The sequence below is a fragment of the Lentilactobacillus sp. TOM.63 genome (assembly GCF_030361045.1).
In the GTDB taxonomy this organism is placed as follows: Bacteria; Bacillota; Bacilli; order Lactobacillales; family Lactobacillaceae; genus Lentilactobacillus; species Lentilactobacillus dabitei.
The window spans coordinates 1-46,201 of record NZ_JAUCAP010000015.1 but is presented as its reverse complement, the minus strand read 5'-3'; the positions used below and the strand labels follow the sequence as shown (position 1 = coordinate 46,201).

Below are 46,201 nucleotides of genomic sequence, written 5' to 3'. Positions count from 1 at the left end.
GATGATTGTTGCTAACCCATCAATTCCTTTGCGTAAATCTGTTTTGCCGCAAACCAAATAGACTTTATCTAATTCGGTAAAGTTTAGTAATTTAGGCACCCGCCATCAGCTCCTTTAGAATGACCTTCAATATTTCTGGCTGGGCATTATTAAAGATCCTTAATTTTTTATTGTTGACGGTTAATTGACAAGCCAGTTGAATTTTATTGGGATCATCAATCTTTGTACTTTGTAACTTTTCAGTGGGTACTGGCACAATGGTCTTTTCCATAAAGAATCACCTCATACTTAATTAATAATTCTATGGTACTCAAAAAGACGTCTACGAAGTAGACGTCCAGTTATTTAGTGCTTACCCTTAATCATTAAATTGAAGCTGTGCCACCAAATTGCTTCAGCTTCTCAACAAAAAATCCGCCATCATTCCAGAATGAGAAATGATGGCGGATTTTTTGCGATGTTGGGACGACAGATTAGACTAAATTATTTTTAGCATGATGATCAATAGAAAATAGTCGGGCGCTGATCGAACAATTGTTGGCTAGCTTTAGCCAATAATGTGATCAAGTTACAGTTCGCCGCCCTTTTCAAACGTTGGCACCATTTTTTCAGCTCGCAATAATACAAGCTGGTGAAGGAGATCTTTCACATTTTCGGTAATTGTATTGGCAATTTTTGCGTTAACTTGATTGTGCCAATCCGGTAGCTGAGCTTTGTCGATTTGTTTAAACTCGGCATCTGCGGCAGCGACTGCGGCCCGGCCATTGGCAAATCCAAATTTGCGGCTTTCAGAAACGGCCGTCATTGCGTCAAGATCATGTTCGGCAAAGAATGGATCAGCCAACATTGCAACCAATTTATTTAGCCAATAGAAGCTCTCAGTTGTTGTGCGCAGCGGGGTGTTCTTGAAGTTTGCGGGCGTATCGGTGCAGTTGGCAAAGAATGGCACGGGCGCATTGAATTCGTTAACGCCTTCAGCCAACCAGTGAATGGCGGCATGCGCTGCTGGGAAGCTTGGCCGAATTTGTAAGATATGCATCTCTTGATTGCGGTTCATCCCAATTGGACGGTAACGTTGGCGGGTTTCTTCAGTTCCCGTTTTGCCATAGGGGTCAAAATCGGTCCCTTGATAATGGCTGCTCAAGATAAAAGCAATGTCTTCAACAGAAATTAAATGATCGGCCACTCTGGTAAATGGCATTGTCCGACTTTCAGGATCCTGATCAATTTCGGGATTCAAATATTTTTGACCATACCAAACTCGTGGGGTGTTGTAATAATGGTCGGCTTGAGTATCTTCACCGAAGATGTCACGGAAATTGAAGCCCTTACGCGCCTTGTTCAGATGATATTCTTCGGCAAATGCTTTCAAATCAGCACTATACATAAAGTGATCGGTGTCGTTGAAGTCGATTTCTTGAATCCCTGTTTGGTTAGGTGCGAGCACGTAAGCGTCATCGGGGATGCGTTGAGCTGCCCAATGATGACCGCCAACCGTTTCAAAGTACCAGACTTCATCTGAGTCGGAGAAGGCAATACCGTTACTTTCACAGGTACCAAATTTTGTAACCAAATCACCCAAGCGTTGAACCCCTTCACGGGCATGATGAATGTATGGCAAAACCACTGTCAGCATGGCCTCTTCGCCAATTCCGTCTGGCACCAGGGGATCGAGCCCCAACATTGTGGTATTGGTAAATTCGGTTTCGGTCGAACTCATGGCAACGTTGGCGGTGTTAATACCAGATTCGCCCCAAAGGCCGTCACTTGTGTCGGCACAAGGCGTCTCGGTATAACGAAGGGGATTGTCAGGTAGTTTCAATCGAAATTTGTTAAAGGTTGAGATGTATTCACTTGGTTGATCGGTGGAATTAACGACGACAAATCGTTTAGCATTGATGCCGCCACCAGCATCTTCATTTCTGGCGATCATCGTGGAGCCATCAACCGTGGCATTTTTACCAGCTAAAAAAGCAGTACAACTGGAAAGATTTAAAGCAGTTTTCAACAAGTTCATTTCCTCTCTCAATAAAAGCGATTATCCGACAACTGAATCAGATACCGCTTTAAATTATAGCTAAATAATTGTTATGTCTCAAATTATACTGCAGTTCCTGGCCCATTTACAGGCGGGCCGAAACGAAAAAATCCTTTCGAAGGGAAAAAGTAGTATATTAATAATAGATTGTTCAAAATTGGTTAATGGAGAGGGTGCCTACTCATGGTTTGGATTTTTATTTTTTTAATCATCGCGGGATTCGTCGCTGGTCTCTTGGCATCAGTCGCTGGATTGGCCTCGCTGGCATCTTATCCAGCCCTGCTGTTGGTTGGTTTGCCCCCGGTCATCGCCAACGTGACTAATACCACCGCTTTGGTCTTTTCTGGTATTGGGTCAATGGCTTCGTCGATGAAGGAACTCAGGGGAAATTGGAAGCGACTGGGAATTTACGTTGGCTTGTCACTGATCGGTAGCATTGTCGGGAGTTACTTGCTATTGATCGCGCCGGCATCATCATTTGAGAAGGTTGTGCCATTTTTTATTTTATTTGCAGGGATTTTGCTCCTGATGTCGGGTCGCAAGAAAGATACGTCAACTCGGAAGATGAGAGAAGCACATGCATCACCTGAGAAGCACTTTTGGGTTGCACTCATCAGCTTAACCGGGATCGTTGTGGTTGGTGCCTACACCGGTTACTTTGGTGCGGCGGGTGGCGTCATCTTTCTGGCAATTCTATCGATTATCATGGATGAAAAATTCACGGTCATTAATGCGACGAAGAATGCGATTGCTTTTATTGGGAATTTGGTTGCAACCATTATCTTCATTTTTAAGTCGCACATATACTGGTTGTATGTGATTCCAATGGGATTTGGCTTGTTGGTTGGCGGCTACACTGGCCCGATTATTGTGCGCCACGCGAATATTCATTTACTCCGGGCACTGATTGCTTTAGCAGCGTTTGGGTTAGCGGGATACTTGTTTGTGACCGCTTACTTTTAGCTAATCGTTGAGCCCAAATAAAAAGGATTGAAGCGTTGATGTATCCGGTCAGCGTTTCAATCCGCTATTTTTATGATTATTGATGATCGTTATCATCAGAATCATACTGTTTAGCCTTCTGGGCCAGCTTCTTTTGGCGGAACAGTGCCTTAGCATCTTTCCGGTCTGCCTTTCGTTTGGCTTTTTGTTGCCGTTCTTGAATCTTAATTTCTTGCTTAGCAGCTTCTTTTTTAGCATGAGCCTGACGTTCAATGTTCTTAGCGGCTAGTTTAGCAGCATCTTCCTCAGCTTCTTGGTCCCGTTCACGTTGTTTTGCTGCCAGTTCAGCAGCTTCCTTTTTGGCTTCCTGCTCGCGTTCGTGTTCTCTGGTGGCTTGTTTAGCAGCGGCCTTTTGAGCAGCTTGTTGATGTTCCAATTCTTTGGCAGCTTGATCTCGAGCAGCCCGTTGAGTTTTAGTTTGTCGCTGGAAGTCATCCCACTGAGCCCGCCGAAATTCTTTAATGGCCTCCACATTGGGTGATTGGGAGTTCGCTGCTTGAACGCCACTTCCAGAACCAATTGGCTGATCCAACCAATCGCGCCAACTAATTGGTTTGACATCTTGAGTTAGCGGTTGCTCATTATTAGGTTGGGTTCCGGCAGGAGAAGCACTAGTTTGGGGCTTCTGAGCCGCCACCAATCGACTGAATTGTTTCATCCGATCTCGGGGCAAGCGCAAGTATTGTTGCCGTTGATTGGTCGTCAACTGGGCGACATCGTACATTTGCTGGCGGTCACGACTACTCAACAACATGTAAATTAATGGGTAGGGTAAGTAGAACCACAAAACAACTTGGGGAAAGAAATAGGCAAGAATAATCAAAACGCCATTCAATAAGACATAGATCAGATTATGTTGGCCAAAAATTTTTCGGTAAACCTGCCGCATTTTTGAAGTATCGGTATATTGAAAGTGAATGATTGATCTTGCAAGCAATCTGAAACAAGTCCCGGTAATTCCGACGAGCAGGCCATAAGCCATCACTGTGATATTGGTGGTGTTCTCAGCCATCATATTGGTTGCCAGGGGGGTAAGCGATAATGGAATCAGAAACAAAAAATCAGCCAGCATAATCCGGTAGCTCATGTCGTCAATTTCATTAAACAGCGTGGCGTGCTGGTACCACATGTTGGCGACAAACGCGAAGCTAATGATGTAGACACCGATTTCTTTGCTCAACAAAAGGTAATCATTGAGGTTATCCCGTAATACGGGTGTCAGATCCAATACCATAATTGTTAAAATAATCGCGATGACGGCATCACTAAAGGCGTCTAGCCGAACTTTGAGTTTTTTCATTTTAAAGGCTTCCCGATTGGCGTTTATTGGTTGGCTAGTAAGTGAAGCTCTTTGGCAACACTAATGCTTGACCATAAACCCAATATTTTTGGATTTTAGGTTTGGTGTGAGAGCTTTTCCTGGCAGCATATTTTGAAATTCGGTACCAATTAAATTGCAACCCTTGGTTAGCATACATATCAATGACAACTTTGGTACCTTTTTTTAAGCCACTCTTTTTCCACGAAGTTGTTTTAATGTGCTGATAATCGCTATTGATAACGTGATTGGTCAGCTTGAACTGTTGATAATGACTGCCAATTTTGGCAACCACCTTAGCCTTATGATAGGTAAGGTTTCCAGTCATGGTTGCCGCATCGGCTGTGGTTGGGGTATTGATCGCGGTAAAGCCAGTGAGGGTAATGGCAGCAGTTGCTAATAACAATAAATTTCGGTTTTGCATCACTTAAATCTCCATTTCTTTTTGATCTATGTTCATTATATAACTTTTTGATGAGGACGTCTAAAATGCGAATGCGGTGTAAACGAAAAATATAATGCATTCAGATCATCAGAAATCTGGACTGAGAAGCTCTCAAATATCTGAGCAAGCTCGGTTGGTGGTAAATATTTGCCAATCTTTTTAATAGAAAAACGACCTATTAAAAATTCTAACAGGTCGTTTATGTTTAAAAATCCTGAAATGATTAGCCTAAGAACTTACGCAAAACAGCTTGCCGGCTGATGAGGGTTGTCTTCGTTTCTTTATCAGAAATTTTAACCAAGTCTGCAGCCAGATCGGCATGCTTTTGTTGGTCTTCGTCTTGAGGGCCAGCTTTGATATCGAAGAGCTTCTCAACTGCCTCAATATCTTCGTCAACTGCATGCCATGCAGGGTTCTTAGCTTGTAAGGCTTCCAAAGCATCCTTGCTGAAGTATTTAGCAACATGGGCATAGTCATGCTTGATGTTTGGATAATATTTCATCAGGGTATCTAATTCATTATCATCCAACTTGTTCAAGATGCGGCCGGTTCCGAGAAATTCTGGTGGAACACCGACGGAATAAAGCGCACCGGTAAAGGTGATTGCTCGCGGCATCTTGTAACCATCGACATCTCTTGAGTAACCGATGATCCCAACGTGTTGGTGACGGTCACGCCGCTTTGGGAAGGAATCAAAGATTGGCTGTAAGTCGTTGATCAATGGATCCAAAGTTTCGTGATATTCTCCGGCAGCTTTCTTGGCAATATCCAAAAGAATCCTCTGATCATCTTTGTCGATAATCTGGAACTTGCTTTGTTGCAAGCCATCACGTAATTTCATGATGGCTGGCTCAACAACATCCAGTGGATAATCGTAACGGAATGCGGATTGAATGGTAGCTGTCTTTAAGCCAGGGAATTCTTCCAAGTAACGGTCGATCATCATTGGTGACAATCCGCCACGGAAGATGGTGCTTCCCATTCCGGCGATTGGATAAATTGGTAATTTAGTTTCTTCTTCAAATTCAGCTAATCGAGTCAAGGCCAACTTGTTACCGATGATACTGTTCAAGAAGCCGTTTGAAAGAGCAGAATCAGAACCGGCCAAGAAGACCCGCATATACTTGAGGTCGCGGCCAAAGTGTTGATGATACATTTCCAGATATTTCTTCAAAATTTCTGGGGCGTGTAATTGTGATTCGAATCCTTCAAACAACGGAATCATTTGTAGGGTATCAGAATCTTTATGACCAGTGTTGAATTCCTTGGTCTTGTAATGGGAGAGACTGGCAAACTTGTCTTCCATATCAATCAATTGATCGGCAGATTGGGTCATTGGTAAGATTGCTTCAAACAAAGGTCGTTCTTTAAAGCCTAAGTCCAGTGCGAAGTCTTCGGCTGAAAGAATTGTGGTCATAGCTTGCATCAAGCTGTAGCCTTTTTCTTCCCAAATATTTGGAAAACGGAAAGTGAGAAATTTATCCTTGCCAAGTGGGTGCTTCTTGAAGTACTCATAATGTTCTGAGTACAAACGATCAATCACCGATGCATCAGCGTGCTTTCCTTCCCAATCCCACATGTACTCATCTGCATCTAGTACCGAGAAGTTTTGATAAGCTTCGTCAATTTCACGAAACGCTGAAACAAATGGGTTTTGATGATCCTTGAAGAATGGAACGCCCGCATTATCTGGATGTTGGGTTCCCATAATATTTGGAATTTTTCTGTCCATAAAGAATTGCCTCCTAATATATAGATATGTATTTAGAATGATTATACAGTAAAAAAGGTCAAACATGAAAATAAAATTAGAAATAACTGAATTTATACATAAACGGATAATTTATGAGCAAAAAGTTCATCTAATTAAATATTAATTAGATATTACCGCTAATGGCTCAATATTACCAGTCGCCAAACATGCTCATGTGAGCTTAAAAAGGGATTACAGCCCAGTTAATGAGGGAATTGACGCCCAAATAATTTATTGAAAATTTGAAAATGAAAACTAAAAATTAATCAACATCAACTCAAAATAGCGTTTATCACAACTTTATAGTACAAAAAAAGAGGCCACTTAGTCCAGAAAATGAATCTTTTTCTGAAACTAGATGGTCTTTTTGAAGGATAGGTTGGAAAACGAAAAACAGTGTTTGATCAAAATCCCGATTCCCCATTCTTGGTTATGAAAGTAATGTGCCAACCACGCACTTGCTGGCACGATTTATTAGCGGAATATTTCCTTGCTGTTCCGATAAGTTACTTCGTCCTGCTTTTCTAAATAGTTGGCATAGCGAGCAACAGCAAAGAAATAATCTGACAGTCGATTGATGAATCCCATTACTTCATTATTAATAGTCGTTTGATTTTTGAGTGTGACAATTCGCCGCTCTGATCTTCGGGTGACGGTTCTGGCGACTTGGAGTGCCGCTGCAACTTTTGAGCCTCCCGGAAGGATGAATTTTTTAACTTTTGGAACGGTATTGGTGTAAGCGTCAATTTTTTCTTCAAGCCATTTAGTTGCCTCTGCGGCAGTTTCCGGATCAAATTTGTATTCTCGGTGTGATTCTGAGGCGGGATTGGCCACATCGTTGCCAACATCGAACAAGAGTTGTTGAATTTCTTCCAATTCGTTTGCCAATGATGATGTCTGGGGGGTCAAAGTCGAGACAATATAGCCAACCCATGAATTGAGTTCGTCCGTGGTCCCATAAGCTTCCACCCGGGCATCATCCTTTTGGACAACCTGATGGCCAATAATCTGTGTCTTACCCTTGTCGCCAGCTCTGGTGTAAATTTTCATCATTAATCAGTCCTTTTATAAGTTATCGCTATCATACCTTAAAAATGTGGTTAACTGGTTGGCAGAAAGTTTGATTGAATAAAAAAGTCATGTTTTTTACAGAATAGGATAAAAAAGACGATTTTGGGTGCCCCAGAGTCAGAAAATTGATAATTAATTGACTTGTAAAATGTAACCGGTTTCTTTAAATCCTTTAAAACTGGCTTCGCTGGGAATTTGATTATCAATATTTTGCGCATCTTGGTTTCGAGTCACTGAGGTTTGGCTTTCATATTTAACACATTTTAGATGAATCAGGGGAATTATTCCACAAAGCAGGATGGTTAGCTGAAACGCCTTGTGCGATACGGGCTTGGTAGTGTATGTTTTGAATTGGAAACATATGAAAAGGATTTCACAAATCTGCACGATTTAGGACTTTCTGTCTCAAAGCAAAGAAGAAATTGGAGTCGAACTATGAAAGTTATTCACGGTGGTAACAGAGAAAAAATTGCTGACAAACTAGGACTATCAGCCGACGAAATGATTGATTTCAGTGCCAACATTAATCCGCTGGGGTTGTCCAAATATTTGTTAGAAGTTCTCAAACAGTCACTTGACCAGGTTATTTATTACCCCAATCCTGAGTATCCAGACTTGAAAAGCGCCATTGCCAATCACTTTAACGTTTCAAGTCAGGATGTCATGGTAGGCAACGGCGCTGTTCAAATGATTTTTGATACTGCAAATGCTGTTCAAGCAAGGAAAGCACTGGTCTTAGCACCGACGTTTGGGGAGTATGAACGATCATTTGCCCGGTCGGGGATGGCCGTCGCGCATTATTATCTGAAGCCTGCTGATCAATTTGAGCTGAATTCTAGCGGTCTGATCAATTACTTAAAAGGACAGCCGGAGATTGATTTAATCTGCCTTTGCAATCCCAACAATCCGACAGGGACGATTATTAAGCCGCTGGAAATGCAAAAGATTGTTGATTATTGTTCCCAGAATCACAAATGGTTGATTATTGACGAGGCATTCATGGATTTTGTAGATCATGATAAATGGAGCTTCGTGAGTCATTTAACCGAGCAATCCCCGGTCATCATCTTACGGTCGGCGACAAAGTTTTTTGCAATTCCAGGGTTGAGATTAGGGTTTGCGGTTACTAAGAATAAGGCGTTACAGGATGCTTGGAATCGACAAGCAGAACCATGGTCAGTCAATACGTTAGCCGATCAATTCGGGCAACATATGTATCAGGATGTTCAGTACATTGAGCAGACATACGAATGGCTTAAGGCCGAAAAGCCGTTTTTACTAGCTGGTCTCAAAGCCCTCCCAAACATTCAGGTTTTCGATTCGTTTGCTAACTACTATCTCATTAAGAGTGCAGTGCCTGAACTTCGAGAAAAATTGTGGCATCAGCGTATCATGATCCGTTCGTGTGCAGATTACTACGGTCTTGGCGATGATTATTATCGAGTAGCGGTTCGTTCCCACCACGAAAACGCTCAATTACTCATGGCGCTCAAATCAGTTGTTGTAAATGCCCTAAGTTAAAAGGAAGTGAAACAATGTGAAAAAGATGTTGATCGCCGGTGTGACGAGCGGATCTGGTAAAACCAGTGTTGTGCTTGGATTGCTGGCTGTGTTGAGTAAACAGTATCAGATCCAGCCATACAAGGTTGGCCCAGATTACGTCGATACGAAGTTTCATTCCAGAATCGTCGGCCGGGATTCAAGAAATATTGATAATTTTTTGGTGCCGGATGCTAAGATGCTGAATTACCTATTTAATCGGGACACGGAAAAGATTGATATTGGCTTGGTTGAAGGCGTGATGGGGTTATATGACGGTTTGGGGATTGATAAGGACAGCCATTCAACGGCCAGCATTGCTAAAATGCTTGGATTGCCAGTTATTTTAGTCGTTGACGGTCACGCTGCATCGACCTCGGTTGCAGCGATCGTGAAAGGCTTTCAGGTGTTTGATGAAAAAGTTAACATTGCTGGCGTCATCATTAATAATTTGAAATCCGATCATCATTATCAGCTCATCAAAGAGGCGGTTGAAAAATATGACAACGTTCCTGTGCTGGGATATTTGCCGCACTGCGATGAAATTAGCTTGCCTTCTCGCCAACTGGGATTAGTTCCGGATAATGAATTACCGCAGGTTGATAAGAAGATTGCTAAGCTGGGCGAATTAATTGCCGACCACGTTGATTTAACCCGGCTGGTTGGGTTAATGAAGGAAGATCATGAACCGATTGTTGTTCCAATTGGTTTTCATCCAGCTCACCTAAGACTTGGCGTAGCTTACGATGATGCGTTTAGTTTTTACTACGAAGACAATTTGAGTCTATTGAATCAGATTGGCGTTGAATTGAAATTTTTCAGCCCGTTACAAGATCACCAATTGCCTGAAGTTGACGCGCTGTATCTTGGCGGTGGGTATCCAGAGGAATTTGCTGCAGAATTAGCTGCCAACACACAGATGAAAGTAGCCATTAAACAATTTTCCGAAGCGGGTGGCCCGGTATATGCGGAGTGTGGCGGCTTAATGTACCTCGGTAAGCGATTGGTTGATCACGATCATTCATATGAAATGGTCGGCGTGTTCGACGGAGTCAGTGAAATGACTTCTCGACTACGGCGGTTCGGTTATTGCTTTGCAGAACCGACTCAGGACACGATTCTCGCCAAAAAAGGCATCAAAGTCCGTGGCCATGAATTTCATCATTCAACGTTTGCTCCTGGTAATCAACTCAAACCGGTTCTTCGAATGAAGAAAGTGATTGATGGCGAGATTGTTTCTCAGTGGACAGGCGGGTATCAAGTTCACAACACTTTTGCCAGTTATCTTCACATTCATTTCTATCAAGATCCAATGATTTTTAACCAGTTATTAGTCAATTTAGGGGCAATGGAAAATGCAAATAGTTAGTATGGCACTTTGCGGCTTTGTCCTTGATTCGATTTTAGGCGACCCGCCAACATGGCCACATCCCGTTAAATTAATGGGTAAATTGATTGCGTTATTAACGAAATTTCTCAATCGACCGACATTTTCTCACACGTTGAGAAAATTCTTTGGGCTGGTCATTTGGCTGATTGTTGTCGGTTTCTCGTTTGCGGCAGTTTTATTCATTTTCTGGGCAGTTTCATTGATGACGTTCATCCCACCAAATGCAGTGACGATCATTCAATTCATAATTGGCGCCTACTTATGTTACACCTGCTTATCGATGAAAGGACTAGCCGTTGAAAGCCATAAGATCATGAAGAGTTTGCAGAATGGCAACCTTAAGCAAGCTCGTTATCAGGTGGGAATGATCGTTGGGCGTGATACCCAGAACCTATCCGCAGATCAGGTGTGCAAGGCAACCATTGAAACCATCGCTGAAAATACAAGTGATGGTGTGATTGCCCCGTTGTTCTACCTGTTGTTGGGTGGTCCGGCTCTGGGGATTGCTTATAAAGCCGTCAATACGTTGGATTCAATGATTGGGTACAAAAATGAGAAGTATGGCGATATTGGCATGGTATCCGCGAGAATTGATGATGTGGTTGGGTTTATCCCGGCTCGGCTAACTTGGCTATTCCTATTGGCCGCCTGCGCACTATTAGGCTACGACAGCAAGCTTGCCTATTCGGTCGGAATTCATGACCGTAAAAATCATCGTAGTCCCAACAGTGGCTTTTCAGAGTCAGTGGTTGCCGGTGCATTGAAATTAAAATTGGGTGGACCACACTACTATTTTGGCGAATTAGTCACGAAACCATACATTGGGACTCTGGTTCAAGATCCAGAAGAAGCAACCGTTGGCAAGATTGAAGAAACGATCCATATGTTATATGCGGCTGCCATTATCGGTTTACTCGCAATGGCGTCACTTTCCATCATTTTGTATGCATAACAAAGGAGTTATCAAATATGGCAGAGGAAAAATACATCACAATTCCCAATAAAATTACAGAGAAAAGTTTTGCGATGATTCAAGACGAAATCGATAAAATTGATCCAAATTATACCTTTAATTCCCCAATTGAAGAACAGATTATCAAACGGGCAATTCATACAACTGCAGATTTTGACTACATGCACAGCCTGCGATTCACGCATGATGCCATCAAAAATATCAAGCATGCGATCATGAATCATGGGACCATCATCACCGATACAACGATGGCTTTGTCAGGGATCAATAAGCGAAAATTAGACGCGTTGGGTGTTCAATACCATTGCTTTATCCGCGATCCGGAAGTGAGGGAAGTTGCCAATGAGAAAGGGATCACCCGATCGATGGCAGCTATTGAGGTTGCAGCCAAGTTGCCAACAGAAAAAGTATTTGTGGTTGGCAACGCGCCAACTGCTTTGTATAAGATTCTCGAGATGATTCGAGAAAACAGATTGGAAGTCGCCGCGGTTATCGGTGTTCCAGTTGGGTTTGTTGAGGCCAAGGAAAGTAAAGACGAATTGGTCAACAGCGACGTGCCGGCAATTGCGGCAATTGGTCGAAAGGGCGGCAGTAATCTTGCCGCGGCCCTGACCAATGCAATTATTTACAATCTTGACTTAATTAAGTGAGGTGAGTGGATCTATGGCAGTCGATGATTTTGTTTTTTACAACGGCCGTAAGCTGCGAAAGGGCTTCACGACTGGCACAACAGCGACGGCAGCATCCGTTGCCGCACTGACCGCATTATTGGATCAAAAGGAACAAGCGGCGGTGAGTGTTCAGGCAGCCAATGGTCAAAATGTCACGTTTACGATTGAAAAATGCGATTTTGACAAGCAAAAAGCCGCCGTTGCGATTAAGAAGGACGGTGGCGATGACCAAGACGCAACAGACGGAATGCTGATTTATTCGACCGTCAATTTGCGGGATGATAACCAAATCAACCTTGACGGCGGCAAAGGAATTGGTCGCGTGACCCAAGAAGGGCTCCCCAACAAACCAGGAATGCCGGCAATTAATCCGACACCGCGGAAAATGATCAAACAGAGTGTCCGCAAAGTGCTTGGCCCAGATCGGGGAGCTGACGTCATTATTTCAGCGCCAGAGGGCGAACGAGTTGCTAAATTAACCTATAACCCAAAGTTGGGAATTGTTGGCGGCATTTCAATTCTTGGCACCAGCGGAATTGTGACGCCAATGTCCGAAGATAGCTGGAAAGCATCCATTTCGATCGAGATGAATATCCATAAGAAACGTGGTGATGAGGATATTATCCTGACGCCAGGGGATGCGGGTGAAGCATTTGCAAAAGAAAAGTTGGGATTGCCAGCCGAAAAGATCGTGCAAATGAGCAACTTTGTTGGTTACGTGTTGAAAGAAGCCCAGCGAATTGGCTTTAAACGGGTCTTGATTGTGGGCGACCTAGGGAAACTAATTAAAGTTTCCGGTGGCATTTTCTCCACTCATAGTAAGGATGCCGATGCCCGTGCCGAAATTATGGTGGCTAACTTGGCTCTCTTGGGTGCGCCGACAGAAATGCTGCAAAGAGTTTATAAGTGCCTGACAACAATCTCGATGCTCAAAATTGTTGAAGAAGACGGCTATCAACGGGTCTTGCAAGTCATTGTTGATAAGATTAAGGATCGATCGCAGAAATACATTGCGCATCGAGAGCCCAAGGTTGATATTGATGCCGTGATTTATTCCAACACTTCGGGAGTTCTCGCATCAACAATTCCGGCAGCTGAGATTGGAGCGCGATGGAAATGATCACAGTGGTTGGCATTGGTCCTGGCAAGAAGTCGTTGATGCTTTCTGGAACTCAAGAGATGGTGGACAAAGCAGAAATTGTGATTGGTTCTGAACGCCAGCTCAACATTTTCTCAGTGGCCCCGGCAAAGAAAGTCATTTTTACCCGTTTAGCTGTTCTCAAGAAAATTATCTGTGAGAATTTTGAAAAGCCAATCGTTGTACTAGCTTCTGGTGATCCGTTGTTGTACGGAATTGGCAACTGGGTACTGGCAAACTTTGATCCCAAAATGGTGAAAATTATCCCAGGAATTAGTTCGATCCAGTATCTGTTTCATCAGGTTGGTCTGTCAATGAACGATTGTTACCTGACTAGCAGCCATGGTCGGGTACCTGATTTTGACTTTCTATTGCTTCACAAAACGATCGGCATGGTAACTGATGAGGAAATTGGGCCGGTTGAAATTGCCAGGGAAGTGAAACAACGTCATCAGCATCGAACTATCTACGTTGGGGAAATGCTGAGTTACCCCGAAGAACGGATCTCCCGATTTACCGAAGATTCTATTGAGAATCGCAAATACAAAATGAACGTGGTGATTATTACCAATGAAAGATGAAGAATTTTTAAGAACAAAGGTGCCAATGACTAAAGCCGAGGTGCGGGCCGTTAGTATTGATAAGCTGCAGCTCAATGGCAAAACAACCTTGTTGGACGTCGGGGCTGGGACCGGTAGTGTCAGTATCCAAGCGGCGGTGGAATTTCCTGATTTACAAGTGACATCGATTGAAAAGAACCCGGATGCCATTGATATTATGAGCAAGAATATCGAGAAATTTCACACGGATAATATCAGTTTGGTAACGGCCAACGCTCCTGAAGGAATTCCCGATGAAGATTTCGATGCAATATTCATTGGCGGCAGTGGTTCTAATTTAAAAGAGATCATTACTGACTGCCTGGCTCATTTGAAACCGGGTGGGGCATTGGTCCTGAACTTCATTTTGATTGAAAATGCTTTGGAAGCTTATCAAGCGTTGGCAGATGAAGACGTCAGTGATTTGGAAATGACCCAAGTGGATGTTTCAAAGTGGCATGCGCTTGGTAAGGGGCATTATTTCAAGCATCATAACCCAAGTATCGTATTAAGTTCCACGAAAGGATGATAAAGATGAGTTTGATCAGTTTTGTTGGTGCAGGTCCTGGAGACCCAGATTTGATTACATTAAAGGGTTATCGCCGTTTAGCAGAGGCGGACGTTGTTATTTATGCGGGTTCTCTGGTTAACCCAAAATTACTGGATTATTGCAAGCCTGGTGCGCAGAAATTTGACAGCGCTTCGATGACGTTGGATGACATTATTTCTAGAATGGCTGATTCCGTCGACAAAAACGAATCAGTTGTGCGGTTGCAGACCGGTGACTTTTCAATTTATGGCTCGATTAGAGAACAAGTTGAAGAGTTAAAGAAACGAGATATTGATTACGAGTGTATTCCAGGAGTCAGTTCCTTCCTTGGTGCTGCAGCCCAAATGGGGGTTGAATACACGGTGCCAGAAATTGCTCAAAGTGTGATTATCACTCGAATTTCTGGCCGGACCAAAGTGCCCGAAGATGAGTCATTGACATCGCTTGCCAAGCATCATACCTCAATGGTGATTTTCTTATCCGTTCAGAGTATTCGTCGAGTGGTTCGCCAACTGATTGCCGGCGGCTACACGGATGAAACCCCAGCGGCCGTTATTTATAAGGCAACCTGGCCCGATGAAAAGATGGTCAAAGGGACCTTAGCAGACATTGCCGATAAGGTTGGTAAGGCTGGAATTTCTCGGACGGCGTTGATAATGGTTGGGGAATTTTTGGGTGACAAATACACTTATTCCAGATTGTATGATCCAACGTTTACCCACACTTATCGCAAAGGAATTAAAAATGCCACAGCAAAGAAAGACTAGTATCTGTATCATGGCACTGACTGGACCGGGGACCAAAACGGCTGAAAGTGTTCAGACATTACTTCCTGAAAGTCAGGTGTTGGTTCCAGAAAAGTATGGGGCAAATAGGGAAGATACATTCGGCAAGGGCCAGTTTACTTCAGCGTTTGCAGAGGCTTTTCGAACCTTCGATTGCCTGGTTTGCATTATGGCTACGGGGATTGTCGTTCGGAAAGTCGGCCCGCTCATGCAGGACAAAACCGTGGACCCAGCGGTGATTGTCATGGATGAACAAGCCAACCACGTGATTAGTCTGTTGTCAGGCCATGTCGGGCATGCCAACGCTTTAACCAGACAAATTGCCGAATTACTTGATTCTGAGCCGGTGATCACCACTGCCACGGACACTGAGCATGTTCAAGCAATTGACACCTTAGCCCAACGATATAACGGCTGGTACCCGGAATTTAAATACAACACCAAATTGTTCAACTCTCGCTTGGTTGAAGGAAGTCCGTTATTGCTTTACGTTGATCCAGACTTCCGCGGAATTGTGAAGCAGTTTAACGGATTGGAAGTCGTTGATGAAATTGATCAGCAGCATCTAGAAATTCCGCTGATTATCATTTCCGACAAGGATAATATCGAAAAACGGCAGAATTCACTTCAGATTATTCCTCAAGTCAATGTGTTGGGTGTTGGCAGTCGCAAAGACGTGACTTACAAAATGATGCAGGATGCCTTTACCGAGTTTTGTACGCAACAGCATCTCGTTTGGCGATCGATTTATAAAGTGGTCTCAATTCAAAAAAAGGCACACGAAAATGCCATTCACTATTTGGCAGACTGTCTTGGGGTGCCAACTGAATTTTATTCTGCCGAGCAGCTGCAAAGCACTGCCAGCCACTACGACCAGTCTCCCTTTGTTAAGAAGACGATCGGGGTTGGTAACGTTGCCAATTCGGCCGCAGAATTTGGGTCCGGTAATCGGACAATCAACGAAAGATTTTCAGCTGACCAAGTCACCATGGCGGTTAGTAAACTTATACTCAAAAAGGATGATTAAATGATGCTATACATTGTTGGATTAGGACCAGGTTCACAACAGTTAATGACGCAAGAAGCAATTAAAACGATTAAAAAAGTGGATACAATTGTTGGCTACATTACTTATATTCACTTGGTGGAAGACATGATTAAGGGCAAGGAAATTGTGACGACCGGGATGCGTGGCGAAATCGAACGGTCGAAAAAAGCGATTGAAATTGCCGCAACTGGGAAAGACGTTGCCATTATTTCAAGTGGCGATGCCGGCATTTATGGCATGGCTGGACTGGTTTTGGAAATGGCTGCCAAAGAGGACAAACACGTCGACATTAAGGTGATCCCTGGAGTGACTGCCAGTATCGCTGCAGCTGCCGCACTCGGGGCGCCTTTAATGAATGACTTTTGCCATATTAGTTTGAGTGACTTGATGACGCCTTGGGACGTGATCAAAGAACGAGTTGATGCAGCTGCCAAAGCTGACTTTGTGATTTGCTTGTACAATCCCCGCAGTAAGGGGCGGCCAAACAACCTCCACGAAGCGTTGGACATTATTTTGAAGTACAAATCTCCCGATACGGTCGTTGGAATTGGTAAAGATGTTGCCCGAAAACGGGAGATCGATAAAATTACCACGATTAAAGATTTGGATGAGACAGAAATTAATATGACCACCATCGTGATTGTCGGCAATAAAAATACATACGTTGCTGATGACAGGATGATTACACCAAGGGGTTACACGTTATGATTTTATTGCTTGGCGGAACGAGTGAAAGCTTAACAATTGCCGACATGCTGACGGAGGCTAAACAGCCGTTTATCCTGTCAGTGACAACTGAATATGGAGCCGAACTGGCCCGACAACATGCCACTCATGTGCATCTGGGGGCAATTTTACCAGCTGAGTTTCACGACTTATTTGAAGCAAATCGGATTTCGCTGGTGATTGACGCCACTCATCCATTTGCCCGCTCGATCTCCACGCATGTCATCATTGCGGCTAAGCAGAACGCGATTTCATACATTCGGTTTGAGCGCCAAGAAATGCATGAAGAGGGGCCGTTTCTAAAAGTGGTTGCTGATACAGCAGCTGCGATTACCTTTCTCCAGCAGCACCCCGGCAACATTTATCTCTCAACCGGTAGTAAAACGGCAAGTGAATTTGCCAACGAGCTTGGGGTTGATCGACTTCATGTCCGAGTCTTACCAACAGCCCGGGTGATGGACTTACTATCCCAAGCAGGGTATCAGGCCAATCAGATTGACGCGATTCAGGGACCGTTTTCTGAGACCCTGAACGTTGAATTGATTAAACGAGCTGGTGCCAAAATTGTGGTTACTAAGGAGAGTGGTCGGCGCGGTGGTTTGCCAGAAAAAATTCAAGCATGTCAAGACTTACAGATTTTATGTTTGGTCATTAAACGACCGGCAGTAAATTATCCTGAAGTGACTGGTTCGTTTGAAGAGTTAAAGCGGAAATTGGGGGTCATGCAATGAGTGGATTTGTTTCATTAGTCGGGGCTGGCCCCGGCAATCCAGAATTACTAACACTGTTAGCTAAACGACGATTAATTGAAGCGGATATCATTTTGTATGACCGACTGGTAAACCCGGCTTTGTTGATGGAGACCAACGCAGAGAAAATTGACGTTGGTAAATTGCCTCACCATCATAAATACAGTCAATATAAGATTAATGATCTGCTAGTAACACTGGCCAACGAAGGTAAACGAGTCGTCCGTCTGAAAGCAGGAGATCCTTATGTATTTGGCCGGGGCGGCGAGGAAAGTCAGTACCTGAAGCGTAACCACATTGATTATGAAGTGGTTCCCGGAATAACCAGTGCAATCGCCGGTCTAGGCGCTGTTGGCATTCCGATTACCCACCGCGATTTTGCCTCGGCCTTTCATATCATTACCGGTCATCGAAAAAAGACGGGTGAGGAACTTGATTGGCATAACATTGCTCATCAGGAAGGAACGCTGGTTTTCTTGATGGGAATGGAACAACTGGCAAAGATTACCAGTCAGTTGATTGAAAATGGGAAAAATCCAAAAACTCCAGTTGCTGTTATTCAATGGGCAACCCATTGGAACCAACGCTCAGTATTATCTGATTTGGTCAACATTGTTCATGCTGTTGCCGAAAACCAAATTGGGTCGCCCGCTTTAATCGTAGTTGGTCAGGTTGCTCAGCTGATGCAAGCCTTGCAACCTCATCCCGTTCTATTTGGTCAGCACATTTTGGTTCCATATAAGAAACAGTCGAAATTATTTAGTTTGTTACAAGATGCCGGCGCCTCGGTTGGATTTTTCCAGCGTGGTGAAACTCAACCCGTAGACTTCGCTCTACCGAAATTATCTGGGCCAGCAACGTTATTTGTTAATGACATCAACGCTTACCGGTATTTTCAAGCCAAGATGATGGCCATCGGAGCTGATTTGCGTCAGTTGGTCACTTGGCAATTCATTGCCAAAAATCACGTAGTAGCGCGTCATCTGAGGTCGTTTGGCATCGTGGTCGATGGTGTTGCCGATCAGTTATCGACTTTTGGGCAACCAACCTATGTTATTGGCGAACAACGTGAACTGGCTGACATGAATCCGCAAGCGTCAGTTCATTTACTGGCAACTTATCGCCGCTTGCCTGTTGAACAGGATCTTGACTTCGATGATTATCAGACCATTGTTTTTCCGAGTTCAGCAAGTGTAGCTGAATTGGTCAGAAATCTCAGTCAAGACCAATTAAAGGCATTACAGGTGCTGAAATGTATTGCAATGGGGCCAAAAGTTGCCGAGAAGTGTCGCCAAGTTGGCCTGAACAATGTAGTTACCGTTAAGCCATCATACCAAGCCGTATTAACTATTTTGAAGGAGGCAAAAAACGTTGACAAAGTCAGCAATTCTCATCGTTAGTTTTGGAACAACGTATCCGGATACTCGTAAAAAGTCGATTGGATCAGTTGAGGAAGCCTTTCAGCAAACTTTTCCCGATTCCAAGGTATTTCGAGCATTCACCTCGAACGTGGTGATTAAACGGATTCAAAAGAACGAACAAATTAAGATTGATACGCCAACAGAAGCATTGGAAAAGATTCGTCAAGCTGGCTTTGAAGAGGTTTATGTTCAATCACTTCATCTTATTCCGGGGATTGAGTATGACTTGGTTAAAGAAGTGGTCGCCAAGTTCCAATCAGCATTTCAAAGAATTGTTCTGGGTGCGCCGTTGTTGAAGACCTTTGAAGATTATCAGCGGCTAGTGGCTTTCATTAAGGGAATGGTTCCAGCTAAGGCCGAACATTCGGGACTTTTACTAATGGGGCATGGAACAGCTGATAGTGCCTTTACGGCTTATGCCTGCTTGGATCATATGCTGATGGGAACCGGCAACTATGTTGGGGCCGTTGAAAGTTATCCAGACATTGATTTTGAAATTCAACGGTTAACTAATGATGGCATTCAACACGTTGTGATGCAGCCACTAATGATGGTCGCCGGCAATCATGCTCACCATGACATGGCGTCTGATTCACCAACGTCATGGAGCTCTCAGCTTCAAGTGCATGGAATAACGGCGGATGCCAAGTTTATTGGCCTGGGTGAGTACCCAGAAATCCAGCAAATGTATATCGATCATTTAAAACAAGTGATGTAGGAGGAGCTTATGGGAACGTTTTATGGAATCGGCGTTGGGCCGGGAAATAGTGAATTAATGACGGTTAGAGCTGTCAAAACAATTGAACAGTTAGATATTTTGTACACGCCCAAGGCTCACAAAAGCGCCTTGAGTGTTGCGGAACAGATCGCAACGCCATACTTTACAGACTCGTTAACAATTAAACGGCGGCACTTTCCAATGACTCACAATTTAGAAGAAAAGCAGCAGAGTTGGAATGAAATTGCGGCTGAGATTGTTAAGGATGTCAAGGCAGGCAACGATGTTGGTTTTATCACTCTCGGCGATCCATCCGTTTACAGTACTTATAGCTACCTTGCCGACATTGTGAGAGACGATGTGCCAATTAAGACCATCGCTGGGATTTCATCCTACAGTCAGATTGCCGCGGAAGTTTCGATCCCGTTAACGATTGATGACGAATCTTTGGAGGTCATTCCGGCCACGGCATCATTGGATAAAATCAGTCAAGCCCTTGATGTCAACGATAACGTCATCCTGATGAAAGTTTCCACCAAATTTGAAGCAATTTATAAACTATTGAGCGATAGGGAACTTTTGGGTAACGCTCTGTTAGTAACTGACGCGTCCCTTGAGAGTGAAAAGACCCGTAAACTTTCAGAAATGGATGTCTCAGAAAAGGTTCCGTATTTCTCAACGGTATTGATTAAGAAGCAACTTAGATTTTAAAGGAGGAAAAGGTCATGGATCATTCCATCAAGCGAAATTTGGCCATCACATCGATTGCGCTGAGTAGTTTCTCGTTTGTTGCCTATTTATTGTATCCAACTAATGCCAATGCGATGCACATCATGGAAGGGATGCTGCCACCAAAATGGTGTATCTTCTGGTTTGCGGTTTCAGCGCCATTCTTTGTGTACGGCCTTTACCGAATGGGTAAAATTGTGAAATCATCTACCCAGAATGCCAAAGTGATGCTTGCCCTGTGTGGTGCATTTGTCTTTGTTTTGTCATCGTTAAAGATGCCTTCAGTAACTGGTTCGTGTTCCCACCCAACCGGTGTTGGTCTTGGAACAGTGATGTTCGGTCCCAGTGTCATGTCAGTGCTCGGGGTGATTGTGCTATTATTTCAAGCTTTATTGTTGGCTCACGGCGGCCTCACGACTCTGGGTGCCAATAATTTCTCGATGACCGTTGTCGGCCCCTTCGTTGGTTTTGCGGTTTATAAAATTTGCCGAGCTTTCAAAGTAAACCGATCAGTATCGTTATTTCTATGTGCAATGCTGGCTGATTGGTCGACCTATGTTACCACTTCCTTCCAGTTAGCCGTTGTCTTCCCTGATCCAAATGGTGGGGTATTCGGGGCTGCAATTAAGTTCCTGGGAATTTACGCAGTTACCCAAATTCCACTGGCCATTGCCGAAGGATTTTTGACGGTGATTGTTTATAACCTTGTTATTAGTAATAACCTTTGGAAGGAGGCCAGTTTAGGATGAAAACGAACTCAAAAGCCAAACAGAATTTGCTTCTGCTAGTAGCCGTGTTGATCCTAATCATTGTGCCATTCTTCTATGCTAAGGGTGGCAGCTTTACCGGTAGTGATGATCAGGGAACTGAACAGATCAAAAAATTTGATCCAAGTTATAAAGTCTGGGCTCATCCTTTGTGGACGCCACCTTCAGGCGAAATTGAAAGCCTGCTATTTACCGTTCAAGGTAGTTTAGGAACCGGGATTATTGCCTATATCATCGGGAGTGCCCGGGGTAAGAAAAAAGCATTGAAACAGATTGAAGAACAAAAAAATGGTAAGAAGTAATGCTGATCAATTGACGGGAGGCTGATTAAGATGCTGGTTATCGACAAATATGCATATACAAACCGAATCGTTAATTGGTCACCTAAGATTAAAGGCCTAGTTTGGCTAATGTGTATGGTGATTGCTTTTCAGCCAATCGTTTGGTTGAAAGCCATCCTAATTGTAGCAGTGGCCGCTGACACGATATTTGTTACTAAAATTTCACTTCACAGGTATTTAAAGTGGTTCTACGTCATTTTGCCATTCTTATTGTTAAGCATTATTGGGATTGTGTTTACAATGTCGGCGTCAAAAACTCAATTATATTTTCCAATTCATTTGTTTGGTAACTACTTTGGCGTTTCTAAGGCGATGTTGCCAAAGGGATTGCTACTAGGCGTTCAAGTGCTGGCCGCTGTCGTTAGTACCTATTGGTTTGCCTTAACAACCCCGTTTCGACAGATATTAGATTTGCTGGTATCACTTCATTTATCCAATTTGATTATTGAGGAAACGATGTTGATGTATCGGTTTATTTTCATCTTTATCGATTCGTTCGAAGAAATTCACCGGGCTCAAAAGCTGCGATTTGGTTATCGTAATATTCGGACATCACTTCATTCGTTGTCAATTTTAGTCAAAATGCTGTTTGAACAAATCATGGTGAACTATGAAGCGATGACCCACGCGTTAGATGCCAAACTTTACGATGGTGAATTTAAGGTAGGAAAGAGCAGGCCTCAAAATGATTGAATTAAAGAATGTGAGCTTTGCTTATGAAAAGAATCGCCCAACCTTGAAAAACATTTCGTTGAAGCTGGGTGAGGATAATGAAAATATTGTTGGCATCATTGGCCCAAATGGCTCCGGAAAATCAACGTTATTTTTGAATTTAGTGGGGATACTGAAACCATCGCAAGGTGAAATCTTCGTTGATGGTGTGCCGATTAAGTATGGTAAGCGCGCTTTAAATGAACTCCGTAAAAAAGTTGGCATCGTTTTTCAAAATTCTGATCAGCAGATCTTCTACTCGATTGTTCAAGATGATATTGCCTTTGCACTTCATAATCTTAAATTACCGCAAGCAGAAATTGATGCCAGAGTTGACCGGGTGTTAAAAGAGTTAGATATTGAAAGCATTCGCAATAAGCCAATTCAATATTTAAGCGGTGGCCAAAAGAAACGGGTTGCCATTGCCGGCATCCTGGTCCTGAGATCCGAATGGCTGTTATTGGATGAACCCACCGCTGGCTTAGATCCAGATGGTAAGCGGCGAATGCTGGCCCTCATGAAACGGTTGGTTGCCAACGGACAAAAGATCATCGTTTCCAGTCATGACATGGACTTTATGTATGAAATTTGTGATCATTTCTTCATTCTTAATAACGGTCAAATCGTTAAGTCTGGGCGGAAAAAAGATGTCTTCTTAGATGAACAATTGTTGAATGACTGTAAGCTAGAGCAACCTTGGTTAGTTAAAATTCATCAAAAACTTCATTTGCCGTTATACGCCGATCAACAAGATTTGTTCAATCAACAAGAGTCTGAATTGAAAGGTCGTGAGCAACAATGAGTGCTGAACGGATTATGTTTGTAGGAACAACTTCTGATTCCGGAAAGAGTTGGGCAGTGACGGCTTTATGTCGTATTTTAAAGCAGCGAGGCAAAAAAGTGGCGCCGTTTAAATCTCAAAATATGGCGCTTAACTCGTTTATTACGGCAGATGGGAAGGAAATGGGCCGTGCCCAGGTTTTTCAAGCCGAAGCAGCCGGAGTTGCCCCCGACGTGCGGATGAATCCGATCCTCTTGAAGCCATCAACTGATTCGGATGCCCAGATCGTGTTTATGGGTAAAGTGATCGGGAACATGGGCGCTGCTGAATATCAAAACTATAAGCCCAAGCTTCGGACCAAAGTCATTGATATTTTTAACTCGTTGGCTGCAGAAAACGATGTTGTCGTGCTTGAAGGAGCCGGCAGTCCAACTGAAATTAATCTCAGTGATAACGATATCGTTAATATGGGAATGGCCAAGATGGCCGATGCCCCAGTAATCTTAGTTGCCGATATTGACCGGGGTGGCGTGTACGCAACCATTTACGGCACGATCAAATTATTGCCAAAAGAAGATCAGAAACGGATCAAGGGTATTATCATCAATAAATTTCGCGGTGATGAGTCGCTGTTGGTATCTGGTAATCAAATGATTGAAAAACTGACCGGTGTTCCAGTTATCGGCGTGCTGCCAATGACCGACATTGATTTAGACGACGAAGACAGCGTTTCATTGCAGAGTAAGCGCCAGACCCGAGATACCACGAAGGATATTGACATTGCCGTAATCACTTTGTCAAAGATTTCCAACTTTACTGATTTCCACAGCTTGGAAATACAACCGGACGTGTCAGTCCGCTATGTGCGTCATGCTGATCAAGTTGGGACACCAGACGTGTTAATCATTCCTGGTAGTAAAAACACCAATGAAGACATGGTGTTCCTGCGTGAAAAGCATCTCGACATGGCGATTAAGGAAGCCGCCGAAAATGGCAGCCAAATCGTTGGCATCTGCGGGGGCTATCAATTACTTGGCAATCAGTTGCGAGATCCCGAGTCAGTTGAATCTGATCTAAAGTCTCAGACGGGTCTGGGCCTATTGGACACAGATACGGTTTTTAATGAAGTTAAGACGACAACCCAAGCTGAAGCGAAGCACAGTGGTCAGCTCTTAACCGGTTATGAGATTCATATGGGGACAACAACTTTGGGACCGCAAATGCGCCCGTTTTCCCGAATCATTTCAAATAATGGCAAGCCGACTCATCGGGATGACGGGGCAGTTAATCAAGACGGCAGCGTCTTTGGTACTTATCTCCATGGATTGTTTGACAATATCGATTGGACCCGGCAATTCTTGAATTCAGTGAGAGAGAAGAAGGGATTGAAACCGCTGGGCAAGGCCGTTGAGCGCCAGTTCAACACATACAAGGAGAATCAGTATGACAGGTTGGCCAACGTTTTCAAGGAGCACGTTGATATGAACCGGATCGATGAAATCTTGGCGGCTTCTGAGAATCATGAGTAAAGAAGGGATGAGAAATGCAAAAGCCTTATCCAATTCTATTGGATTTATCAGAAAAAAAAGTCGGCGTTGTTGGCGGTGGTAACGTGGCTGCTCGAAAGATTAAAGGATTACTGGCGGTGGGCGCTGATGTGACGGTTGTGAGTCCCGAGTTAAATGACAAGATTGATGCGGATAGCATTCATTGGATTAACAGCCGTTACGCAGCTGATTATCTCAAGCAAATGGATCTCGTGTTTGCCTGTACCGATGATTTTGAAGTGAACCAACGAATTAAACAGGAAGCAAAACCATTTCAGTTAGTGAACAACACCAGCAACAAGCACAATTCTGATTTTTATAATGTCGCGCAAATTAACAGTGACAACTTTATGATCACGATTTCAACTTACGGTGCTTCTCCGAGTGCGTCCAAGCAACTCAAGGCAAAGATGCTGACTTGGCTCAAATCTCAGTACCCAGATGAAAGAAGGTAAACTCAAAATTGTTCATTATTTATGTCGGGATTGACGTGAACTCTGTCCCAATCGATATCCGGGAAAAAGTCGTTTTCTCCAAGGAAGAACTCGCTGAAGCCAATTCCAAACTTAACCAAGAAAAAAGTGTTCTTGAAAACGTCATTCTATCGACGTGTAACCGGACGGAAATTTATGCTGTGGTCGATCAGGTTCATACCGGTCGATATTACTTGAAACGATTTTTAGCTCGTTGGTTTAATATTCCGTTGGAGCAGATCAATAATTGGGTTAATATTGGTATTAAGGAGAATGCCGTTAAGCATCTCTTTGAAGTGGTCGTCGGATTGGATTCATTGATCATGGGCGAACCACAAATTTTAGGGCAGGTTAAACAAGCATTTTTTAATGCAGAAGATAATGGCACAACGGGAGTTATTTTCAAGCACCTGTTTAATCAGGTCATCTCGTTTTCAAAACGAATGCATACCAAATATCCAACCAGTGAATTGTCACTGACGTCTCATCAAGCGGGGCTCCATCAAATTAAGACTCACTTGGGAACGGTTAAGGGTAACAAGTTGGCCGTTGTCGGTTTGGGAGACGTTGGCTCACATTTGTTAAAGAACGCCAGTACCATGGGATTCGATCATATCTATATCCTGAATCGGACTGACAGCAAGGCCGAAGCGGCTGCTGATGCACTGGGTGATACCGTTGAGGCGGTTCAATTTGATGAATTGCCTGAAGTTGTCACCCAAGTCGATGCGGTCGCAACCGCTGTTTCCAGCAAACAACCTATTTTAACGATTAACTCGCAGGATAGCGGCTCCCTTAAAATCTTGGTGGATCTGGGGGTTCCTCGAAACGTCAAGATTGCCTCTTCGAAGCCATCGTTTGATTACTTTGACATTGATGGGTTACACGAAATCCTCGATGATAATCACGAACTGCGGGATGAGATGTTGGCCAAGACAGAACGTGAGATCCCTCAAGAAGTGACTGACTTCTATATTTGGCAAAAGCAGCTTCACGTGGTCCCCGTCATTCGAGACCTCCGAAAGTCAGCACTGACAGTTGAAAGCAACGTTTACGATAGCTTGATGCATAAGTTGCCTGATCTGGATGAACATGAGCAAAAAGTGATTCGCAAACACATGAAGAGCATCATTAACCAAATGATTAAGGGACCAATTAAGCAGGTAAAGGAGTTGTCTGTCAAGGACGATGCCAATTTTGACCTTGAGTTCTTCTGTGACATATTTGGCCTGCCCAAGGAAGATATGAAATGAGGACGGATTGACATGGAAAAAGTAAAAGTTGTCGGTACCAGGGGTAGTAAATTGGCTGTTGTTCAAACCAAAATTGTGGTCGATTTGCTGGCGAAGAAATTCCCTGATATCCGATTTGAGATCAAAACGATTACGACCCAGGGCGATCGTAATTTGAAGGATAGCCTGCAAAAAATTGGTGGTAAGGGCGTCTTCGTCAAAGAAATTGAGCAAGAATTATATGATCACACAATTGACTTTGCGGTTCATAGCCTTAAAGACGTTACTCCAAAGCTTTCTGAGGGGTTGGTAATTGGGGCTGTCCTCAAACGGGCCTCGCCTTATGATTGCCTGATTACACCACATCAGATTAACGATTTTTCTCAGATCCCTCAAGGAGCCAAGATTGGGACTAACAGCTCGAGGCGCCAGGGTCAATTGTTAAACGCCCGGCCGGATTTAAAAATTGTGCCAATTCGGGGCAACGTTGAGACCCGGATTAAGAAGATTGCAACGGAGAAGCTGTTTGGCGTTGTCCTTGCGGTTTCCGGCTTGAAGCGCCTCGGGGTTGATCTGTCAAAATACACTCAGCTTCCGCTAAAGGACGTGATTATTCCGGCTGCTGGTCAAGGGGCCATTGCGGTTGAATGCCGGGAAGATGATCCTGATACCCTTGCCGTTTTGGATGCCATTAACGACCAAAAAACCCGCGACTGTGTGACAATTGAGCGGAATTTTCTCGGTGAATTGGGTGGCAGTTGTAACTTTCCAATTGGAAGCTTTGCATCAAAGCAGGCGAATGAATATGTTTTCGAGGGGCTGGTGGCCTCAATCGATGGCCAACATTTATTTAAGAAACAAGCTCATCAGAAATCCATCGAGCACTTCGGTGAACAAATTGCCGATGATTTAATTTCTGAGGGCGCATTAAAAATTATTCAATAAACATCAATTTGAAAGGAAGCAATTATTTTGGTAACTTTTGATCGTCATCGTCGTTTACGTACAAGTCCAGCAATGAGGGATCTCGTCCGTGAGACTCATTTGCTTAAGGATGATTTAATTATGCCAGTGTTTGTGGATGCCAATATCAAGGATCGAAAAGAGATTTCATCCATGCCCGGGGTGTACCAATTTAGCCTGGATTCAATTCTGGATGAGATTAAGGTAATTGTCGATAAGGGCATCAAAGCCATTATTTTATTTGGGTTGCCTGATCATAAAGATGAAGTTGGAACTTCCGCTTGGGAAGATGACGGCATTGTTCAGCAAGCCATTCGTAAGATTAAAAAGGCTTATCCTGATTTGATTGTGATTGCTGACACCTGTTTGTGTGAATACACTTCTACCGGTCATTGTGGGGTCGTTAAGGATGGCGTTGTTTTAAACGACGAATCTTTAACTTACATCGTGAAGACCGCTGTTAGCCAAGCCAAAGCAGGTGCTGACATTATTGCACCGTCCAATGCGATGGATGGTTACGTGGCCGCAATCCGTCAAGGCCTTGATGAGAACGACTTCAAGAATTTACCAATCATGTCATACTCAGTCAAATATGCTTCCAGTTTTTATGGTCCATTCAGGGATGCGGCTAACAGTGCGCCAGAATTCGGTGATCGCAAAGGCTACCAAATGGATCCTGCTAATCGATTGGACGCGCTGCGAGAGTCAGCCAGCGATGTAAAAGAGGGAGCCGATTTCTTGATGGTTAAGCCGTCAATGGCCTTCCTGGATGTGATGAGAGAAGTTCGCGATCGGTTTGATTTACCACTAGTTGCCTACAACGTTTCTGGTGAATATGCCATGATCAAAGCAGCTTCACAAAACGGCTGGATCAACGAAGACCAAATTGTTCGTGAAACGTTAGTTGGCATGAAGCGGGCAGGCGCCGATCTGATTATTACTTACTTCGCCAAAGACGTTGCTGATCGCATGAATAAAGGGGAGGTATTTTAAACTTGAGGTCAATTGAAAAATCTAAGCAAGCATTTAAAGAAGCCAGCAATTATTTCCCGGGTGGCGTTAACAGCCCCGTTCGGGCATTTAAGAACGTTGGTGGCGATCCTTTATTCATCAAAAAAGGCGCTGGTTCACATATTTATGATATTGATGGCAATGAATACATCGATTACGTTTTGTCGTGGGGACCACTTATTTTGGGCCACGCTGACCCTAAAGTAGTGAGTGACTTACAAGCTGCCGTTTCAAATGGTACCAGCTACGGGGCCCCAACTGAATTGGAAACTGAACTTGCCAAGAAGATCCAGTCCATCGTTCCCTCGATGGAAATGATGCGAATGGTTTCTTCTGGGACTGAAGCCACGATGAGCGCAATCAGAGTTGCTCGGGGAGTGACTAAACGCGATAAGATCGTCAAGTTTATCGGCAATTACCATGGTCATAGTGATTCCTTACTGGTGGATGCCGGTTCCGGCGTTGCGACGTTTAATATCAACACCTCACCTGGTGTTCCCAAATCTTTAGCTTATGACACATTGACTTCGCCCTATAACGACGTTGAGACCATCAAGCAGATTTTTGCTAAACACGGCGATGAAATTGCTTGTATCATTGTGGAACCGGTTGCTGGTAACATGGGCGTCATCCCGGGGACCAAGGCCTTCTTGCAAACGTTACGGGATCTCACTCAACAATATGGCTCAATTCTGATTTTTGATGAAGTCATGTCAGGATTTCGAGCTGCCTATCACGGTGCGCAACATTTGTATGGGATTAAGCCGGATATGACGACGCTTGGTAAAGTTGTTGGTGGTGGACTGCCGGTCGGTGTCTTTGGTGGTCGCCGCGACATTATGGAGCAGGTTGCGCCGGCTGGTCCGATTTATCATGCCGGAACCCTTTCCGGAAATCCATTGGCAATGACTGGGGGGATCAGTACCCTGAATCAGTTGACCCCAGAGATGTACGAGCAAATGAGTCATAAGGTCGATCGATTGGCTAAAGGCATTGAAGAGGCTGCCAAGGCCCATCATGTGCCAGTGGTCGTTCATCACGTTGGAACGATGTGGAGCTACTTCTTCAACCAAGGGCCGGTGAATAACTTTGCCGATGTCCAAAAGAGTGATATGGACTTCTTCGCGAAATTCTTTAGAGCGTTATTGGCAAATGGCGTTTACACCGCTCCATCTGAATATGAAACTAATTTCATGTCCAGCAAACACACGGACGAGGAAATTGATCAAACGATCGCTGCATTTAATCAAGCATTTGATACCGCTTTGAAAGGTTAATTAACATGGCAAAATTAACACTCATCACGGGTGGCGCCAAGAGTGGTAAATCTGAGGTCGCCGAAGATATGTACGCTGACGAGCACGGGGTTTGCTACATCGCTACCAGTGTCATCAGAACGAACCAAGATTCTGAGATGAAATTAAAAATTAAAAAGCATCGTCAGCGTCGTCCAGCCGATTGGACAACCGAAGAGCGTTACAAGGATGTCAGTATTTTTGTGTTGATGAATGATTATCAAAAGTATTTGTTAGACGACGCAACAATGATGACAACGAACCTGTTCTTTGATCTGGTTGCTAAAATGTACAACGATTTTCCCGGCGACGTTGATGGAGACATCGACAGGATGAACAAAGATGAAATTGAGTCCATTCAAACCACAATTTTGCAGGAATTTTCCAAGGTGGTTGACTCTTTGCGCCGAACCGATCAAGAGATGACGATTGTTACCAATGAAGTTGGCCTGGGGTTAGTTCCAGCTTCCAAGGAGTCGCGAATTCTCCGGGATACTTACGGGCTGGTGAACCAGTTGTTGGCTAAAAAAGCTGATGATGTGTATTTTGTGATCTCCGGCCTGACTCAGAAGATCAAGTAGGATTGGGGGGATAAAATGGCTTATCTGATTACCTATCCGAAACATAATGTTGCCAGCGACCTTCAAGCCCAATTAGCTGCCAAAGCTGAGACCATTTATCTGCCACTCGGGCACTTTCAACCAGTTCAATTAACTGCGGCGGACGTTTCATTAATTAAACAGTCTCAATTTTTAATTTTAACGAGTCCGGTGGCGGTGAATCTTTATTTGAACCGGTTAAAGTCGCTTAATCCAAACGCGACCCTTTTAGTCATTAGTCCCAAGATGGCAAATATCCTTAAAGCCGGTGGGATTCGTGACGTTCGCGTTGCTGAGGAAGAAAACGGTCGTTCATTGGCAAAATGTGTGACCTCGGAAATGGCAGTCAAAACATGCCTGCTGCGAGGTGATAAGAGCGCTATTCAGCAATTCTTGCCAAAATCCGTCAGTCAGGTCATGATCTATGAGAATTATTGGGATCAGCAACTGGCCGATGCGGCGATTCAACAATTACACGGCCACAGGTTCACAAGGGTGTTGGTGACCAGCCCATCCAGCTTTGAACGGCTGACAGAAATTGCAAAACGGATTCCTGAATGTTTTTCAGACGTGACTTATTACACGTTAGGCCGGACCACTGCCAAAGTGATCCCTGCGAGCAAGGTGATTGTGGGTGAAGGCCCTGGCGTCTTAAGAAATACAATTTCAAAGATGTGTGAGGCCTGAAGTTTTAAGAAAACAAAACGAGTGGGTTTGAAACAAAATGGATTTAACCCAGATTTAAAATAAAAGCGGCAATGCATTCTAATTTTGGATGCACTGCCGTTTTATTTGACTGGCGGGGGTGGCCGCTTGTCGCAAGTTTTATCAATCTAAGAAAGGAAAACCAAGTTGTATTTATGTTCAATTTGCCAGCTAATATCCCAGCCACACACGTTTTGGTGAGGATGCCGGTGTGAATAGGCTGACTTGAGATTATCGAATATAGGATGCAGCATATGTCCACTGGATTACCGATTTCTTATTGACCGTAATTTCGGCGGCCGGCGCCATTGGTTGGTTGCAGTCAACCGTGTAGATCCAACCCCTTTCATCGTCTGAATCGGTGTAATCGCCGATCCGACTAATGTAGGGGTAGCCATTGACTGAATGGAAGTAATACGGAATATTGTTGCGGTTGAAGAACCGTTTAGACACATCATAGACACTATCACTACTATTCCAAGATAGGTCCCGGGAAATTGTGTAGATCTTGTCGATTGATGCATTTGTTTTTCGGTAAAGCAATGGCGTTTCGCCGGTATATGATTTGAAAATTTTAGTGAAATAACTCGTTTGCGAATAGCCGAGCTGACTCGCGATTGCACTGATCTTTGCGTTGGTGGTAATCAATTTTTCGCAGGCCAGGGCAATTTTGAGGCTATTTACATAATTGATGAAGTTCACGCCAAGCTTTTGTTTAAATGCCTTACTCAGGTAGGACGGCGACAAAAAGACTGATTTGGCAACTGATTCAAGCGATAATGGCTGGTTAATATTGGACTTGATAAATGACAGGGCGCGTTGAATATTAACTTGAGAATCGTTATTCAAATGAGTGGTGGAATTGGTGGCAAGGTGGCCTGATTCAGGATGAATCATCTCGGTAATTCCGACCAACTTGCGTAATACGGTGACATTAGCCAAATCGTCTGCCCGAACCGCATTCAAAATTGAAACGTCATTTGGCGCAGCTTTAAAGACGTTGTTAAAAATGTTCTCTAAAAATGTTCGCGCTAACTTAATTCGCTCAGGTGTAATCCCTGAACCCTCACAAATGATAAATCCAGACAGGCTGTTTTTTAAAATGACTGGAAAAATAAAGAAAGAATTTGTATTCGAAGTCGGAAGATTTTTTAGAACATCTTCTGTTTTGGTGTAGACGTTACCGTCAATCAATAATCGATTATCCAGGTCAAAATAATAACCGTTAATTTGACTGACCTTCGAAAATTCATTAATCCCTTCAGAAATTGATTTATAGATAGTTGTTTTCGTATTATTTGGTGTGATCATGAGCACCTTCCCTCGGGTAGATTATATAATAATATCTTGTGCAGTGCTGAATAATGATAAAAATAATTGAAAATTCTTAGAATTTGAATAAAAATCTTGATTTGTAACACTATTTGTCTCTTAAAATACGATAATTTCATTCTTTATCAAAATTTATTCTTTAGATATTCAAAAATGTTATAAAAATAATGTCAAAAATGGAACTATTTTCTTCAAATTGTTGAAGCGAGCATGATATTTAAAGTATTACAAATCCAAAGATTGCAAGCGTTTCCAAGCGGATGCTGTTATAATTAAAACAGTGATTATCCGATCATGTGAAATAATTCTATTAGTGATCGGAATACCAGTGAGAAGGATGAGGGTTGAATATGGCGATTAAACAAACAAAAAAGTCGATACAGACTAAACAAACGGTCGATCTGAAGGCTGCGGATAAACTATTAAAGCAGTTCGCTAAAGTTGTGAACAGTGATCATGCGGTTCGAAAAGCCAAAAAAGATGAAGTCTTTAGTTGTGGAGTTGACTTAGGAACGTCTTCAATTGTTTTAACGGTTCTGGATAAAGACGACAACATCATTTACGGTGCATTTGAATATGCCAAGGCAGTGCGTGATGGGATTGTTGTCAACTACGTGGATTCAGTCAACATTTTGAAGCGGTTGAAACACAAGGCAGAAGACGTATTAGGCGTTGAACTCACCACAGCTTGTGGGGCAATTCCACCTGGCACAGGAGACGGTGCTGCAAAAATTGTTGCCAACGTCATCGAGTCGGCGGAACTGCAATGCAAACACGTGGTTGACGAACCAACAGCTGCGGCCAAGTTCCTGAATCTTAAGACGGGGACTGTTGTGGACATTGGTGGTGGCACAACCGGGATTAGTGTCTTCAATCATGGAAAATTAACTCAAGTGCTGGACGAAGCCACTGGCGGTTTCCATATGACCCTGGTCTTAGCTGGTAACCACAAAATTGACTCCGATGATGCCGAATTATTAAAGCGTGATCCGGAAAAAGAGGATGAAGTGTTCCCGGTTATCCGACCAGTTGTCGAAAAGATGGCCACGATTGTCAAAGATTCAGTTGGCAGCTCAATCAAGCAACCCGTTGTCGTCGTGGGTGGTGCGATTAATTTCAAATCATTTATTCCGGCATTTAGCAAAGTATTAGGAATCCCAGCGTATAAGACCGCCTTTCCACAGTTCATCACCCCATTGGGAATTGCAATGTATGACCACGATTAGTGAGCGTAGCAAAGCGATTAGCAACCGAAACATAAGGCTTCTCAAATAGAAATCCCGAGTTTAAATTAAGAAAAGGCCTCAATGATGATCCGCTCATCATTGAGGCCTTTCGCTTTGGGTTTTCATTAATTGTGGCTATTTTCTACCAGAGACACATTTCAGGTGATTAAATGACTCAAGTTTAAGTGGTTCCAACCATGATTCACTTCCAGTGCACTTCGTAGATCAATCCTGTACAATATACATTAGATTATCTGCGGAGGAGAATGTGGGATGAATGATAAAGGAATCGTCAATTTTAGAGATATTGGTGACACTGTTGTGGCAGGTGGGTACCTAAAGCCGGGCTATTTCTATCGAAGTGGTGAAATCAGTAGTTTGAATTCCCAGCAAATCTCATTTTTGAAAAATGATTGTCAGCTCGATTCAATTTTTGACTTTCGAAACCAAAATGAAGTTGCCAAGGATCCGGATACCAAGATTCCGGGCACTCGCTATTTTAAGGATGATATCTTGGCTGACCAAACGACTAATGGTGCGAGCTTGGCGGGGATGTTTGCCAATGGCGGCCATATTCGGGACGCGATGCTCAAAACATATGAACAAATTGTGTTAAGCGATTCTGCGCAAGCCGGTTATCGTGAATTTTTCAATGAGATCATTCAAAGTCGCAAGCCAACTTTGTTTCATTGTTTTGCCGGCAAGGATCGAACAGGGTTTGCTGCCGCGGTGATTCTAAAAATGGCAGGGGCTAGCGATGAGGCCATCATGAAAGATTATTTGCTGACTAATGAACTGAGAAAAGCCGCCAATGCTAAGTTACTTGAACAATTCAAGCAAGAAGTTAATGAGCAGCAACTGCACAACTTGAGTGTTGCCCTGGTCGTCGATCAGGATTATTTATTACATGCTGAAGAGACGATCAAACAGAATTTTGGCAGCTTTGAGGGCTACTTGAAATCCGGATTAAAATTAGATGATGGTTACGTTAATGAGTTTCGGCATGCTTTTGTGGCAGCAAAGTAAACGCATACTTGTTTGTGGAACGCAAAATTGCTAAAATTAGGTTGATTAGAAGCGTCAGTTTAGCACACCAATAAATGCGTCACGAGAAAAGGTGAACTTCATGGTTAACAAACCACTTGTTTTTGATTTTAACACCGCTCAGAGTAAGCCGGAGAACATCAAACATCCTGATGGGTATTGCCCGTTTTGCGACGTTGATCACTTGGAAAATATTTTGGCCAAGGAAGACGATCGGATTTGGCTGGTTAATAAGTTCCGGACGTTAGAGGATACGTTGCAGACCGTCTTAATTGAATCCAGTGATCACAACGGGGGTCCATCGACCTATTCGGTTGAACAGAACCGGAAAGTCTTCGAATTTGCATTTCGTTGCTGGCATCAAATGATTGCTTCAAATAAATATGCCAGCGTTGTGATGTACAAGAATTTCGGCCCATTATCTGGTGGTAGTTTGCGGCATCCTCACTTCCAAATTGTTGGCCTCAACCATTATGACGTTTACCAAAATGTGGGCGTTCGTAATTTTAATGGAGTCGAGGTTTCCAAAAATGCGGATCGTCAAATCACACTGTCGACTGATCCAATTATTGGATTTGTGGAGATCAATATTGCCATTAATAATGAAAAAGAGATCGATAATCTTGCCGATGCCGTTCAAGCGATCATTAAGTATTTGTTGAAAGACTATATGCACGGGACAATGACTTCTTATAATTTGTTTTTCTATAAGATCTACAGTAAGTTTTATTGTAAAATTGTTCCCCGATACGCGACTTCGCCATACTATGTGGGATATAAGATTGCTCAAGTTCAAAATAGGCCGCGATTGGAAGAGATTGCGGAGGATATTCGGCATCAGTTGCCATAATTGACAAGAAAAAACCAATTGAATATGTCAGCGTAAAGAGCCAATAGCGCAACCATCCAATCAGGACAGGTTGCGCTATTGGCTTTATTGCACAGTTGGTTTGATTTTTATACCGCACTCACGAGTGGAATCGTTGAATCTTCATTCACAACTGTGACATTGGTATCTTGTGCCAATGCCTGCTTAATCATTTGGTTAATCTCAGCATAAATTTTTGGATCGTTTTGGTTGATTTCATCTCGTGAAGCAACGAATAAATGACGAATGTCTTTTGAGTTTAGCAAGTTCTGAATATTGGTAAAGTCGGTAAATAGTTTGTCGCGGAACGTTTTGGTGATAGCATCTGCGGTGTTGGTCTGATTGTGCTTCTCAATTTGATCATTTACCAGCTTGGCAATTTCGGTAGGAGCCAGGTTCTGGATAGATTGGTCAATTTCAACCGGAGCAAGTGGCAAGCTGTTATTTAATTTCTTGAACAAATTAATATTCTGGGCGAGTCCCATTAAAATAAATTGATGGTTGGACAAATCGCTGTCCTTATTGATTAAGTCGATAATGAAACGGTAATAACGTTCCTGGTCGATCATCTTTTCCTGGCTGGTTTCATTATGACCATGATACTGGGTGGAACCACCTTTGCCACTAAAGTTCAGTTCACCGCCACGGATTTCAGTCCCAAGTGCATCTTGAACGGTAGCTGGGTAATCTTTGACTGCTAAAGGATTAACCCGTTTGCTTTTTAGTTCGTACAATTTACTATTGTCACGATTAATTTCAATTAAAGTATAGTCGGAATTTGGTGCCTCGCTCAATAACAACAACCAGTCAATTGAGTCTTCAATTCGATAATCAGCTTCCTCAACACTGGTGCGAATTAAGTGATAGACCTTGGACCCGGTTTTATCAGTGATCACCGAAATTCCTTCATAAGGCAGTTGTTGGCGGGTTAAGTCATCTACGTCAATGACAAATGACTTGAGGTCACTGCCAGATTTCTTTTCGATTTCTTTGAGCATATTATTGACCCAGAGCCGTTCACTTTGATCAAATGCCAGCTTACGCAGGTTTAGATTCAACGTAATCACTGGCGCCTGTAAATCAGGTAATTTTGCCAAGTCGGAAACACTTATAATAGTTGCCATAAATAGGACACTCCTTCGTTTAGAATTATTATAGATTGTGAAATCCATAACTACTATATTAAGTGTATCAAATTAGGCATGCAAAGTCGTGTTTCTAGCTTGTGAAAGAGCTTACATCATCTTGCTTGCTTCCGATCAATGTGAATGACTCGAATCAGCGTTACGAGGGCTGCCATTAGAACTAACAAAAGTGCCAATAGCCTGAAGTTCCCTTTAAATAATGCATCGCCACTGAATGAGTAAAGAGCAGAAACGGCCAGACTGCCTATTAAACACAGTGAAAATAACTGGGGCGGGGAGAATTTTAAATCTGTTGCGGCAACGTTGATGAGCATACTTGGAATAAATGGAATTGAGTAACCGATGACCACTCCTAGTTTTGGATGGCGCATGTTGATCAAATCCGCATATAACCGATTAGGACGGCGCTTGACCCAATGATTAGAAATTGTGTTTAAAAACGTTGCGGCAATAAAGTTTCCCATCGTAATGCCAATAACGTTAACCATAAAACCAAGCCAGTGGCCGAAACAAATCCCGGCAACAATTCCAATAATTGAGGCGGGAAAGCCTGGAATAACTGAAAATAAGATTATTAAAAGCGAAAATGAAATGAGATCTATGGGGGAGCTGGATTGAGAATGGCTGATAATCCACTGACGCTCAGCGGCTTCATTGAAAAGTAGCCGAATCTTTGGTTCAAAACGCATCACTAAGAATACCAGCAGCAGGCATCCCAGAATGGCAGCACAGATTAAACTAGTTATTTCAAAATGTTTTTTCATTGTGGTCTCCTTGAGGCGCTTCTTTAAAAATAATTTGGGTTAGCTGTTGGGGCGTTAGCGAGCGACTCTGTTGGAAAATTTGGTACGCCTCACGTGGGGGTAAAATTGGCTCTTGATTAAGCCAAAAGGTGATCAGATCAATAATTCCCTGGGAAACGATTTCTTTAGCGAATGCTGCTGGAATTTGAGTGGCAATAGTTGATGGGGATGCTTGGGGCTCAACTAAGACTTCTTCAATCAACCGCTTCACTTTAGCAACGATCTTTGTCGTATTACCGTTCAAGAGAAGAGCCGCTAAGTCTCTTTGACGATATAAATATTTGAATAACTGAAAAAATGCATTATTTTCTTTGTCAACGCTTTGAATGGTTGAGTTTAACTGAGGTTTTTGAAATCTTTTAAAAATCTCACTAATGTTTGCCACAATTTCATCTTCATAGTGATTAAGCAGATCGTATTTATCAATGTAGTGTAAATAAAAAGTTCCCCGACTAATGTGGGCCTCCTGACACAGTTTTTGAATCGTTAGTTTGTCAAACCCAGATAAATTGATGAGCTTGATAAATGCTTTTTGAATTTTAATTTCAGTCGCCAGCATTTTGGTATTTGCTTCCAAGGACTTCATCTCCAATAGACACGTTGTTTACTTTCTACCTAATTAAACAATAAATTCAATCAATTCGCAATTAACATTTTGAGAAAATTTGTCCAGTAATCCGGATAGTCGCTGGTTTCAACCTAACGATAACGCTTAAAAATAATGCTGAACTCAACTGAACAAAATGGTCATGATTGCATATTGCCAACGTAACTCGTTAACATTACTATTTCAAATGAACATAGTGTTAATTTGAAAGGTGGTCATTAAATGTTAGCTAGTGAATGGAAGTATCTAAATAAACACAAAATGAGTCTCGTAGTTCTAGTTGCGATTGCCCTAATCCCAGCAATCTATTGTTTTATCTATTTATCTTCGATGTGGAATACTTATGGGAAAATGGATCGGTTACCGGTTGCAATTGTCAATCATGATCGATCGACGACCTATCATGGGAATCGGATTGATATTGGTAGTAGTTTAACTAATAAACTGACAAAGGCAGACACTCTGGATTTTCACCATGTTTCTTCAAAGCGGGCAGCCGAACAGCTTCGAAAGGGGAAGTTTTATATGGTTTTAACCATCCCTAAGAATTTCTCTTCTCGTGCAACGACAATCATAGGAGCAACCCCTCAGCGAATGAACCTTCATTTTACCTTTAATTCTGGTCAGAATTTTATTGCCTCAAAGATGACGACAGGCGTGGCCACAGCCATTAAAGCAAAGGTCTCAACGCAAGTAACCCGACTTTACTCAACAATTATATTACGTGCGTTGGGTACTGCAACTGAAGGAATGAAGCGGGCAGCAGTCGGTAGCCAGGAAATGTATCACGGAACTCAAAAGCTTGTGAATGGGGAAAGACATTTAAATGGCGGGATGCACTCGCTTAAGTCAGGTATTAGCCAACTTTCTGCAGGTAGCGGTAATTTGGTTGTTGTAAATCAGACAATGACCGCCGGATTTTCGAAAGTAATGGTTAGTACACCAACGGCAAATATTCAGCGCTTAGGATCCGCCAATGCGAAAGTTGGTAACGGACTGATTGAAATTCAGCGACATGTGCCAGCGCTTCAAACGGGTGCTGATCAGCTTGCCAATGGTAGCATAGCGTTAGCAAGCGGTACCGATAAAATTTTAAAGGAAACGAAAATAATGTCGGCGAGCCTTGACCAGGGGGCCAAAAAACTTCAAGTCATTCACACTAAGGCAGTAAATGCAGCAGCAATTGCCAATCCTGTCCATGAAGTTACGAAGGATATTTCAAAGGTTCCAAACAACGGGACCGGGATGGCTCCCTTCGCAATTGCAATCGGATTGTATGTTGGCGCGATCGCCTTAGGGACAATGTACGAAGGCTTTTTACCTCATCGAAAGCCTAAATACGCGATTACATGGTGGGCAAGTAAAGCCTCAGTGGTTGGTGCAGTTGGCTTTTTACAGACAATTTTATTGTTTTATTCGTTAACACAAGCAAATCAATTAGTAATTACTCGCTCTGGGACATTCTTTTTGGTTCTATTGCTTGGATCGTTCTTGTTTTTATCGCTTATTTTTTGCTTACGCCTGCTATTAGGCGGTTTTGGGACATGGCTGGTTTCAATTGTTTTGGTCCTTCAATTAGCAGCCTCTGGTGGCCTGTATCCCACTTATTTAACGGATTCTTTTGCCCAGTCACTAAATGAATGGTTGCCGATGACTTATCTGATAAACGCGTTAAGAAGTTTAATTTCCACTCATCAGGGGATTACGGTTGATCTGGTCGTTATGATTGGCTTGATTGTGGGATTCAACTTCGCAATGATTTTGCGGTTTCAACTAGGACTTCACCAAAGCGTTATTGAAATTGACTCTGAAATTGTGTAAGGATGGGGATGACAGGAATGCAAGGTCGTAATCAGATCGGATACTCTTTGGAAACTAAGAGTCGAGAGAATGCGATTCACGCAAGTCATATGTTACTCATTAATTTATTGATGTACACGATAATTTCGGCGGCCGAACTTTGGATAGGGACGGTTGATCATTCAGTAGCCTTAATAGCAGATGGCGAAAATAACTTTACTGGGATTGTAGCCGTTATTTCCTTAATTGTTGGCCTAACATTCTCCAGGCGGCCGTCTGATGAATACCACGTGGAAGGACACTGGCAGTACGAAAACCTGGCCGCTTTTTCTTGCTGGGCTAACAATGTTTTTAGTTGGTGTTAATTGTATCTGGAAGGGTGGCACCAAAATTATTGTCTTTGTGGATGGGAAGACCGGAAGCCAATTGAATGGTCAGGCTGCTTACATGGCAGTCGTTTCGGGAACAGTGATGTTAACGTTGGCAATCATCAATCATGTAGTGAGTCAAAGGTTTGAGAGCACGTCACTAGCAGCATCAGCCCAAGATCTTTTTAGTGATTCACTAACATCTTTTGGGACGATGTTAGCTATTGCAGGAGCGGCTTTTTTGCATATTGATTGGATTGATGCGGTTGCGGCGATACTACTTGGTAGTTTTATCATTTATAATGGTTCGAAAATTTTAAGTGATAGTGCGGCTAAACTCTCAAATGGCTTTAATCCGCAGATCCGAAAGAAAATTGTCAAGAATATTCAGGAAGTAAATGGCGTAAGGGGTGTTACCTTCATTGATGTTCGATATTCAGGAAGTAATATGATTATTGCGGCGGAAATCGAACTGGTCGGCGAAAAATCAGTGTCTAAGGCTTATCAAATCTGTAAAGAGATTGAGCATTTACTGCAACTTAACTTTCCAATTTTATATTGCTGTATTCAAGTGAAGCCAGTAGAGATCAATTAACGAGATAATTAAAGCGCACCAAAAAGAGCCGCTATCGTTAAGGTAGCAGCCCTTTTGTATCTATTAATTAACCTTCAGTGCCCTTTGTGTTTCTCAATTCGTTTGGCTTTCTTCTGCAAGTAATGGCGTTGTTGGCAACAATTTCGTTCGGTAACGGTTAAATGTTTTCTTTGTTGCTTAGCAGCCTCAAATTGTTCTTTTAAGGTTGACTGAGCCTTAGTGCTTGTGTTGTGAGTCATTGCCTTATTGGCTAATCGTTGCTGTCGCTTAGGGTTGACGTGTTTGACAATCGCAATCCTGGAAGAATAGCTGTCCTTCCTAAAAAAATGGATGTTCCGCCAGTTTTTCATTACTAACTGAATAATAGCTGGTGTTTTTGGCTCGGAAGTTCCCAAGGTAACTTGAGCAACCTCATACTGATTAGCCGATTTACGCTCAAAAATCGCTTTGTAAAACGGTGGTTCAAAGACAATCGTTAGTTGACTGGTAATGATATTCATTAATAGACCCTCCTATAGTTGATGCGGAAAGACGGACGACCTAGGAGGAAGGATACTGATCGTATAGCTGGAAATACGACATCCGGACTACCAACCGAATCTGTGTTTTTACTTTCCAAATTAAATGTAGCAAACATTAATGAATTAATAAACATTAGATTAAGCGAACTAAAAAATCCCAGCTGTTTGAAGGCTGGGAGAGAATGAATAAATTATTTTGAATCTTTTAGTAGAAGTTTCAAAACTTCGTATACCAATGAATTGGCGTATTCCATCGAAGCTTTGTCACCATTTTTAACTAATTGCGCTAATTGATCGGTTGAATCGCCAGCCGTTGGATTATACCGGCCACTTTTGACCCGCTCATTATGACGAACGGTTGCTGCCTGAATTGCGGAACCGATTAGTTCCTGTAATTTGTCATCATCCATTTGAATTGCCACCTTTCACGCTCATTATAGCAAATAAGCGGGGACTTAGAGGGTAAATGATTGCTTGGATGTTCTCAACGAATTAAAATGACCTTGGTTTAAAACTAAAAGGAGATGTTTTTATGGCAAAATTAACTCAAGCAATGAAAGACATGATTGCCGGCGAACTATCATATATTTCAACTGTTGATGCAGCTGGCAATCCGGATGTTGGACCCAAAATTTCGATGAGGATTTTGGACGATGAACATCTTATCTATAATGAAATGACTGGCGGTCAAACTCAAGCCAACATTAATGATAATGGTAAGGCAATTGTGGCAGTTGCCAACGCCAAAGCATTGAAGGGATTTCGGTTTGGTGGTACTGCCAAGCTATATACTGATGGGGCATATTATGACCAAGCTGCCAAGTGGGCTGAAGGCAAGTTTCCAGTTCCTAAGGGTGCCGGCATAATCACAATTGAAAAGATTTGGACACTTGATCCCGGCCCTAAAGCTGGTAAATTAGTTGAGGAATAGAATTCAGCGGTCATAAGCACGAGATATTGGATAGGAAGTCACCGGAATGGAATGCTTATTTTTCCATTGAGTGGCTTCTTTCTTTAAAAGTGAGTCGTGATCTGTTTTTAATTCCTTACGTTTGTTATAGGCTAGGCAGTTGATCTGGCTATTTAAGATCCATTTAACCCACCTTCAATAAACTACTCATAATTAGAAAGTTAGCTTGATTATCAGTATGAAAGGAAGGTACTCATGATGGTTCGATGGATTCCATTTTTTATGAATGTCACTGCGTTGATGATTTGGTTAAAACTGCAATCCCGGCGCTTATCCCAGTTGTCGTTATGGCAGCTCGTCACGGTTATTTCGTCAGTGAGTTATGTCATGGTGGTTGGCTACCTCACGTTGGCACCGACCTCGAATGTTTTTGTAACAGACCAACAAGTTGCCCCGATGATGATCGGTAAAGCACCCGTGAACTTGATCCCATTTTGGAGCACATCGGCGGATTTTTACCAGAACGCGTTGATGATGATTCCAATGGGCGTGTATTTGGCACTTTTAGTTCCAGGCTTTAAGTTTAAAGACGTTGTTTTGACAGGCACTTTAGTGGGAATTGGCATTGAAAGCCTCCAGTTGATTCTTGATATCACAGTTAATTTGTCTCGTTGGGTAGATATTAACGATGTGCTGACAAATGCCTTTGGGGTCATGGTGGGATGGTTGATCATGAGGGGATTAGAACACACAAAAGTGAAAGCTTTTATTAATCTATTTTTGGTTAATCTATGATTGATAATCTATCAAAAATAGAGAACACCCAGGTTAGCTGGTGTTCTCCATAAAGGAGATTAATTTGTGTACCAACCATTGTAATTTTTACTCCAATGGTTCCACCCCTTAATTGGTCCCGTCTTGAAAGCAACTTGCTTTTTACCCCTATGGTAACGATAGATCACTTTTTTGTAATTCCAGCCACTTGGATAAATCATGTTCAGTCCACGGATAATATAACCATGGCCAGATTTCTTGTAATGAACGTCTTTGAGATCGTCCGGGTCACCCCCGCCACCGAATAGTAATGCTTTTGTTGACGTGATTTTAAAGACTGAAGTAAATGGACTGTGAGCGTTGTGCTGCTTATAGGTACCCCTAATTGCGCGCGGAGTTCCTTTATGCCAGCTCGCTGCGGATGTAGGTGAACTAAATAGCGGTAATGTTACAGCCACTGCTGCAGCGGCCAATAATGCTTTTTTCATGTTATTCCTCCTCAAAATTATAATACCTTAAAATAAGTATGAAAAGAAGTACCCCCAGACAGGAGATGTTGGGCAAATTACGGGTTAAGCTTAATTTCGAAATCATGACAATATAAATTCAAAATAAGGAAATCACATCATGACAACTATTAATATTGAAGTCGCTAGAAAAGAAAAATTTTGGTAGGAACACTTAACTGATTTGTTCGGAGTGCCTTTATACGTCTTCGTTTTAAAATACCCGTATTTAACAGCTTGAAGATGCGTATCATCTTCATATTGACAAAGTTATTTTCAAGAATTCCAAAGAATCGGGCGAAGAAACATACCCGATGAAAGAAATTTTGAAGGAGTTCGTAAACGATAATTAATGTACAAATGAAAAATCAACCCTATTAATTTTCAGTCAATAAAATAACATTTGTGCTAACAGTTATTAATACAGAGGAAGCAAATGACTGTCGACTATTCAGAAATCTCTACCCGGAGTGTTTGGATTTGGCCCCTTGAATTAAAGGTGTAAGTATCGTAACCGTGAAGGGCAAATAATTCACCAGTTTTCTTTCGGCCTGAAACTGCCCATTCTGCCTGATACTTGCTATCTTTCACAAATACTCTGCAGAGATGCTTTAACTGTTCATTGCGTTCAAAGAACGCTTGAAAAAAATGCCTGATATTTGGGATGCCAATGCAAGTATCTCCGGTCGCGCTTTGGACGGTTGAATCATTCGCAAAAAGTTTGATAATGGAATTGAGCGCTTCTTGATCGTTGGATGCTTGATCAGATAATTTGAAGTATTGGTTAATTATTTTTTCTGGTTGATTCATATTGATTCCTTCTTTCAACTGTTTATTATATACTAAACAGTTGAAAAATAAAGTCTGTGAGGTGAGAAGATGGCAGAATCTCAATTACCCGATATTGATTTGAAAAATATCCCAATCACAAAAATCTTGAAATCATTAAGTGATCCCACCAGGTTAGCAATCATTACCAGGCTTGAAAATGATGGAACCGAAATTTCGTGTGCGGAATTCGACCATTTAGGTAAGAAAAGTAATCTTTCTCAACATTATCGGAATTTAAGACTATCGGGACTGATTTCCATTAGGCGAGAAGGCCGGCATAGTTATTTAAGCTTGCGAAAGGACGACCTAGACAAAGAATTCCCTGATTTGATCGAAAGTATTGTGAAAAGCATAAATGGGCACAATTCTATTGGAATCTAATCACTTCTATATTTGGACAATCTATGATAAGATAATTATTGTATCGGGGTCGTTATGGATTCGACGGGTATAGGTTGAGCCTGGATTGCGTTTCGTGCAGCGTCACGTTAAACCGCCCAGTTTATTATAACTGCAAAAAATAATAACAATTCTTACGCTTTAGCTGCCTAATAAGCGCTTAACGTAGATCCTCCTAATCTCGCCCATGGGTTAGATCTGGGTCCTAAATTTAGTGGGCTCACGCAAATTGCTCCCACCTGAAGTGATTTGAAGAGACCAATCAGGTTAGCTTACTGTGGGTGCCTTGATTTATGGCGTTTCAGTAGGTGAACTTCAAATAATAGATCTATGAACGTAGATATCTAGGTGGCGATATGCTCGGACGCGGGTTCAACTCCCGCCGACTCCATTGATGGTTAAAAAGCCAGTCGTAATTAACGCTTAAAACGTTGATATGACTGGTTTTTTATTTTTATAACAAATTGCCAAATATCACGAAATGGCATTCAATGGCATTCAATTTTGAATCAATTAACCGTGGTAGGAATGGGCTGTTATCCGTTTTGGGTAGCAGTTTTTATTTGCCCTGACAGATGAATGTCAGTCAAAAAATAGTTTTTCCTTTCTGCTGATTCCACGACAAAAAGCCACCTCCGCCAAAGTTAAAAAAAGCTATCATATAGACAAATCTGGTTATCCATATCAAGTTGTTTCCTTTGAGGGAAATGGCTTTTTATTTTGTTTTAACCTTTATAAACATCTCGTCTATGACCGATTGAGATGACTAAGACAACTAACTGGTCATCATGCATTTCACAAATAACACGAAAATCCCCGATTCGATAACGCCAGTAACCCGCCAGATTTGAAGTTAAGGCTTTGCCACGGCTATAAGGATTAGCAATACCATCAATATTTAAATATAGCCACCGAGTGATTAACGCAGATTGGTGCTTGTCCATCTTTTTTAATGCCTTAATGGCTTCTTTAGAAAATTTTAGTCGATAACTCATTTATCTAAACCGCCAAACTCTTTTAATACTTCATCCATTGAGTAGGTCTTTTCGCCGCTTTCTTCAAACCGTTTATGGGCAATGTCAGCCATCTGTTTATCATACTCATCTTCTAATTGTTCCATGGAATATTTTTTTACTAAGTCGGATAAGGAAAGACCATAAAAATCAGCCATGTACTTGAGCCATTCTTTTTCTTGGTCACTAACCCTAATTGTAATCATTGCCATTGTAGCATCCCTCCCTTACGTATTACATTGTAATATCATTTGGAACAAAAGTCTACGATAGGGATGCAGCCTTTCTTTAGATCTTGAATTGTCAAATTAAGTGCAACACGACATTAAAGAATATTTCATAAGGCGTTTTCCATCCGAGACATTTACGGG

The 46,201-nt window shown here is 42.6% G+C and carries 52 protein-coding genes and 1 other RNA gene; 37 read left to right on the top strand and 16 right to left on the bottom strand.

Features of this window, described 5'->3' with window-relative positions; genetic code table 11:
• Window positions 1-91: 91 nt before the first annotated feature.
• Both QUF07_RS04670 and QUF07_RS04665 read right to left on the bottom strand, forming a co-directional pair.
• Complete coding sequence (locus QUF07_RS04670) at window positions 92-271, bottom strand: hypothetical protein (RefSeq protein ID WP_289426891.1); 180 nt, start codon at window positions 269-271, stop codon at window positions 92-94.
• Window positions 272-568: 297 nt separating this feature from the next.
• Window positions 569-2,017 (bottom strand): C69 family dipeptidase, encoded by a 1,449-nt coding sequence (locus QUF07_RS04665; protein WP_502878972.1) that lies wholly within the window; start codon window positions 2,015-2,017, stop codon window positions 569-571.
• 204 nt (window positions 2,018-2,221) lie between these two features.
• Between QUF07_RS04665 and QUF07_RS04660 the strand changes: the two genes are divergently transcribed.
• Window positions 2,222-3,001 (top strand): sulfite exporter TauE/SafE family protein, encoded by a 780-nt coding sequence (locus tag QUF07_RS04660; RefSeq protein WP_217165431.1) that lies wholly within the window; start codon window positions 2,222-2,224, stop codon window positions 2,999-3,001.
• Window positions 3,002-3,077: 76 nt separating this feature from the next.
• Here QUF07_RS04660 and QUF07_RS04655 read toward each other — a convergent pair whose 3' ends face one another.
• The 4 genes from QUF07_RS04655 to QUF07_RS04640 form a co-directional block, all read right to left on the bottom strand.
• Window positions 3,078-4,340: a TMEM175 family protein gene (locus QUF07_RS04655; protein ID WP_289426889.1), complete on the bottom strand. Its 1,263-nt coding sequence runs from the start codon at window positions 4,338-4,340 to the stop codon at window positions 3,078-3,080.
• 34 nt (window positions 4,341-4,374) lie between these two features.
• Window positions 4,375-4,782 (bottom strand): hypothetical protein, encoded by a 408-nt coding sequence (locus QUF07_RS04650; RefSeq protein ID WP_289426888.1) that lies wholly within the window; start codon window positions 4,780-4,782, stop codon window positions 4,375-4,377.
• A 244-nt stretch (window positions 4,783-5,026) separates the two neighbouring features.
• Window positions 5,027-6,535, bottom strand: a complete 1,509-nt coding sequence (gene ppcA / locus QUF07_RS04645; protein ID WP_217163653.1) for a phosphoenolpyruvate carboxylase — start codon at window positions 6,533-6,535, stop codon at window positions 5,027-5,029.
• 495 nt (window positions 6,536-7,030) lie between these two features.
• Window positions 7,031-7,606, bottom strand: a complete 576-nt coding sequence (locus QUF07_RS04640; RefSeq protein WP_289426892.1) for a cob(I)yrinic acid a,c-diamide adenosyltransferase — start codon at window positions 7,604-7,606, stop codon at window positions 7,031-7,033.
• Between the two features lie 456 nt (window positions 7,607-8,062).
• Here QUF07_RS04640 and cobD point away from each other — a divergent pair, with 456 nt between their 5' ends.
• The 26 genes from cobD to QUF07_RS04510 are packed head-to-tail and all read left to right on the top strand — an operon-like array spanning window position 8,063 to window position 31,070.
• Window positions 8,063-9,148, top strand: a complete 1,086-nt coding sequence (cobD, locus tag QUF07_RS04635) for a threonine-phosphate decarboxylase CobD (protein WP_217163656.1) — start codon at window positions 8,063-8,065, stop codon at window positions 9,146-9,148.
• 16 nt (window positions 9,149-9,164) lie between these two features.
• Window positions 9,165-10,535 carry a cobyrinic acid a,c-diamide synthase CobB gene (locus QUF07_RS04630; protein WP_217163658.1) on the top strand — a complete coding sequence of 457 codons (1,371 nt, stop codon included), beginning with the start codon at window positions 9,165-9,167 and terminating at the stop codon, window positions 10,533-10,535.
• A complete protein-coding gene (cbiB, locus tag QUF07_RS04625; protein WP_217163660.1) occupies window positions 10,522-11,508 on the top strand; it encodes an adenosylcobinamide-phosphate synthase CbiB in 987 nt (328 codons plus the stop codon). Before QUF07_RS04630 ends, cbiB begins: the two co-directional genes overlap by 14 nt.
• A 17-nt stretch (window positions 11,509-11,525) precedes the next feature.
• Window positions 11,526-12,179, top strand: coding sequence for a cobalt-precorrin-8 methylmutase (locus QUF07_RS04620; protein ID WP_217163662.1), 654 nt, complete (start codon window positions 11,526-11,528; stop codon window positions 12,177-12,179).
• Between the two features lie 13 nt (window positions 12,180-12,192).
• Window positions 12,193-13,320, top strand: a complete 1,128-nt coding sequence (gene cbiD / locus QUF07_RS04615) for a cobalt-precorrin-5B (C(1))-methyltransferase CbiD (protein ID WP_217163664.1) — start codon at window positions 12,193-12,195, stop codon at window positions 13,318-13,320.
• Window positions 13,317-13,919 (top strand): cobalt-precorrin-7 (C(5))-methyltransferase, encoded by a 603-nt coding sequence (locus tag QUF07_RS04610; RefSeq protein ID WP_217163666.1) that lies wholly within the window; start codon window positions 13,317-13,319, stop codon window positions 13,917-13,919. The genes cbiD and QUF07_RS04610 overlap by 4 nt, the downstream gene beginning before the upstream one ends.
• Entirely contained in the window at window positions 13,909-14,466 is a 558-nt protein-coding gene (locus tag QUF07_RS04605) for a decarboxylating cobalt-precorrin-6B (C(15))-methyltransferase (protein ID WP_217163668.1), read from the top strand. Before QUF07_RS04610 ends, QUF07_RS04605 begins: the two co-directional genes overlap by 11 nt.
• 5 nt (window positions 14,467-14,471) lie before the next feature.
• Window positions 14,472-15,254, top strand: a complete 783-nt coding sequence (locus QUF07_RS04600; RefSeq protein WP_217163669.1) for a cobalt-precorrin-4 methyltransferase — start codon at window positions 14,472-14,474, stop codon at window positions 15,252-15,254.
• On the top strand, window positions 15,232-16,299 hold the full coding sequence (locus tag QUF07_RS04595; RefSeq protein ID WP_289426887.1) for a cobalt-precorrin 5A hydrolase: 1,068 nt from the start codon (window positions 15,232-15,234) through the stop codon (window positions 16,297-16,299). The genes QUF07_RS04600 and QUF07_RS04595 overlap by 23 nt, the downstream gene beginning before the upstream one ends.
• A gap of 3 nt (window positions 16,300-16,302) precedes the next feature.
• On the top strand, window positions 16,303-17,028 hold the full coding sequence (gene cobJ / locus QUF07_RS04590) for a precorrin-3B C(17)-methyltransferase (RefSeq protein WP_217163707.1): 726 nt from the start codon (window positions 16,303-16,305) through the stop codon (window positions 17,026-17,028).
• Window positions 17,025-17,777: a precorrin-6A reductase gene (gene cobK / locus QUF07_RS04585; protein ID WP_217163671.1), complete on the top strand. Its 753-nt coding sequence runs from the start codon at window positions 17,025-17,027 to the stop codon at window positions 17,775-17,777. The genes cobJ and cobK overlap by 4 nt, the downstream gene beginning before the upstream one ends.
• Window positions 17,774-19,195 carry a uroporphyrinogen-III C-methyltransferase gene (gene cobA, locus QUF07_RS04580; protein WP_217163673.1) on the top strand — a complete coding sequence of 474 codons (1,422 nt, stop codon included), beginning with the start codon at window positions 17,774-17,776 and terminating at the stop codon, window positions 19,193-19,195. The genes cobK and cobA overlap by 4 nt, the downstream gene beginning before the upstream one ends.
• Entirely contained in the window at window positions 19,167-19,934 is a 768-nt protein-coding gene (locus QUF07_RS04575) for a sirohydrochlorin cobaltochelatase (protein WP_217163675.1), read from the top strand. The genes cobA and QUF07_RS04575 overlap by 29 nt, the downstream gene beginning before the upstream one ends.
• Window positions 19,935-19,943: 9 nt before the next feature.
• Window positions 19,944-20,645, top strand: coding sequence for a cobalt-factor II C(20)-methyltransferase (locus QUF07_RS04570; RefSeq protein ID WP_217163677.1), 702 nt, complete (start codon window positions 19,944-19,946; stop codon window positions 20,643-20,645).
• 14 nt (window positions 20,646-20,659) lie between these two features.
• Window positions 20,660-21,412: an energy-coupling factor ABC transporter permease gene (locus QUF07_RS04565; protein ID WP_217163679.1), complete on the top strand. Its 753-nt coding sequence runs from the start codon at window positions 20,660-20,662 to the stop codon at window positions 21,410-21,412.
• On the top strand, window positions 21,409-21,732 hold the full coding sequence (locus QUF07_RS04560) for an energy-coupling factor ABC transporter substrate-binding protein (RefSeq protein ID WP_217163681.1): 324 nt from the start codon (window positions 21,409-21,411) through the stop codon (window positions 21,730-21,732). The genes QUF07_RS04565 and QUF07_RS04560 overlap by 4 nt, the downstream gene beginning before the upstream one ends.
• 30 nt (window positions 21,733-21,762) lie before the next feature.
• Complete coding sequence (gene cbiQ, locus QUF07_RS04555; RefSeq protein WP_289426886.1) at window positions 21,763-22,464, top strand: cobalt ECF transporter T component CbiQ; 702 nt, start codon at window positions 21,763-21,765, stop codon at window positions 22,462-22,464.
• Window positions 22,457-23,284 (top strand): energy-coupling factor ABC transporter ATP-binding protein, encoded by an 828-nt coding sequence (locus QUF07_RS04550; protein WP_289426885.1) that lies wholly within the window; start codon window positions 22,457-22,459, stop codon window positions 23,282-23,284. The genes cbiQ and QUF07_RS04550 overlap by 8 nt, the downstream gene beginning before the upstream one ends.
• Window positions 23,281-24,792: a cobyric acid synthase gene (locus QUF07_RS04545; RefSeq protein ID WP_217341907.1), complete on the top strand. Its 1,512-nt coding sequence runs from the start codon at window positions 23,281-23,283 to the stop codon at window positions 24,790-24,792. The genes QUF07_RS04550 and QUF07_RS04545 overlap by 4 nt, the downstream gene beginning before the upstream one ends.
• A 14-nt stretch (window positions 24,793-24,806) precedes the next feature.
• Window positions 24,807-25,265 carry a precorrin-2 dehydrogenase/sirohydrochlorin ferrochelatase family protein gene (locus tag QUF07_RS04540; RefSeq protein WP_217163688.1) on the top strand — a complete coding sequence of 153 codons (459 nt, stop codon included), beginning with the start codon at window positions 24,807-24,809 and terminating at the stop codon, window positions 25,263-25,265.
• A gap of 8 nt (window positions 25,266-25,273) precedes the next feature.
• Window positions 25,274-26,536 carry a glutamyl-tRNA reductase gene (gene hemA, locus QUF07_RS04535; RefSeq protein WP_289426884.1) on the top strand — a complete coding sequence of 421 codons (1,263 nt, stop codon included), beginning with the start codon at window positions 25,274-25,276 and terminating at the stop codon, window positions 26,534-26,536.
• A gap of 12 nt (window positions 26,537-26,548) precedes the next feature.
• Window positions 26,549-27,460, top strand: coding sequence for a hydroxymethylbilane synthase (gene hemC, locus QUF07_RS04530; protein WP_217163692.1), 912 nt, complete (start codon window positions 26,549-26,551; stop codon window positions 27,458-27,460).
• A gap of 27 nt (window positions 27,461-27,487) precedes the next feature.
• Window positions 27,488-28,471: a porphobilinogen synthase gene (gene hemB / locus QUF07_RS04525; RefSeq protein ID WP_217163694.1), complete on the top strand. Its 984-nt coding sequence runs from the start codon at window positions 27,488-27,490 to the stop codon at window positions 28,469-28,471.
• 2 nt (window positions 28,472-28,473) lie between these two features.
• Window positions 28,474-29,766 (top strand): glutamate-1-semialdehyde 2,1-aminomutase, encoded by a 1,293-nt coding sequence (gene hemL / locus QUF07_RS04520; protein WP_217163696.1) that lies wholly within the window; start codon window positions 28,474-28,476, stop codon window positions 29,764-29,766.
• Window positions 29,767-29,771: 5 nt separating this feature from the next.
• Window positions 29,772-30,365: a bifunctional adenosylcobinamide kinase/adenosylcobinamide-phosphate guanylyltransferase gene (locus tag QUF07_RS04515; RefSeq protein ID WP_217163698.1), complete on the top strand. Its 594-nt coding sequence runs from the start codon at window positions 29,772-29,774 to the stop codon at window positions 30,363-30,365.
• A 15-nt stretch (window positions 30,366-30,380) separates the two neighbouring features.
• Window positions 30,381-31,070: a uroporphyrinogen-III synthase gene (locus QUF07_RS04510; protein WP_217163703.1), complete on the top strand. Its 690-nt coding sequence runs from the start codon at window positions 30,381-30,383 to the stop codon at window positions 31,068-31,070.
• A 249-nt stretch (window positions 31,071-31,319) separates the two neighbouring features.
• Here the strand turns inward: QUF07_RS04510 and QUF07_RS04505 are convergent, their stop codons facing one another.
• Window positions 31,320-32,399, bottom strand: a complete 1,080-nt coding sequence (locus QUF07_RS04505; RefSeq protein WP_217165444.1) for an AraC family transcriptional regulator — start codon at window positions 32,397-32,399, stop codon at window positions 31,320-31,322.
• Window positions 32,400-32,770: 371 nt separating this feature from the next.
• Between QUF07_RS04505 and eutJ the strand changes: the two genes are divergently transcribed.
• The 3 genes from eutJ (at window position 32,771) to QUF07_RS04490 (ending at window position 35,540) form a co-directional block, all read left to right on the top strand.
• Window positions 32,771-33,646 carry an ethanolamine utilization protein EutJ gene (eutJ, locus tag QUF07_RS04500; RefSeq protein ID WP_217165442.1) on the top strand — a complete coding sequence of 292 codons (876 nt, stop codon included), beginning with the start codon at window positions 32,771-32,773 and terminating at the stop codon, window positions 33,644-33,646.
• A 273-nt stretch (window positions 33,647-33,919) separates the two neighbouring features.
• Window positions 33,920-34,672 carry a tyrosine-protein phosphatase gene (locus QUF07_RS04495; RefSeq protein ID WP_217164919.1) on the top strand — a complete coding sequence of 251 codons (753 nt, stop codon included), beginning with the start codon at window positions 33,920-33,922 and terminating at the stop codon, window positions 34,670-34,672.
• A gap of 100 nt (window positions 34,673-34,772) precedes the next feature.
• Entirely contained in the window at window positions 34,773-35,540 is a 768-nt protein-coding gene (locus tag QUF07_RS04490) for a DUF4931 domain-containing protein (RefSeq protein WP_217164917.1), read from the top strand.
• Window positions 35,541-35,647: 107 nt separating this feature from the next.
• On the opposite strand, the gene QUF07_RS04485 is transcribed toward QUF07_RS04490, so the two are convergent.
• The 3 genes from QUF07_RS04485 to QUF07_RS04475 form a co-directional block, all read right to left on the bottom strand.
• Window positions 35,648-36,682 carry a baeRF6 domain-containing protein gene (locus tag QUF07_RS04485; protein ID WP_289426883.1) on the bottom strand — a complete coding sequence of 345 codons (1,035 nt, stop codon included), beginning with the start codon at window positions 36,680-36,682 and terminating at the stop codon, window positions 35,648-35,650.
• Window positions 36,683-36,798: 116 nt separating this feature from the next.
• Complete coding sequence (locus QUF07_RS04480; RefSeq protein ID WP_289426882.1) at window positions 36,799-37,467, bottom strand: TVP38/TMEM64 family protein; 669 nt, start codon at window positions 37,465-37,467, stop codon at window positions 36,799-36,801.
• Complete coding sequence (locus QUF07_RS04475; RefSeq protein WP_283812287.1) at window positions 37,451-38,083, bottom strand: TetR/AcrR family transcriptional regulator; 633 nt, start codon at window positions 38,081-38,083, stop codon at window positions 37,451-37,453. The genes QUF07_RS04480 and QUF07_RS04475 overlap by 17 nt, the downstream gene beginning before the upstream one ends.
• Before the next feature lie 252 nt (window positions 38,084-38,335).
• Here QUF07_RS04475 and QUF07_RS04470 point away from each other — a divergent pair, with 252 nt between their 5' ends.
• The 3 genes from QUF07_RS04470 to QUF07_RS04460 are packed head-to-tail and all read left to right on the top strand — an operon-like array spanning window position 38,336 to window position 40,876.
• Window positions 38,336-39,934, top strand: coding sequence for a YhgE/Pip family protein (locus tag QUF07_RS04470; RefSeq protein WP_289426881.1), 1,599 nt, complete (start codon window positions 38,336-38,338; stop codon window positions 39,932-39,934).
• 8 nt (window positions 39,935-39,942) lie between these two features.
• Window positions 39,943-40,278 carry a cation efflux transmembrane domain-containing protein gene (locus tag QUF07_RS04465; protein ID WP_289426880.1) on the top strand — a complete coding sequence of 112 codons (336 nt, stop codon included), beginning with the start codon at window positions 39,943-39,945 and terminating at the stop codon, window positions 40,276-40,278.
• Complete coding sequence (locus QUF07_RS04460) at window positions 40,259-40,876, top strand: cation diffusion facilitator family transporter (protein WP_289426879.1); 618 nt, start codon at window positions 40,259-40,261, stop codon at window positions 40,874-40,876. Before QUF07_RS04465 ends, QUF07_RS04460 begins: the two co-directional genes overlap by 20 nt.
• 74 nt (window positions 40,877-40,950) lie before the next feature.
• On the opposite strand, the gene QUF07_RS04455 is transcribed toward QUF07_RS04460, so the two are convergent.
• Together QUF07_RS04455 and QUF07_RS04450 are read right to left on the bottom strand one after the other, a co-directional pair.
• Window positions 40,951-41,376 carry a YjdF family protein gene (locus QUF07_RS04455; RefSeq protein ID WP_217164912.1) on the bottom strand — a complete coding sequence of 142 codons (426 nt, stop codon included), beginning with the start codon at window positions 41,374-41,376 and terminating at the stop codon, window positions 40,951-40,953.
• 212 nt (window positions 41,377-41,588) lie between these two features.
• Window positions 41,589-41,807, bottom strand: coding sequence for a hypothetical protein (locus QUF07_RS04450; RefSeq protein WP_289426878.1), 219 nt, complete (start codon window positions 41,805-41,807; stop codon window positions 41,589-41,591).
• Window positions 41,808-41,929: 122 nt separating this feature from the next.
• Here QUF07_RS04450 and QUF07_RS04445 point away from each other — a divergent pair, with 122 nt between their 5' ends.
• Together QUF07_RS04445 and QUF07_RS04440 are read left to right on the top strand one after the other, a co-directional pair.
• Window positions 41,930-42,328: a pyridoxamine 5'-phosphate oxidase family protein gene (locus QUF07_RS04445; RefSeq protein ID WP_289426877.1), complete on the top strand. Its 399-nt coding sequence runs from the start codon at window positions 41,930-41,932 to the stop codon at window positions 42,326-42,328.
• Between the two features lie 234 nt (window positions 42,329-42,562).
• Complete coding sequence (locus QUF07_RS04440) at window positions 42,563-43,102, top strand: VanZ family protein (protein WP_289426876.1); 540 nt, start codon at window positions 42,563-42,565, stop codon at window positions 43,100-43,102.
• Window positions 43,103-43,161: 59 nt separating this feature from the next.
• On the opposite strand, the gene QUF07_RS04435 is transcribed toward QUF07_RS04440, so the two are convergent.
• Both QUF07_RS04435 and QUF07_RS04430 read right to left on the bottom strand, forming a co-directional pair.
• The gene (locus tag QUF07_RS04435) at window positions 43,162-43,569 is read right to left on the bottom strand and encodes a hypothetical protein (RefSeq protein ID WP_217164904.1); all 408 of its coding nucleotides are present in this window, start codon (window positions 43,567-43,569) and stop codon (window positions 43,162-43,164) included.
• Window positions 43,570-44,034: 465 nt separating this feature from the next.
• Window positions 44,035-44,397 (bottom strand): nuclear transport factor 2 family protein, encoded by a 363-nt coding sequence (locus tag QUF07_RS04430; RefSeq protein WP_217164902.1) that lies wholly within the window; start codon window positions 44,395-44,397, stop codon window positions 44,035-44,037.
• Window positions 44,398-44,466: 69 nt separating this feature from the next.
• Here QUF07_RS04430 and QUF07_RS04425 point away from each other — a divergent pair, with 69 nt between their 5' ends.
• Together QUF07_RS04425 and ssrA are read left to right on the top strand one after the other, a co-directional pair.
• Window positions 44,467-44,799: an ArsR/SmtB family transcription factor gene (locus tag QUF07_RS04425; protein WP_217164900.1), complete on the top strand. Its 333-nt coding sequence runs from the start codon at window positions 44,467-44,469 to the stop codon at window positions 44,797-44,799.
• A 45-nt stretch (window positions 44,800-44,844) separates the two neighbouring features.
• Window positions 44,845-45,211: a transfer-messenger RNA gene (gene ssrA / locus QUF07_RS04420) on the top strand.
• A gap of 331 nt (window positions 45,212-45,542) precedes the next feature.
• On the opposite strand, the gene QUF07_RS04415 is transcribed toward ssrA, so the two are convergent.
• Both QUF07_RS04415 and relB read right to left on the bottom strand, forming a co-directional pair.
• The gene (locus tag QUF07_RS04415) at window positions 45,543-45,812 is read right to left on the bottom strand and encodes a type II toxin-antitoxin system RelE family toxin (RefSeq protein ID WP_217161842.1); all 270 of its coding nucleotides are present in this window, start codon (window positions 45,810-45,812) and stop codon (window positions 45,543-45,545) included.
• Complete coding sequence (gene relB, locus QUF07_RS04410) at window positions 45,809-46,042, bottom strand: type II toxin-antitoxin system RelB family antitoxin (RefSeq protein ID WP_217161844.1); 234 nt, start codon at window positions 46,040-46,042, stop codon at window positions 45,809-45,811. The genes QUF07_RS04415 and relB overlap by 4 nt, the downstream gene beginning before the upstream one ends.
• Between the last annotated feature and the right edge of the window lie 159 nt (window positions 46,043-46,201).

Excerpts from the sequence above, each read along its gene's own strand:
- cbiQ (WP_289426886.1), top strand. The coding sequence starts at position 21,763 with ATGCTGGTTATCGACAAATATGCATATACAAACCGAATCGTTAATTGG.
- QUF07_RS04495 (WP_217164919.1), top strand. The coding sequence starts at position 33,920 with ATGAATGATAAAGGAATCGTCAATTTTAGAGATATTGGTGACACTGTT.
- QUF07_RS04470 (WP_289426881.1), top strand. The coding sequence starts at position 38,336 with ATGTTAGCTAGTGAATGGAAGTATCTAAATAAACACAAAATGAGTCTC.
- QUF07_RS04565 (WP_217163679.1), top strand. The coding sequence starts at position 20,660 with ATGGATCATTCCATCAAGCGAAATTTGGCCATCACATCGATTGCGCTG.
- QUF07_RS04425 (WP_217164900.1), top strand. The coding sequence starts at position 44,467 with ATGGCAGAATCTCAATTACCCGATATTGATTTGAAAAATATCCCAATC.
- QUF07_RS04485 (WP_289426883.1), bottom strand. The coding sequence starts at position 36,682 with ATGGCAACTATTATAAGTGTTTCCGACTTGGCAAAATTACCTGATTTA.
- QUF07_RS04640 (WP_289426892.1), bottom strand. The coding sequence starts at position 7,606 with ATGAAAATTTACACCAGAGCTGGCGACAAGGGTAAGACACAGATTATT.
- cobD (WP_217163656.1), top strand. The coding sequence starts at position 8,063 with ATGAAAGTTATTCACGGTGGTAACAGAGAAAAAATTGCTGACAAACTA.
- QUF07_RS04545 (WP_217341907.1), top strand. The coding sequence starts at position 23,281 with ATGAGTGCTGAACGGATTATGTTTGTAGGAACAACTTCTGATTCCGGA.
- QUF07_RS04460 (WP_289426879.1), top strand. The coding sequence starts at position 40,259 with ATGTTTTTAGTTGGTGTTAATTGTATCTGGAAGGGTGGCACCAAAATT.
- QUF07_RS04660 (WP_217165431.1), top strand. The coding sequence starts at position 2,222 with ATGGTTTGGATTTTTATTTTTTTAATCATCGCGGGATTCGTCGCTGGT.
- cobJ (WP_217163707.1), top strand. The coding sequence starts at position 16,303 with ATGCTATACATTGTTGGATTAGGACCAGGTTCACAACAGTTAATGACG.
- QUF07_RS04570 (WP_217163677.1), top strand. The coding sequence starts at position 19,944 with ATGGGAACGTTTTATGGAATCGGCGTTGGGCCGGGAAATAGTGAATTA.
- cbiB (WP_217163660.1), top strand. The coding sequence starts at position 10,522 with ATGCAAATAGTTAGTATGGCACTTTGCGGCTTTGTCCTTGATTCGATT.
- QUF07_RS04435 (WP_217164904.1), bottom strand. The coding sequence starts at position 43,569 with ATGAAAAAAGCATTATTGGCCGCTGCAGCAGTGGCTGTAACATTACCG.
- QUF07_RS04550 (WP_289426885.1), top strand. The coding sequence starts at position 22,457 with ATGATTGAATTAAAGAATGTGAGCTTTGCTTATGAAAAGAATCGCCCA.
- ppcA (WP_217163653.1), bottom strand. The coding sequence starts at position 6,535 with ATGGACAGAAAAATTCCAAATATTATGGGAACCCAACATCCAGATAAT.
- eutJ (WP_217165442.1), top strand. The coding sequence starts at position 32,771 with ATGGCGATTAAACAAACAAAAAAGTCGATACAGACTAAACAAACGGTC.
- QUF07_RS04620 (WP_217163662.1), top strand. The coding sequence starts at position 11,526 with ATGGCAGAGGAAAAATACATCACAATTCCCAATAAAATTACAGAGAAA.
- hemC (WP_217163692.1), top strand. The coding sequence starts at position 26,549 with ATGGAAAAAGTAAAAGTTGTCGGTACCAGGGGTAGTAAATTGGCTGTT.
- QUF07_RS04510 (WP_217163703.1), top strand. The coding sequence starts at position 30,381 with ATGGCTTATCTGATTACCTATCCGAAACATAATGTTGCCAGCGACCTT.
- cobK (WP_217163671.1), top strand. The coding sequence starts at position 17,025 with ATGATTTTATTGCTTGGCGGAACGAGTGAAAGCTTAACAATTGCCGAC.
- QUF07_RS04560 (WP_217163681.1), top strand. The coding sequence starts at position 21,409 with ATGAAAACGAACTCAAAAGCCAAACAGAATTTGCTTCTGCTAGTAGCC.
- QUF07_RS04610 (WP_217163666.1), top strand. The coding sequence starts at position 13,317 with ATGATCACAGTGGTTGGCATTGGTCCTGGCAAGAAGTCGTTGATGCTT.
- QUF07_RS04605 (WP_217163668.1), top strand. The coding sequence starts at position 13,909 with ATGAAAGATGAAGAATTTTTAAGAACAAAGGTGCCAATGACTAAAGCC.
- QUF07_RS04515 (WP_217163698.1), top strand. The coding sequence starts at position 29,772 with ATGGCAAAATTAACACTCATCACGGGTGGCGCCAAGAGTGGTAAATCT.
- QUF07_RS04430 (WP_217164902.1), bottom strand. The coding sequence starts at position 44,397 with ATGAATCAACCAGAAAAAATAATTAACCAATACTTCAAATTATCTGAT.
- QUF07_RS04465 (WP_289426880.1), top strand. The coding sequence starts at position 39,943 with ATGACAGGAATGCAAGGTCGTAATCAGATCGGATACTCTTTGGAAACT.
- QUF07_RS04600 (WP_217163669.1), top strand. The coding sequence starts at position 14,472 with ATGAGTTTGATCAGTTTTGTTGGTGCAGGTCCTGGAGACCCAGATTTG.
- QUF07_RS04440 (WP_289426876.1), top strand. The coding sequence starts at position 42,563 with ATGATGGTTCGATGGATTCCATTTTTTATGAATGTCACTGCGTTGATG.
- QUF07_RS04540 (WP_217163688.1), top strand. The coding sequence starts at position 24,807 with ATGCAAAAGCCTTATCCAATTCTATTGGATTTATCAGAAAAAAAAGTC.
- QUF07_RS04415 (WP_217161842.1), bottom strand. The coding sequence starts at position 45,812 with ATGAGTTATCGACTAAAATTTTCTAAAGAAGCCATTAAGGCATTAAAA.
- QUF07_RS04455 (WP_217164912.1), bottom strand. The coding sequence starts at position 41,376 with ATGAATATCATTACCAGTCAACTAACGATTGTCTTTGAACCACCGTTT.
- QUF07_RS04505 (WP_217165444.1), bottom strand. The coding sequence starts at position 32,399 with ATGATCACACCAAATAATACGAAAACAACTATCTATAAATCAATTTCT.
- QUF07_RS04595 (WP_289426887.1), top strand. The coding sequence starts at position 15,232 with ATGCCACAGCAAAGAAAGACTAGTATCTGTATCATGGCACTGACTGGA.
- QUF07_RS04480 (WP_289426882.1), bottom strand. The coding sequence starts at position 37,467 with ATGAAAAAACATTTTGAAATAACTAGTTTAATCTGTGCTGCCATTCTG.
- QUF07_RS04450 (WP_289426878.1), bottom strand. The coding sequence starts at position 41,807 with ATGGATGATGACAAATTACAGGAACTAATCGGTTCCGCAATTCAGGCA.
- relB (WP_217161844.1), bottom strand. The coding sequence starts at position 46,042 with ATGGCAATGATTACAATTAGGGTTAGTGACCAAGAAAAAGAATGGCTC.
- cbiD (WP_217163664.1), top strand. The coding sequence starts at position 12,193 with ATGGCAGTCGATGATTTTGTTTTTTACAACGGCCGTAAGCTGCGAAAG.
- cobA (WP_217163673.1), top strand. The coding sequence starts at position 17,774 with ATGAGTGGATTTGTTTCATTAGTCGGGGCTGGCCCCGGCAATCCAGAA.
- QUF07_RS04650 (WP_289426888.1), bottom strand. The coding sequence starts at position 4,782 with ATGCAAAACCGAAATTTATTGTTATTAGCAACTGCTGCCATTACCCTC.
- QUF07_RS04490 (WP_217164917.1), top strand. The coding sequence starts at position 34,773 with ATGGTTAACAAACCACTTGTTTTTGATTTTAACACCGCTCAGAGTAAG.
- QUF07_RS04670 (WP_289426891.1), bottom strand. The coding sequence starts at position 271 with ATGGAAAAGACCATTGTGCCAGTACCCACTGAAAAGTTACAAAGTACA.
- QUF07_RS04665 (WP_502878972.1), bottom strand. The coding sequence starts at position 2,017 with ATGAACTTGTTGAAAACTGCTTTAAATCTTTCCAGTTGTACTGCTTTT.
- QUF07_RS04445 (WP_289426877.1), top strand. The coding sequence starts at position 41,930 with ATGGCAAAATTAACTCAAGCAATGAAAGACATGATTGCCGGCGAACTA.
- QUF07_RS04655 (WP_289426889.1), bottom strand. The coding sequence starts at position 4,340 with ATGAAAAAACTCAAAGTTCGGCTAGACGCCTTTAGTGATGCCGTCATC.